The following is a 57671-nucleotide window of genomic DNA, read 5'->3' as shown; positions in this document are numbered from 1 at the left end:
GGTGCAGGGTCGCGCGAATCTCTTCGCCCATCTCGTCAACCTGCCGGCAGCGTACTTTCAGACCCGATATCTGGGGGACGTCATGTCGCGCTTCGGTTCACAGGAAGTCATTCTGGAGGCGATCACCACGGAACTGGTTGAAGCCGTGCTGGATGGTGTCATGGCCAGTCTGACGCTGGCCATCATGTTCGTCTTCTCGCCGCCACTGGCGGCCGTTGTATTGCTGGGGGCTGTTCTCTATGGCCTCCTGCGGTGGGTATCGTTTCTGCCGCTGCGCGAAGCGTCGGCCGAAGCAATCGTCTGGGCCGCACGGCGGGACAGCCACTTTCTTGAGACCTTGCGCGGGATTACCGCGATCAAGTTGTTCAACGCTCAGGAGCTTCGCGAAACGCGTTGGCTCAATCTTTTAGTGGAGACGGTCAACCGCGAACTGACGATGCAGAAGCTTCAGTTTGTATTTCGCACGGCCCATCAACTGTTGCTGGGCGGGCTGACGATTCTGGTGGTCTGGCTCGGGGCGGAACGCATTCTAGAGAACGCGCTCTCCGTGGGCATGTTGCTCGCGTTTATCGCCTACAAGGAGCAGTTTCTGAGCCGAGTCAGCGAACTGATCAACAAGGCCGTCGACCTGCGGATGCTCGGGTTGCATGCCGAGCGCCTCGCCGACATTGCCTTGACGCCCCCAGAGACACGGGGTTTGACGCCGGTCCGGCGTGACGATCAGGCGCCCGCGGCCGTCGAAGTGCGCGGCGTGCGGTTCAGGTACAGCGAGAATGACCGCTGGGTGTTGGACGGGGTGGACTTTCGCGTTGATCCGGGCGAATTCGTGGCGGTTGTCGGGGCGTCCGGATGCGGCAAGACGACCTTGCTGAAGATACTCGCGAGCCTGGTGCGGGCCGAGCGCGGTGAGGTCCTGATCAATGGCGAGACCCTGACCCGCCTTGGGGTCGAGAACTACCGCTCCATGATTGGTGTCGTGATGCAGGAAGATCAGCTGTTCGCCGGTTCCATCGCCGATAACATCAGCTTTTTCGCAGGTAGCGCCGATTCCGATCGCATCGAGGAGTGCGCGAAGCTCGCGGCGATTTTCGAGGACATCCAGGCGATGCCGATGAAGTTCAACACCTTGATCGGCGACATGGGTACGGTCTTGTCGGGTGGGCAGAAGCAGCGGGTGCTGATCGCGCGCGCCTTATACCATCGGCCCGGCATCTTGCTGCTGGATGAAGCCACCAGCCATCTTGACCTGGGTTGCGAGCGGGCGGTCAATGCCGCGATCCGCGCGACGGATGTGACCCGCATCATCGTCGCGCACCGCCCGGAAACTATCCGTTCGGCGGATCGGCTCATCGTTCTCGAACAGGGTAGAGTGGTGAAGAACTTCCAGGTGCTGGTCGACGACAAGGAATTCAACCCCGGCCTTGCCGGTATCCTGCCGGGTTAGGGGAACAGCCGGCGCGCCTTGCCCAAGGGTTAAGCGCGGCGCTACCCCGCCTACCGCAGTGTCGAAGGGGCTTGCTCGTCCCGGCGGGATGCCGCTCGCCTGCCTTCGGTCCCTTTGTAGGACCCTGTCTGGAGCCATCGGGTGTAGACGGCCGTTCCGCTCATCGTAAGGAAGCCTGTGTTCACGGTCCGGCCGAAGGCCGCGGTCCGGTGCCGTCCTGGCCCGCGGCGCTCGATGGAAACCGGCAGTTTAGATACGGGTGTCGAAGAACTGCACGACCAGTGTCGGATTGAACGCGGTAGCGCCGGTTTCCGTGTTCTGCAGGTAGCCCATGAAATAGACGTCCATGGTCTGTCCGGCGGTGCAGGGAGCAATGCGTTGCGTTGCACCCGATTCAGACATTCCGTCGGTCCAGGCAGCCACGTAGTGGGCCGAGTTGCTATGCATCGCGGTCGGCGCTGCGTCGTTGATCGCGATGCTGAACCCTATTCCGACGTAGGTCCAGCCGCCCACGGCGGGCCAGAACCCGAACTGGGAGGTCGCGTTCGCAACGATGTTCCCGGCCTTAGGGCAAACGACGGTCACCCTGCGCAACTGGGTTGCCGCGTGGAAATCGTTGCTGGTGATCACCACCGAGGGAGTCGAGCTGGAGTCGAACCAACTGATCGCCTGCGCCAAGTCGGCAGACAGCAGGCCTGCCATCAAGGCCGCAAGCATAAGGACCGGACGTGTACGTTGCGTCATGAAAGTCACCTTCAGGTTGGGTTGTCGGAAGTCGATGCGCTGTTTCGGCCCGTGCATGATAGCGAGCGATGCCAGCCCGGAAATACGTAAATATTTGCCGGAAAAGCAGTGATTTAGATACAGTCTTATCCGGATTCGTCACGCTTGACGACGTGCTCCTGTCCGGCGCGACCTGCCGCATCTCTCGAAGCTGGGCGCGCGTAGGTGGACGGGGAGGAGGGGATAGGGCTCTACTGCCCTGCAGACCCAAGCATGGTCAAGAGTGGGTCAGGCCGGGGCGGATGCAACGCAGTGCGAGCCGACCTGGGCCGGAGCTCTGAGCAGCCGTGGCCCGTTACGCTGCGAATACACCATGGGCGCGCCATAGCGGGTGATGACCCGCCAGCCCAGACTCCCTATTGGACCGTTTGACAGCCGGCGATGCCGGACCTACGCTCTGATTCACAGCAGTGATCGGCTTCGATGGTGGCAAGGCCGGCCGCGCTGCCGGCGCCTTTCGCGTCGTGCGAATTCGCTACGTCTAGCGACGCCGTCTCTCGGGTGGGCGAAGCGCTACCGTGGGCCTGTCTGCTTGCGATTCAGCACAAAGTTGGCACCTGCGTGCGCACCGCCGCTTCTGTGCCCGGTCCGCTGCATTCGCGCGACCGGTTTAGAGTGCGCGAGACGCAAGTCCGCGCCGCCTGGGTGACGCAAACGACGGCCAACGAGCGACACACCAACCACAACTGATGGGGTTCGAGGTTCGACGCGATGCAGTCTTTGCTGAATTTTTGCGGTGGTCTGCCGGAACGGAGATTTGCTGAAGGGGAGATCTTGTTGGTGGAAGGAGGGGCCGACAAGGTCTTGTACGTGCTGATCGATGGGGAAATCGAGGTCTTGAAGGGTCCTACCCAGGTCAATACCCAGTCCGAGCCCGGTGCGATGTTCGGCGAGCTTGCCGTGTTGCTGGATGTACCGCACACCGCTACGGTGCGGGCCACGGTACCCACCCGGACGTATGTCGTCGAGAACGCCGAGGCTTTCCTGCAGGGTAATCCCGACCTGAGTTTCCAATTGGCCAAGCTGCTGGCACGAAAGCTGAACAGCATCACGACTTATCTGGTCGACCTGAAGAACCAGTTCGAGGACCGCGAGGATCACCTGGGCATGGTCAACGAGGTGCTCGAGAGTCTGCTGCATGAGTCCGTCGAGGACGCCTCGCCCGGCTCCGATCGCTACCCCGACGCGACTATCTGAGCCAGTCGGGGAGTTCGGTCAGTTCCGGTATGGGACGCATCAGTGGCCGGCTGAGTGGCACGATCTCGGCTCCGGCCAGCGAGAACCACAGCGCCGTCTTTGCCTCGGTATCGATGACGATATGGGTAGGGCATGGGCCGATCTGCCTGCCGGGATTGAATACCCAGGTCAATCCCAGACGGTCCACCCACGATCCGCCCTGGCGGAATGGCGACTGGTGGATATGGCCCGTGATGACCATATCCGGCTGGTGACGCGCGATCCATTCGACGAGTTGTCGGTCGCCGAAATGTTTCTGTCCTCCCCAACTGGTTGGTGACTCATCGGGAGGGGCGTGGTAAACCCAGATCCAGCGGTCTTTCGGCTTTTCGGCATCGCGCTCGAGCTGTACCTCAACGCGGGCCCGGCTTTCCGGGCCGTCCCACCAAGGGCAGATGGTAAACAGCGCATCCTGCACGATCACACAGTCGTTGTCCGTCGGCACACCGCTGTGCCGCGCCCTCAGTATCCATTTGGCGAACTTTTCGCCATCGGCGTTGCGTGCATCGAGGTCGTGGTTTCCCGAGCACACGATCACCCGAGTCTTGGACTGCAGCCGCTTGAGGTAGGTCAAAATCACGGTGACTTGGGCGGGAAGCGCCACGGTCGAGGAGATATCCAGATGGTCTCCGGCGATGACCACCAGATCGAATTTCTCGGCCGCCTGCAATACCCAGTCGAACTGCTTCAGCGTGTAGTGCAGATCGGAAACGACGAGACACTTCATCAGAAGGAATGCCGTGCGCGTACCGACGGGGTATCGTCGAAACAGCCGAATCGCAGGGGTCTCATGCGGCAGGTAAGGGTTATGTCTCGGGCCGACATTCTACGCCGGCACAGCCGTCACTCACAGTGCGACGGCCCGATATGCCACAGATCGGTTCTCCGGTCGCTGGCAAACACGGGCCGGGAACGGGTCAAGGCCTTCTGGCCGATGAGGGGCGCCCGGTTCGGGACGGCCACGGGAGTCCTGCAGGACACGGGTTTGCCGGTCATGCCAGGTAACGTACGGCAGAAGCTCGCACCAATCGGCGTTCGCCTGTGTATGATTGGTGCCGGTGAATGTTTGACGCTGATCATCAGGACCCTGTCGGGTTCGCTGCGCGGCCAAAGATGTCTGGTTTCCTCCGGAAAGAATTAAGGGAGTTCCTATGGTTCCACGTTTCCTGTCCGCGGTGGCGATGTTCACTGCCGGTTCGTTGTTGGCTGCCTCGAGCTTCGCGGCGACGGACAAACCCAATATCGTGATCATCTGGGGCGATGACGTTGGGCAGTCGAACATCAGTACCTACACCAAGGGCATGATGGGTTACCGCACGCCCAATATCGACCGGATCGCGAACGAGGGCATCACCTTCACGGATTACTACGCGGAACAGAGCTGCACCGCCGGCCGCTCCGCTTTCATCACCGGTCAGAGCGTATTCCGCACCGGCCTCAGCAAGGTCGGCATGCCCGGCGCCGACACTGGCTTGCGCAAGGAGGACGCCACCATCGCCGAGCTGTTGAAAGCCCAGGGCTATGCGACGGGACAGTTCGGCAAAAACCATCTCGGCGACAAGGACGAGTTTCTGCCGACCAATCACGGTTTCGACGAGTTCTACGGCAACCTCTACCACCTGAATGCCGAGGAGGAGCCGGAACTGGCGGACTACCCGAAGGACTCGGATTTTCCCGATTTCCGCAAGCGATTCGGCCCCCGCGGCGTGATCCACAGTTTTGCCGACGGCAGGATCGAGGATACAGGGCCCCTGACCAGGAAGCGCATGGAAACGATCGACGACGATGTCGCCGCCCGTGCTGCCGAATTCATCGATAAACAGGCCAAGGCCGGCAAGCCGATGTTCGTCTGGGTCAACTTCACCCACATGCACTTTCGCACGCACGTTAAGCCGGAGAGTCGCGGGCAGTCCGGGCGCTGGCAGAGCGAATACCACGACGTCATGATCGATCATGACAAGAACGTCGGTACCGTGCTCGCGAAGATCGACGAACTGGGCTTGGGCGACAACACCATCGTCATGTACAGCACCGATAATGGGCCGCACGCCAACACGTGGCCGGATGGGGCGACCACGCCGTTCCGCAGCGAAAAGAACACCAACTGGGAAGGCGCGTACCGCGTGCCGGCCATGGTCCGCTGGCCGGGCAAGATCAAGCCGGGTAGCGTATCGAACGACATCGTCTCGCATCTGGACTGGGCTCCGACGCTGCTGGCCGCTGCCGGAGTGCCTGACATCAAGGAAAAGCTGCTGAAGGGCTATAAGGCCGGCGCCAAGACCTATAAGGTGCACCTCGACGGCTACAACCTCGTGCCCTACCTGACCGGGCAGGTCCCAAAGAGTCCGCGGCAGGAGTTCTTCTATTTCTCCGACGACGGCGATCTGACGGGTCTTCGCTACGACAACTGGAAGGTTGTATTTGCCCAGCAGCGCGGTGCCGGCACACTCGCGGTTTGGGGCGAACCGTTCGTGAAGACGCGTATTCCGTGGTTGTACAACCTGAGGACGGACCCCTACGAGCGAGCCACGGTTACGTCGAACACCTATTGGGACTGGTATCTGGACCACGCCTACCTGTTGCTGCCGGCGGCCGATTACGTGGGCCGCTTCCTGCAGACATTCAAGGAGTACCCGCCCCGCCAGAAGGCGGCCAGCTTTACCATCGACCAGGTGCTGGAGCAGCTAAAGGCACCGCCCAGCCAGTAACGCGCGGCGGGACCGGGCGGTTGGTAGCCGGGTCCCGCCTTTTGTTCGCATCCGGAGTTCGTCCATGCCTTTCCGTATGTCGCAATTCGTCTTCTGGTCCGGCGTCTACAACGCCGGCCTGGCCGGTGTCCTGCTGTGCCCGCCGGTCTATCGTGCGCTGGGGTTGAACATCTGCTCGCCGGTCTGGGGCTGGTTGATTGCCGGCTTTCTGGCGTTCACCAGCGCGGTTCTGATCCTGAGCGCCCGCGACCTGCCGGCCCGTGCGTCGTTCGTCTACTGGGAGGCGCCGTTGCGTTATGTCGCGGCGCTGGTATTGATCCCGGCGGGCCTGTTCGGCGACATCGGGGTCGTTGCGGCGCTGCTCGGTCTCGGCGACCTGCTGATCGGCCTGGTGTATACGTTCGGTTTGTCCAAGGAACTCGTGCGGTCGCATGCCGACCTGGCTTTCGATCGGGGTCCCAAGTCGTAGGATGGGTGAGCCTGAGTCCGTTGCCCGCCCAGTGCCATAGGCCCCTTGCGTCACGCGCAAGAGGCAATCCGGAGAGCCTGCCGCATGCGCCGTGAGTGCGGTGGCTCGCAATGCGCGACCGGATGCCCCCCATCGACATGTTCGTGCAGCATTCGGGCGCTAGAGTGATCGCGCCCGCATGTAGCTTGCGTCCGGCCGTTCAACCCCGCGGCACCGGGCAATTACCCTCTCCCATTGATCGGATTGAACCCATGATCGCGACAAACACACCGTGTCGGTTCGCGGTGCGCATGCTGACTCTGGCAGCGCTGGTAGCGACGTTCAGTGGTTGCGGTGCACTGCGTCCGCGGCATGCGCCGCCGGCTGCAGTGGAACCCCAGGTGCAGGTGCCGGGCATGCCCGATGTCCGTGTTTGGGGCGATGCCTTCAGCCCCGCGTTTCAGGCCGATATCGTCGAATCGGTTCGACAGGAGCAGCGGAGCGGTTTGTTCAGGGAGGGCGATACCGTCAGCATTCTCGCCATTTCCGGCGGCGGAGGGGACGGGGCTTTCGGCGCCGGGCTGCTCTATGGCTGGACCCAGGCCGGCAACCGGCCGAGCTTCAAGATGGTGACCGGCGTCAGTACCGGCGCGCTGACGGCGCCCTTCGCGTTCCTGGGGCCAGCCTACGACGAGCAGCTCAAGAAGGTCTACACGACGATATCGTCGCATGACATCCTGAAATTGAAATCCTTTTTCAGCTGGCTGCGCGGTGATTCGATCAGCCTGAATGATCCGCTCGCGAAGCTGACCGCAGAGTACGTCAACGACGCGATGCTGAAGGATATTGCCGCAGAACATCAGAAGGGCCGTCGCCTCTACATCGGTACGACCGCGCTGGACGCGCAGCGGCCGGTGGTCTGGAACATGGGCGCGATCGCCGCATCGGGCCATCCGGATGCGGCGGCCTTGTTTCGCAAGATCATGATCGCCTCCGCGGCGGTTCCGGTGGCCTTTCCGCCGGCCTACATCGAGGCCGAAGCCAATGGCCGTCGCTACGACGAGATGCATGTCGACGGCGGCGTCGCCAATCAGGTATTTCTGTACGGTCCGATGCTGGACATGGCATCGGCCAGAAAGGAACTGGGCGTGTCACGACCGCGGCGGAGCTTTCGCGTGTTCGTGCTGCGCAACTCGCGTCTGAAGCCGAGTTGGGACGAGATCACTCCGCTGATACGCGACATCGCGCCGCGCTCGGTGTCGTCACTGATCAAGGCGCAGGGTCTCGGTGACCTTTATCGGATCTATGCGACGACGCTAACCGATGGACTGGATTTCAACCTGGCCTTCATCCCCGACTCGCTGGACACGAATCGCTCGGACGAGTTCGACACACGGGTCATGAATGTGCTGTTCGACACCGGCCACGATCTGGCTCGGAATGGCTACCGTTGGTTCAAGATGCCGCCGGGGCTCAACGGCGCGGGTAACGGGGGTGGTGAGCCGCCCCGGCAGCGGATGGGGGAAGGCGGCGCCCCGTAAGGCTTTCGGCTGGCGCCCGCGCGCCAGTCTCGCTGTCGTCTGCGCCCTTCCGGACCGCGGAACATTCTCAGACTCCCTGTCGATCCGTTGCGCTGCCGCCGGGCTGCTGCTTGCGCAGCCAGAACGAGAACATCATGAAAGTCCAGCCGCGCAGTGCAATGTCGACGCTGACCGCGAAGGCCAGCAACCATCCTGGTGTGACCGGTTTAATCCAGATCGTCAGACCCAGTACAAGGGAGATTCCCGCCCCAATTGCGATCGACCGCCTGTCGGGCAATTGCGCGGCATAGGCAAGCGCGGTGCGGACCGCTGCCTTGACGATCAGGTAGGCGATGACTAGCAGCACCAGCCGCTCGGGCGTGCCGCCGAGGCTGAACAACATGATCAGCCCGACGACCAGATCGAACACGCCCATGTTCAGGTGCAACACGAAATCGCCCAGTTTCGTTGCCAAAACCGTGTCGAAGATTTCCAGGCAGCCGAGGGCGAAGACCAGCAGCGCGGCCAGGGGCAACACCGAGAAGCCGGTCGCGCGTAGGATCGTCGCGTCCGGATTCAACCAGGCGCCCAACGCCAACGACCCTCCCGCCATGAACAAGGCCGCGCCGCGCAGCAGCAGCAGCTTCCAGTCGGTGCCGAAGCGTTCGAAGCGGACGAATCGGTCTCTGATCTGCATCATCTGTCCTCCTATGCCGCGCGGTGCCCATGTTCCAACCAAACCGGCCGGCAGGCAACCGCGCAGGTGTATTTTTCGCTGCCGCATCCACCGCGCGCTCAGGGACGATCCCGGGCCGACCTCCTGCCTGACTGCGGAATTCGTTGCGAGCTTGACCGTTTTCCGGACATGATGCTCGGGTTTGCGGGGGTGCGCCTATGCGCACCGGGGAATTGTGGACTCGGCAGGGCGACGGTCGCAGCGTTCCTCTGCCGGTCAGTGCCGGACATGGCGTCGGGCCGTGTGAGGCCTGCTTGCTCCAGTGCGCATCAAAGCGCCAATGACGAAGAACACTTGACGAGAACGATAAGGAAAGAACGATGCATCGACGCTGTCTGCTGATCACGCTGGGTCTTGCGGCATCGGCCGCCTACTGGGTTCCGGCCGGGGCCGCCGAAAGCTATGAATCGCCCCCGGTCTTCCAGGCCGCACGGGTCCTGCCTCCGAACCTGCTGAAAGGGCCGTATCACAAGGTCGGGTCCAGCGTGCGCAACGACGGCACCATGAATCACTACACGGTTGAATCGAAGTTCGGTCGGGTAACCGCCGATTCGACCGCGGAACTCAGGATCCGCATCGACGAGATGAGGGCGCTTGCCGCCATGCAGAAGGTCGACACGACGGAACAGTTGGCGCGGCAGGCCAAGCAGGGAGGGAAGGATGCGCTGCAGGGAGCGAAAGGGCTGGTCACGAATCCGGTCGGAACCCTGAAGGGTGCCTTCACCGGTCTCGGCAAAGTCGCCGAGCGTGCGGGCGACGCGCTGATGGGCGACCCACCCAGCGATGCCGAGGACAGCCGCTTCGAGAATGCGATCGGGTTTTCGTCGACCAAACGCGCGTATGCGGCAGAGTTCCGGGTGGATCCTTATTCGACGAATCCGCTGCTGCAGAAGCGACTCGAAGAGATCGCCTGGTGGGGCTACAGTGGCAAGCTTGCCGCAAGCGCGGTTTCAGCCGCGATTCCCGGCGGCGTTGGCGCTTTCGTATCCGCCTCGAAGACCAGCAACTGGCTGGAAGGGATTCCAGTGCAGACCCCGCCGTCTGACCTCCGCAAGGCCAATCGCCAGAAGTTGCTGGATATGGGCGTGTCGACCGATGCCACGGACCTGTTCCTGGCCAACACTGTGTACTCCCCGGTCTATCAAACCAAGCTGGTCTCGGCCCTCGCGCGCATGAATGGTACGGCCGACCGCGGCCACTTCGTCAAGTTCGCAGTGCTCGCGCGCAGTGCCCAGGTTGCATTCTTTCGTGCTCGTCAAGCTGAGATGTACGCGAATTTCCACGCCAAGCAGGGACGTATCGAACGCTTCGTGCCGGTGGGTACGAATGCCGCGGCGCGTCTAGCGAACGGGACGATTCTGTTTTGTTTTCCGACGGACTATCTGGTTTGGACGGAAACGAATGCGGCGCTAGCATCCGCGCTCGACAGACACGTCGCCAGTCTGAACGATACGCGGGGCAAGGAAATCAGATTGACTGGCGGAGTCAGCCCGCGAGCGCGTGAGGCGCTGGAAGGGCTGGGGTGGAAAGTGAGCGATCGACAGGAGGTATTGGCGGACTGATCCCCTGCCGGGCCAGGCCCGAAGTCAGGAAGTGTCGCGGGTCATGAACGCGATGCGGCGTTGCCGAACGTTCCTGCCCACTGGTCGGGCGCTGCTACCATTCGGACCGTCCGATCGTACGGTTGAAGGGTTTGGAGAACCGCAGTCCGCCTCGCGGATACGCGAACCACACGATGCCCGCAAGGGAAGCGACGATCAGGGCCGCGGTTACGATCAGCATTACCATCACAATGTTCATCGATTTTGACCTGGGGCAATGGGGTGACGTGAATTTCGTTTACGATTTGAAGCGCCGTGCGTTGCCGGGTGTGTCCTGCTATCTCGCGGCGCAAACCAGGGACAGCGGTAGGTCGCTATAAGTTCCGCTGCGGGTTTGGCTCAACGGCGACCGGTATGCCCGAAGCCACCGTGAGCGCGCTCGGTCGGCTCGAAGTCTTCGACCTGTTCGAATGCAACCTGAGTGATTGGCACGAAGACCATCTGGGCGATGCGCTCGCCGATGCCGATCTCGAAGGCGTCGCTGCCGCGGTTCCAGCACGAAACGAAGATCTGCCCCTGGTAATCCGAGTCTATCAGCCCGACCAGATTACCCAGCACAATGCCGTGACGGTGCCCCAGTCCCGATCGGGGCAGAATGACGGCGGCCAGATGCGGGTCGTTGATATGGATCGCAAAGCCGGTTGGGATCAGATCTGCGGCGCCGGGCTCAAGTTTCAGCGGAGCATCGAGGCAGGCGCGCAGGTCGAGTCCAGCCGAGCCATCCGTGGCGTAGTGCGGCAGCGGAATCTCGCGGCCCAGACGTTGATCGAGCAGCTTGATCTCAATTTTTTTCATCGTAGCGGTCGGCAATCAGGTCAATCAGTTGTTCGGCGATGCGTTGCTTCGGGGCCATGGGCAGATGGTGCTCGCCGTCCGCCCAGAAGACATGGAGCGCGTTCTCGTCACGGTCGAAGCCGCCCGCGGTTCCTCCGACCCAATTCGCTGCAATCATATCCAGCCGCTTCGCGGCAAGCTTGCTGCGCGCGTGCTCTTCAAGCCGATCGGTTTCGGCCGCGAAACCGACCAGGAATGGGCGGGTGGGGCCGCTCCCCAGGGTCGCGAGAACGTCCTGCGTGCGCGTCAGCTGCAAGCTCATCGCCTCCTCACCTTTCTTGATCTTTCCCGACTCGGTCACGACGGGGCGATAGTCGGCGATCGCCGCTGCGCCGACATAAATGTCATGGGTTGGTGCGCGCTCAAGAATGGCCGAGGCCATCTGCGCGGCCGTCTCGACCGGCACGTACTCGGCTACCGCCGGAACCGGCATTACGGTCGGTCCACTGACCAGCGTCACCGTAGCGCCTGCCTTCCCCGCTGCCTCAGCCAGGGCGTAGCCCATCTTGCCGGAACTGCGGTTGCTGATGAAGCGCACCGGATCGATGGGCTCCCGCGTCGGGCCCGCACTGATCAGGACCCGCCGGGCCGTGAGTCGGCCGCGAGCCAGCAGGCAGGATACCGCGGCAGTGATCTCGGCCGGTTCCAGCATGCGTCCCGGGCCGGTTTCGCCGCAGGCCTGGGCTCCGGATCCCGGGCCCAGCAAGGTGACGCCCCGTGCCGAGAGCACCGACACATTATCGCGGGTCGCGGGATGATCCCACATCGCGCGGTTCATTGCGGGTGCCACCGCGATGCGGCCCTCCGCGGCAAGGCACAGCGTCGTTAGCAGATCGTCCGCGAGCCCGATGCGCATCTTCGCGATGAAATCGGCGGTGGCCGGTGCGATCAGGATCAGTTCGGGCCAGCGCGCCAGTTCGATATGGCCCATCGCCGATTCCGTTGCCGGATCGAGCAATTCGACGTGCACGGGGTTGCCCGACAGCGCTTGAAACGTCAACGGCGCCACGAAGTCCGTCGCTGCGCCGGTCATCACGACGCGCACGGTCGCGCCCTGCTGCAGCAACAAACGCGTCAACTCCGCCGCCTTGTAGGCGGCGATACCACCGGTCACGCCGAGGAGGATGCGTCGATTTTTGAGAGTGGTCACAATGGACGGTTTGGTTGGGACGTCGGTGGTTGGTAGTCGTGGCAGGGTGCGTTGGCCCCGCCTATGCTTTTGGTTCCAATTCCCTTGAGTGAGTCGAGGCGGTCATGCGCATCACTGAATGGCCTTCCGAGGAGCGGCCTCGTGAAAAGTTGCTGGCCAAGGGGCCTGGTGCTTTGTCGGATGCCGAGTTGCTCGCAATTTTCCTGCGCACGGGCGTGAAAGGAAAGACTGCCGTCGATCTGGCGCGCGATCTGCTCAACGAGTACGGCTCGCTACGTGCCCTAATGGCGGCCGACTTGCCTCGCTTTGCTTGCAGCCCGGGACTCGGAGCGGCGAAGTACGCGCAATTGCAGGCCGTGCTGGAAATGGGGCGCCGCCACTTGGAAGAGGTTCTCCGCCGCGAGGATGTCATCACCAGCCCGCAGGCGACCCGGCAGTATCTCGCGTCCCGATTGCGGGAATACGGCCATGAGGTTTTCGCGTGCCTGTTCCTGGACAATCAGCACCGCGTTCTGGTCTACGAAGAACTGTTTACCGGGACTATCGACGGGGCGAGCGTCTATCCGCGGGAAGTCGTCAAGCGAGCCCTGAACGTGAATTGTGCGGCGGTCATCTTCGCCCATAATCACCCGTCCGGTGTCGCCGAGCCTAGCGAGGCCGACCGGCACATCACCCAGCGCTTGAAACAGGCTCTTGGCCTGATCGACGTCCGGGTATTGGATCACTTCATCATCGGCGAGGGACAGGCCTATTCGTTTGCCGAAAATGGGCTGATTTGAGCGGCGGAATCGGGCTCTCGTTGCCTGAGGAAAAGCACGTCATTTCACTGTCTGGCCACGTGCCGAAACCCCAGTCCGCTGCGGTGAGTTCAATGCTTGGGACGTGGGTGTGTGCCATCGATTTCCCATCATTGGGCGGCAAACGCTTCTGCTGAAGCCCGCGTTCCCGGGGCTGGGAGAGCCCGAAGGCGAAGCGATCGGCTCAACCAAAGGTCGCGGATCGGGGCCGCATCACCCGCGACCCCGACCGACCGAAACTTGTTGTGCGCTGGCGCCTCGTTTCAGGGCGCGGAGGGGCAGGTCACTGCCGAGCCCAGGGTGTTCAACCCGATAGAGATATTGGCATTCCAGTAGTTTGCCGCCAGCAGATCGGGTGCGTCGTCGCAGTTCAGGTCTGCCGCGATGACCGACCAGGGAGATTGGCCCACGGGATAATCGACCTTCGGCTTCAGCGTACCGTTTCCCACACCGTGGAAGACGCTGACGGTGTTGCCGGCGCCGACGTTGATCAACTCCGGATAGTTGTCGTTACCGTTCCCAACCAGGACATCCACGTTGCCGTCCAAGTCGACATCGGACAGGAAAATGGACACGGGCAAGACGCCTGCCGGGTAAAGTACCGCCGTTGCGAAACCGCCTGCAGACCTTGCGAGCAGCACACTGATGGTATCTGAAGCGTGGTTGGCGGTCACGAGGTCGAGCCGGCCGTCGTGGTTGAGGTCCGCTGCCCGGACGGAATGAACGGCGCCGCGGGCAGCGTATTGGACCTGGGGACGAAAACCGCCCGCGCGATTGTTGAGCAGTACACTGACGCTGGAACTCGCTTTGTTGCCGGTGATGATGTCGTTGTAACCGTCCTTATCCAGATCGGCGATGGTGACCGAGCGCAAGGTGTTGCCGGTCGCATAGGTTCTTTCCGTGGCTGCGAAGGTCCCGTTTCCCTGCCCCAGTCGAACACCGACATAGGAAGAGTTGCCGACGATCACCAGGTCGAGCCTGCCATCCCGGTTCACATCACCGACAGCGCCCTCATGGGGTTTCAGCACGGCTGTCGCGTAGCTAGTGGTCGCTCGGAAGGTGCCATCCCCGTTGCCGAGCCGTATGCTGAAGTTTTGCGAGTTCTGATTGGCGGTAATGAGATCGAGGGTGCCGTCGCCGTTCACGTCTCCCAGTTCCGCGGTCTTGGGACATTGGCCGACGCTGAAATCCCGCTTCGGTCGGACACTGCCATCCCCGTTCCCGAGCAAGACGCTGACGTTGTTGCCGCGGCAGTTCGCGACGACGATGTCGAGGCTCCCGTCGCCATTGACATCACCGGCGCGAACGGAGTGTGGGCGAGTGCCGGTGCCGGCGGTCGACATCGTGCCGAAGACGTCGGCCGCGGCGGCATCATCCGCGATGGCTGTCAGGGTCATGCTGAGAAACATCAGCGCCAGCGGCTTGGAAACCAGAGAGTTGGCAGATTTTGAATTCACACGGTCCTCCTTATCTCTTGCGAGGTAAACACCTACCCGGCGCCGACACATCCGCAGAGCGTCAAGGGTCATGAGCCGGAACGAACACGACCCCGCTGCGGAGCGGCCTTGGCGGGCCCACCCTTGCACACGAGACTCGAACGTCTCCCATTCTAACGGGTTAAGTCGAACTGCCAATCAGCCGTAGCCGATGCACGGCGTCAAGCGCGACCTGTCTGTTATCTTTAGCAAAAAATATACCAGTTTTGACGGCGGAAGGCGGAGCCCATAGCTTACGCCAGTTTTTGTTCTCTCCCGGATGGCCTAGCACAAAGAGTTGACGTTCTTGCGTCACGCGCTTGTTGCTGCGTGCCGAAAGTTTGTGTGGTTCCGCCGTGTCGATTGCAGGACTCGGGAAGGATAGGGCGGCGGTGTGTCGCGCTGCCGCGCGCTTTGCGGTGATCGGGACGGCCGTGTCCGGAGTGCGCCGTCGCTCCAGTGCTTCGTCGCGGTGCCAGAGCATGGAGAGCCGATTGGGATGCACCGGCCGATCCGGCGCTCCGGGCCTTGACCGCCCGAGTTTCGGCGGGATCCGTACCGAGCGATTCGGTCGTCTCGCCGCTGCGATACGGGGGCTACCATGCTTTACGATGGTGCGTCGGATGACCTCCATGGGCAGCGGGAGGCGGTTTGCGGGAATCCTGTCCGGTTGGCACTCGCAGGCTCGATTTTCGCGTGCCGAGACGGGCAGAAACCGGCCCCTTTTTGCATCGGGCTGTGACTCGTCGCGGAAGCAACACCAGCGGAGAACGTCGCTTGTGCTAGCATTCCCGTCCGCACCCGATACAGCGTCGAGAGCCGCGCCTGGTGGCGTTGCTGGCTGCTCGTGTCGGCTCGCCTATCGCACCCCCAGGCCTGGCCGTCGATCTCAAGGGATTCCGACCCGTCTATGAGTCTGCGCGCCTTGGTGCCCCGAGCTCGTTCTTGGGCTCTCGGAGCTGCGCGCTTTCACCGAGCGCCGGGAGACTGGCGCGGCGACGAGACTTTGGTGGACCGGCAGCGGGCCCCGCGATTTAAGGCGCGGGACGGGCAAGAATGGATGCGGGTCGCCGCTCCACCTTAATTGCGCTGAACCCGAACATAGGTTCAACCGGTCTGGAACGCGTGTTGCTTAATGGTATCGCCATTCGTTGCGTGCGAGCAGCGCGACGCTCGGTGGCGGTTTTTGTGCGGCGACGGATTCCAGAGCTGCCATCGCCGCCCCCGGCATTCGTGGGTGGCTGTTAATGGGATGTGTGCGGGCGATAGAAATAGTGTGCGTCGCTTCGTTGGCCGCGCGGTGGAAAGTCCGCATGGGCCTGCTCTGCGTCTGGAAAGCGTTGCACGAGATGTGATACTGTCGATGCGGTTTTCGCTCGCATACTTGAGATGCGTTCCGAACGCACCGTTCGCGAATATTAAAATCTTCCGAATCACCCGCTGATGCCGGCTTTCTTTCAGAGTGATCGGCAAAACAAGACGATACCTGTCCCCACCATGTATCAAAGACAAACCAAGAGGCTTGTATGGCTCGTGACGTAATCAAACTCCCATCTGCTGACCGCATAACTAGCTGGAAAAGCTTCAACAGACATGTCCGACCGCTTGGCTGCTCGTTCCTGAAGAGGCTTCCAGAGTTTCCTGACTCGGTACTCATCTCGGGATGCCAGCGCTCGGGTACGACGGCTTTGGCGAATGTGCTGACGCAGAGCGATGGGATGATTAACTACTATGTCAGCAAGCATGGGGAGTTGGATGCGGCATTGATACTGGCGGGTATTGTGCCTCATGATCCCCATGGTCGTTATTGTTTCCAGACGACCTACGTCAATGAATGCTACCGTGAGTACTTCGACCCGGACCTACGCTTCAAGATGATTTGGGTCATTCGTAATCCTCTTTCCGTCATTTATTCTATGACCCACAATTGGAAAGATTTTGCATTAAATGACCTATTTTTAGCGAGCGGTCGGAAGTGCATGGAGGATGGGGTAAAAAAGACGCTATCGGCTTGGATTCCTGGGGTCGTTTCCCGGATCGACAGGGCATGCTATGCCTATATCGGAAAGACTATGCATGTATTTGAGTTGATCGAAAAGCTGGGGCCGGAGACTCTCGCAGTCGTCGATTACGATCACCTCGTTCTGGACAAGTCCCGTATACTTCCGCGTCTTTATCAGTTCATCAATCTCCCCTACAACGAGAAATATGCTGACTCACTGAACCCCGGCAGTGTCAGCAAGGCCCAACAGTTCTCGACGGACGAGAAGAGCCGGATCGAAGCGCTTTGCCAGCCTATCTACCAGAGGGCGCTGGAGCTTGTGCCGGGCCACCTTCGAGCAACCGGCGCCGGGTGATTAGGGCGTCGCAACACAAAACGCACTACGTCGGCTCTGATAACCGGTGGTGCTGGGCAGTCGCCGATGCGACAGGCCCGGCGCTCGCCCTTCCCCTGGCGGGTTCTCGCGAGGTAGCCCAGCCAAGACCGCCTTGTCACGCTGTTTCGATGGCGACCTGGGGTGAGCCTCGGGGCTCATCCCGCGCAGTGGTCGCAAGATCCCAGAGCGGCAGGACCGCCCCGGCGATCGGCAGCACAACCGTCATGTGGGGCACGGCGACATTCAGCAGGTCGAGCGCCCGTTGCCATTTCCATCAGTCACCGGGCCAGTTCGCGCCCGTTCAGGCATTACCTCGCCATTTCTGGATCGCGATGTCGAAGATCGAGCCATCTGATCGTCGCATAGGTGCCGAACGAGGCGGGACGATCGTGGGAAGCGGGCTATTGCGTCCCGTGGGCGTAGGGCTTGATCTGTGCCGGGGTGGGGATGAAGCCCCAGGCCCCCGCGACGACGATGTTGCCACAAGCTGTCGACGGCTCCCTCGCCGCCTGGTTGTTCGTACAGGGACCGATGTGACTCGTTCCACCAGTCGCTCGATGTGTTCGCTGTCATGTTGGCCGGCGCACAGTTAAAATCGATTCAGCATACAAGTTCCGACGTCGTCATAGATTGATCTGCGCGGGTGGTTTTGCATCAAACAGTTATGAGGGGCGCACAAACGCCGCGCTGCGACTCGTCAATAGTGGTCTGTCCGATCGTTTGACTCACGGGGAGATTTAAGGAGTACGCAGGATGCAGCTTACGCAATTCACGGATTACTCGCTGCGAGTACTGATCTACCTGACCCGCCTGCCGGGGCCCGGAATGGCGACTGTTCCGGAGATTGCCGATCACCACGGCATCTCGCGCCATCATCTGGTCAAGGTTGTGCACAATCTCGCCCAGCAGGGGCTGATCATCACGACCCGCGGCAAGGGAGGCGGCATCCAACTGGCCCGGCCACCCCATACCATTGGCCTCGGTGACGTGGTGCGACTCACCGAGCCGCACATGGATCTGGTGGAATGTTTCGATCTGAAGACCAATCAATGCCGCATAGTCCGGGGCTGTTTCCTGAAGGCGGCTTTGCATGAGGCGCGCCGGTCATTCATGGCTGTGCTGGACAAGTACACGCTGGCTGATGCTACCCAGGCGGGATTTGGCAAGCCGGGCGAACTTTCGGTCACAGAGCCTAATCCCGGCGGTGTCGACCGCGAGCCTTAGCGTGGCTCCGATCGATTCAGGACTCCCCGCCGTGGGGGGGCTGAATCGAGTTCCACCAAAGCCAGCACAGCTTTTTTGAGAGTTTCGTGGGTCGGAGATTGCCGGAGCGCAAGCGGTGCCGGCGGCGAGCGACTCAGGGCGAGGATCCTGCGGCGGAACGGCTGTCTGCTGCGATCCGGGTCGCGACGCCGAAGTTGGCCATCGGAGGAGGTGTATCGAGCGCGACCCTTGCCCCGGGAGCGGAATGGTCCGATTCCGGGCAGGCGAACACGGTGCCCAGTCCATCAAGGGTCACTTGGCACGAGGAGGCCGAGGCCTGCCGCGTGTCGTTCAATCCCGCAGCATGAAAAGCCAAAACGCACATGCCCAATAGGATGGTTGCCCACGAAAGGAAGGAGTAACGGTCGCTGTCTCCGCCCTTGCAACTCGCATTTGCGGGGCGCGGTCCATCACGCAACCAAGTCTGGATGGGAGGAGACTGTTTCACGTTGATTCCTGAGTCCTTGCCGGTATCGATGGTGTATGTACCCATGCCCTCCGGCGGATGTTGTTCGTGGCGACGGTCCAGCCTGGAGTAAGCCGGTGGTCCGGCTCGCCGCGATGAGTCCGCCGTATCGACGGGCCACCGTTTTTTTGGGAAGGTGCCGGATCACCGCAAACTGCCTTCGGCGCCCTCGCCCCAAGTGTAGGATTCAAGCCCCGGACGCTTCCGGCGTCAATTCGTAACTTTTCCTATTGACAATCGCTTGTTCGGTAATGCGGGCATCTTCAGGCGATCGGCGCACCCTCCCGCCTGTTGTGCCGGCTTTCGTGCGCCGGGAGCGGAAATACATCAGGTAAAGCGGAGGCAAGTATGACGCGAGGCCAATCCGGCGGGGTGGTGTCTACCGCGAGCGCGGATGCCGAACACCGCCAAGCGTTTCGTGCCGTTGCTTGGGCCTCAGCGCGATCAGGTCGCGTCGTTTGCGTGCAGCGGCAGGGAGATCAAAAATCGGCATCCAACGCCGCCAGGGCCGTCCTCGACCCAGATGCGCCCATTGTGGGCCTCGACTGCCAGCCGGCAGAATGTCAAGCCGAGTCCGAAGCCGCCCACCCTGGGCGTGCCGGGATTCGACCCGCGGGCGAACCGCTCGAACATCTGCTCTCGTTGCGCCGGCGGGATGCCAATACCGTTATCTTCTATCGTCAGCGTGGCCGAATCGGCGCCGAACGTTCCTGAAACCAGGATGCGTCCCCGGCGGGGACTGAATTTGACGGCGTTGTCGAGCAAATTCGTAATGACCCGGTCAAGGAGGCTGACATCCACGAACAGGGCGGGGCCCGCGGTGGGCAAATGCACTTCACACGTCATTTCGTTGGCCTCGAATGACGGGCGAGCGCGCTCGGTGGCGTTGGTCAAGAGCTGGGCCAGATCTGTGTGTTCCGGCATCAGCTGGAGCTGTCCGCTCTCCATGCGGGAAATATCGATCAGGGAGTCGACCAGGTGTTGCAGGCGGGTGCAATGCGCATTGATGTAAGTGAAGAGCTTGATGCTCCGGGCAACTTCCGCCTCGGGCAATGTGGCGCGCAGCAGGTCGGCGGCTGCCGTGATGCCTTGCAGAGGATTACGGAGATCATGGATGACCAGATCCATCGTCTGTTGCCGCAAGCGCTGGAGCTCGAGCAGTTCCTGGTTCTCGGTTGCCAACTCGGAAACGCGGCCCGATAACTGCGTTTCCGATGAGCTGAGGTGGGTCAGGACCGTGTCCGCGCTGCGCAGACGGTGGCTGAATTTCCGCAGCATGTCGACGTCGGCCGCCGGGCTCTGCAACATCAGTTGTTGAAAGTCGTCGCGGGGCAGCCGCAAAAGAGTGAGCGCGTCCATGGCGACCACGGAGGCGGAACGGGGCAGATCGTCGAGCAAGGCCATCTCGCCGATGATCTCGCCGGCGCCACGCCGCGCCAGAAGCAGTGGAGCTTCGGCCTGTCCCTTGAAGACGGCTGCCGTACCCGACTGAATCAGATAGAGCGCATCCCCAGGCTCGCCCTCCCTGCAGATGATCTGTCCTGGAGTGCAATGCAGGGTGTAGTTGTCGGCCGACGCATGCTTGCTGATCAACTCCGCCAATCGTGCGAGGTCGCTATCGGGGCCCCCGGCAGTTTCGTCGGTCTTCAGCGCGCGGGAAGTCCGCAGTAGACCCAACTGCTCTGCGGTGACATGGGTGGCCGTCATTGTCAGAGGAACGCGTCGATCAGCGGCTGCGCAACAAAAAATGCAAAAAAAACGCTAAATTGTCGCTGTGAAATCTCGCTGACGGTATCGTCCTTTAATGCGAGGAGTCTCGCCGTTCGCGGCTGTTGAGACGGTCGGTGAGGTCCTCGTCCTCGCAGCCGATTCCACGGCCCAAACGGTCGTATACTTGGCAATCGTCGGCGGAAACGGTTTGCCGCTTTTCGCTGACATAGGTTGCCAGACACAGGACGACGGCAAGCCATGCTGCTGCATTGATATATTTCATGGGGTTGGGTCTGCTGTTTGATGCAGGTTCAACGTTGACACAAATGGCGTGGGGTCGCAATCATGTCGGGAATACGTACAGTGGCGGTACTCTGGCTGCTGTTTCTGGGAGGCTGCGGCGACCAGAATCTGCACCTAAAGGTGCATTATCGGGACGCTGCCGGCTTGGTGCCCGGCTCGCCTGTCATTAAGACCGCTGCGGTGATCGGTACGGTTGAGTCGATCGAAGCCGACCCTCGAGGCGGCGATCTGGTTGGAATCGAGATCAAGCGCTCGTTCGCGCCGGCCGCCACGGCGGCTTCACGGTTCTACCTGGTTGAACAGCCCGGAAATCCCGGAAAAAAGCAGATCGAAGTCGAGCAGGGCGAACCTGGCGGGCCGGTTCTGGCCGAGGGGAGTACGGTCGAAGGTTCGGAGCGTTTCTCGGGTCTACCGCCTTTTGGAGAATTGTTTCGGCGTTTCGGTGACGGACTCAAGGGCTTGCGCGGGCAACTGGAGCAGTTCCAGGACGAATTACGCAAGGCGCCCGATTCAGAGGAAGCCAAACGGCTGCAGGAGGAGTGGCGGCGGCTGACCGATGAACTGCAAAAGGCGCAGTCTCAGGCGGAGGAGTCCTTCAAAAAGGATCTGCTGCCAAAGCTGGAGCAGGAAACGAACCGGCTCCGGGAGCGGTTGAAGGAATACGAGAAAAATCCAGCGCCCGAAAAGAAGGAGCCGCGCACGATTTAGGTTGCCTTGGAACGCGCCGCCGCACTGGCAGGCATCGGTGGCGGGGAGTGAGCTTGCCCGCCACCACGGCACCAATGGGCGGAACTCAGTAATCGCGACGTCCGCCACCGCCGAAGTTGCGGCGGCCAGCCGACTCCTCGCGCGGGCGCGCCTCATTGACGGTGATCGAGCGTCCGCCGATCTCGCTCTGGTGCAACTGGTCGATAGCGGCTTGTCCGCCTTTCGCATCCATCATGACGAAGCCGAAACCCTTCGACTGTCCGGAAAAGCGATCGGCAATCACGCTGACCGACTGGATTTCACCGAATTGCGCGAACAATGTGCGCAGGTCTTCGTCGGTGGTGCTGTACGGCAGGTTTCCAACATACAGGTTCTTCATTCAGATAACTCCGCTTCCGAGCGATCCCGGAAAATGCAACTGCAAAATTCGGCTGATAGTCCAAGCCGCATCCTAGCCTAGGGAATTAGTTCACGGGGATGAGACCGGTCTCCCGAGAACACATCGAGGACGCTTGATTCGGAAAGGGATTGCCCAGATTCCGTGGAATTAACATCCGCAGGCGCCGGCACGGTAGCATGCGGTGTGTGGTTTGTCGAATCTGGTGCGGCTAACGGTGATGGCCTTCGTGCCACCCCGGATGATGACGGCACGCGGGCCATGACCGCTTGCCCTCACCCATACTCTCCCGGAGGGAGAGGCGCGTCGGTGTCGCTGCGCGACTCTGTCACGTGAATGCGTATTGGCTAGCAACCACCGGGGTTTGGCTCCGGATCATGCCGTCGGCAGACGGCTGCTCTCATCGCCCGCTTCCGTCGAGGTGTCGATGAGAACCGCGCGCAGGGTCAGACCGGCATCCGCCTGATCAGCCAGCCAGCCCGGTGCATCCCGCAGTCCGTCGAGCGCGGTCGTCGAATCTGGCCCGGTGATCACGGGCAGGGTATCGACATCGCCCGACGACCGAATCGCCGACAGGATATCCTGCAGCCGGATCGCGTCCGTGTCGCGCGCCAGTTGGTAGGTACCGTTCTCGCCGTCGGTGACGACCAGCAGGTTCCTGAGCTGCAGTACCGACAGTACGCCGCCGACCGACTCCCAGGGCAGGTTGACCATGTCGGCCAGGGTATGCAGCGGTATAGCGGACTCGCCACGGTAGTGGCGCAGGCCGATCAGGTACATCAGTTCCAGCGCCAGTTGCTCGATGCAGCGGATGCTGAGCTTCGGGTGCCGACTGCCGTAGTGCAGATAACGCGGGTATTGGATATGGAAGGCGATTGCGCCGCCGAGCAACAGGATCAACCAGCTGATATACAGCCACAGCATGAACAGGATGATGGCTGCGAAGCTGGAGTAGATCGCACTGTAACTCGCCGAGTTCGATACGAACGCTGCGAACAGTGATCCCACGAGCTTCCAGGTCACGCCGGCGACCAGACCGCCCCCGACCGCCGCCGGCCATTGCACGCGGGTGTTGGGAATGAACACATAGACGAAACTGAATGCCACCGAGATGAATACATAGGGCAACAGTATCTTCGTCAACAGATAGTAGAGGGTGCCGAAAGGCTCGATCGCGAGGATGTGTTGCACCCACTCGTGCTGTGCCGTCGAGGCCATCAAGCCGATGGCCGAAAACACCAGCACCGGGCCGACCAGGATCACGCTCAGATAATCACTGAAGCGGCGCGCGAAACTGCGCGCCGTTGCAACCCGCCAGATGTGGTTGAAGGTCGACTCGATTTTCTCGAGTAGCGAAATCACGGTGTAGAACAAGGTGGCGACGCCGAGCATGCCGAGTACGCCGACGCCGATGCTTTCGACGAAACCGATGATGGTTCGGGTGATTTCGGCGGATTTGTCGCCCAGCGGCTCCAGCAGTTCGAGCAACAGGGGCTCGAGCTGGTTGTGAACGCCGAAAGCCTTCAACACCGAAAAACTGACGGCCAACAAGGGCGCCAGCGAGAGCAGGCTGGTGTAGACCAGACTGGTCGCGCGTAGCGCCAGACCACCCTCGTCGTATTCGCGGCGCAGCGCCGCGATCCAGCGCTTCGCCCAGTTCAGCCAGTCATGTGTCGGGTGGTATGGATTCGGGGGCATGGCAAGCAAGACTTCGCGGTGCGGACGGTTGGGACGTGCGGCGACTCCATGAGCCAGTCCCGAAGTCTATCCCATTGGCCCGGCGAGGCGATATGGCGAGAGGAAAGGTTGCGAGCGTCGTCGGCGGGAGTGCGTGCGGGCAACTGGGCCGGTGCGCCGTCTGCAAGGTTTTGGTGATCGGCAGGGCCGACCTTGCGGCCAGGCCTGATTTCGTGGGATGTGCCCGGTTCTGCTCCGCCAGGCAAAGAGGCGCGGCCCCCGGGAGGCCGCGCCGCAGGGATGGCAGGGATGTCAGCCGCCGGTGCCGGTCAGCGGGAAGTCCAGCGTCGGGTTGCTGGGGTCATCCGTGACGAGGATCGCACGGTTTTGATGCGCCTTCCGGGTATTCGGCGCGTACTGCAACATGACCGAGCAGTCGGCCCCGGGATCCAGTGTGGCGCCGCAGGTGTTGCCGACGATACCGAAGGGGCCCGGCCGCATCAGATTGAAGCTGGTGAGGCTCAGGGCCTTGGTACCGGCATTGCGCAAGGTCAGGGTCTGCGGGTCGCTGGTGGTGCCTTTGGGCACGGTGCCGAAAGCAAAGCGCGCTTGCGAGCGAACGAGCCGGGGGGCGTCACCGAGGCCCGTGAGGGAAAGGCGAATGACTGGAACCACGGCGTCGGTAGTGAGCACGAGGCGCCCATTGAATGCCCCGCCGCGGGTCGCGGCGTAGCGGACACTGACGGTGCAGGTTGCACCGGGGTTCAACACGCCGGCGGCGGTGCAGTTTTCCTCGGTGACGCTGAAGCCGGTGCCGGTCGTTTGCACATTGCTGACGGACACGTCGGCAGTGCCGCGGTTTGTGAAAATCACGGTCTCGTCGACTGGCGTGTTGAGCGCCCGCTTGCCGAAATCCACGACTGAGCGATCGGCCTTGAGCCAGCTGCCGGTGATGTTGGCGGTGGCGGTCAGCACGACGGCCTTCGCGAGGGTGCCGTCGGCGGGAATGGCGAGGCGCCCGACCCGTGGTCCGGTGCCGCCGTTGATCTTGCCGGTGAGGTCGAACTGGCAGGAGCCGCTGGCATCGGACATCAGTCCGGAGGTGCAGGTGCCGGGTGTGTAGCCGGAAAATAGGCCGGGCGCGCCCGCATCAACCCCGAGGGCGTCCTTCGCGAAGTTGAGGTTCATGCTGCCGGTGGTAACCTGAAAGGCCACGCTCTGCGGCGTCACGTCGGCCCCTCGCTCGATGGTGCCGAAATCGACGCGGGCTGGCGTCAGCGTCGAGGCCACGTGCTCGGCGGCGGAGATCTGCGTCGGCGTCCAGCGGTCGGTGGTGTTGCCGAGGCCGAGTTGGCCTTCGGCGTTCCAGCCGAAGGACCAAACCGAGCCATCCGCCTTGATCGCGTATGCAGCTGCTTGCCCGGCGCTGATAGCGATCACGTCGCTGAGACTGCCTATCAGCTGCGGCCGGGTCTGGTTGGTCGTGTGTCCCAGCCCTAACTGCCCGAAGAAGTTGTAGCCCCACGCGTAGACATTGCCCTGACGGGTCAGCGCATACGACGAATAGCTCGACGCCGCAACGGCGACAACGTCAGTTAGGCCATCCACTAGGACAGGGACCAGACGATTCGCAAAGCCTCCGTTGCCAAGCTGTCCAAACCCGTTGGCTCCCCAGGCGTACACAGTGCCGTCGCGCTTTGCGGCGAGCGTATGGTAGCTGCCTCCGGCAATCGCAACGACATCTTCAATAGAGTCGACCTTGGTCGGGACCTCTCGCTGTGTGGTATCTCCAAGGCCGAGCTGGCCGTTCCAGTTGTAGCCCCAAGCCCAGACGCTTCCGTCGGACTTTATGGCAAGACTATGCGAAGTGCCCGTTCCAATCGTGGTAACGTCGGAGACCCCGCTCAGCTTGGTGAAAGTGGTTCGGTCTTCGGTGTCGCCGAGGCCGAGTGCCCCTGCCCAGTTTCCGCCGGAGGCCCACACTGACCCGTCCTGACCCAATGCCAGGGTGAACCCGCTAGCGGCGGCAACTTGGGTTACGCCGCTGACGCCGGGAACCTGGACCGGCGTCAAGCGGTCATCCTCGTCGCCGAGACCGAGTTGTCCAGAAAAGTTACCTCCCCAGGCCCAGAGTGTGCCGTCGTGCTTGGTCGCCACGCTGTGCTGGGATCCCATCGCGATGCGGCTTATGTCGCTGAAACCCTCAATCAGCGTGGGAGAGGTTCTGCGGTTGTAGATGTCTCCCTGCCCTAGATCTCCTGAATAGTTGCCGCCTTGCCCCATGACGGTGCCGTCCGCCCGCAATATCAGGGATGACCAGCCGCCGCCCGCCACGGCGGGCATCGTGGTTTCGGCGAACGCTGATGCGCTCAGCAGTGCCGCGCACCACAAGATGATGAATCCTCTTTTCTTCATGACGCATTCTCCTTGAGTTTCGTGCAATGGCCCGAAGCGAGGGACGCCTCGGTTGCTGCCACGAAACATAGGAAAGCTAATGGCCAGCGGCTCAGCTGGAGTTAGCGTCAAAATGACGCACGGCGTCCGACCCTATCCCTGATGTATGTCAGCTCACGCGCCGCTTGCGGGGAGGAATGCGAGACCCTGCTAGAATCAGGCGACGCAGTCGCATCCCGTTTTTCGTGGCTCTGCGTATCGATTAATCACGCTAGCCGGGAGATCGTGGTGACCGTACAACAAGAGACAAAGCCAACGGCTAGTCTTCTATCCCGCATCCGCCGTAATTTGGGATGGCGGTGGCGGAAGCTACGCAAGGCCGTGTTGCGCCGGATCGCGTTCCGGCGCCTGCGTCGGGAGGCGGAACCGGTCGCGGTGACGGATCGCTCGGCCGTGGTGTTCGCACCGCACCAGGACGACGAGACATTGGGTTGCGGTGGGCTGATCGCCGCGAAATGCCGCTTGGGTGCACCGATCATGGTGGTGTTTCTGACCGATGGCGGGGCCTGTTCGCTCGATGAGACCACGCCGGAACAGCGTGCCGAGATCAGCGCGATGCGCCGTCAGGAGGCGCTGCGGGCGCTGCATGCGCTCGGCATGCAAGCGGACGATGTGGTATTTCTCGATCTGCCGGACGGCGAACTCACGGAGCTGGACGACGCAGACCAGTTGCTGGCGGTCGAGCGGATACAGGCGGTGTTGCAGCGTGTCGCGCCCCAGGAAGTCTTTCTGCCGTTCCGCAACGATTTCCACCCCGACCATCAGGCGACGCACCGGCTGGTCAAGGCGGCCACGGCCGGTTCGGCGCGGCCCGTCGAGCTGTGGAACTACTTTGTTTGGTCGCTGTGGGAATCCAGTTGTCTGGAGGTCCTTTCGGCACGGGAAAGGTCACGGCTGGTGCGGATCGAACTGCCATCCGCTGAGCGCGGCAAGAAGCAGGCGGCCCTCGCCGCCTATCGCTCGCAGTACGAACCGGATCCTACGCGGCGCCTGATCCTGCTGCCGGACGGGTTCCTGCGTTTTTTTTCGTCGCCTCTGGAGTACTTCCTTAGGGAGTCGGGGGCGGAAGCGGGCCGTTGATGGCGAGGCGAGTGTCGGCACTCATCCGCCGGCGCGGGCCCCGCGACGGCGCCCGCGCTCGACCAGACCTTCGTGTCAGGCCGGACCCTGATCGTCCGAGCCGACGAGCTTTTCGCTCACCTCGGCCAGCTTCGCCTTGGCCGATTCCTTCAATTCGGAGGCCTTATCGGCCAGTCGCTCGGCGGTATCCTCGGCCGCATCCTCGGCCCTGTCGGCGAGGTCCTCGACTTTTTCGGCTACGTCGGCCGCGCGCTCCTTGGTTGCCGCGATCAACTGTTCAGCCGAATCCTCGATGTCCTCAACCGTTTCGGCGATCTTTTCCTTGGCGCCCTGCAGGAAGTCGCCCGCTGCTTCGGTCACCTGTTCATAGCGCTCACTGACCGCTTCCCCAGCCTCCGCGACCCGCTCCTTCACTTCGTGGACGACGATATCGGCCCTTTCCTTGAGGTCTTCCACCGCGTCACCGATCCGCCCCTTGGCTGCCTGCGCCAGCTCTGCCGCGTTTTCCGTCAGCCGTTCCGCCGTGCCTGTCACGTTGTCGGCCACCTTTCCGGCCACTTCGGTCGTGTCCTTCTTGATTTCCTCGACGACCGGGGCCGCCTTGCCCATTGCCTTGTCGAGCAATCCCTTGACGGTGGCGATCAACGATCCGATCAAGCCTTCACCCTCGTTTGCTGCCATGGTATCTCCCGCCCTCATGAATGTGATTATGGTTGTAAGTATTTGGAGCAGTTGCTTCCACGCCTAACGGGGCCAGCCCGTCGGCGTATCCCTCAGCCGAAGTCAACCGCCGCGGTAGGGTACCACACGGGCACGACAGAGACGGTGGGGGCTAGGGCTGGGTGCTTGCTTCCTATGCCGCGAGCTTCTCGGTTCAGTTCGGACAGAGACGAGTCGGACATCAGGATGGCCATGGGGCGGCGCCGGGAAGGCACCTCCGGCCTCGTGAACACCGGGCGCTTTGCGCGGTTGCGAGTAAAGCCGTGAGGGCCTTGGTTTCGCGGTTTCCTAACTCCCGGAAATCCTGCGCAGCGCGCGTTCCATCAGGCGGCGGGAGAGGTACCACGGCACCGGCCAGGGCTGGGCGAAGCTTGCCAGAGCGGCGCCGAGCCTGCGTTGTTTGAGTGCGTCGATCAGCAGACGCCATTGCAGGCGGCAGTCCACATTGATCGCGTGTTGTCGCAGTGCCGCGCGATTGCTATCGGTCAGCCCCGCCAGTTGCTCGAGGTCCCGGTCGCAATCGCGGAGATGCAGCAGGTCTTCGACGCGATGACGTTCGCTCAGCGAGTCGCTGCGGACCACGGCAACATAGCCCAGCCGGGGTACCAGCAGGAAACGTGCGCCACAGCCGATGGCTCGCGTGTACAACTCGTAGTCCTCGCCCAGGCGCATGTGCTCCTGATAGCGGAGCGCGTGACGTTCCATAAAGCTGCGCCGCATGATGGGCTGGACATAGCCCAGTTCCTTGCGGCCGCGGCTCGGCACGTTCGAGAGGACGAATTCATCGAATCCGACCAGTCGTGGTGCGCTCAATGCCTCGCCGATCAGGCTGCGGGGGGGCTGTTCCAGCGAAGCCTCATCGGCCTGCCAGACATCGTCCGCGATGAAGTCTGCGCGATCTGCGTAGGCCAGCAGCGCTGCGGTTCGTCCCGACAGAAAGAAGTCGTCCGAATCGAGCACGGCGATCCATTCAGCCCGGCTTTCGTCCATGCCCCGGTTGCGTGCGGCCGATTGGCCGCGATTCTCGGCTTGGACGATCACCTTGAGACGGCCTGTGCCGTCGTCGGCAGCGCGTGCGTTCTCGACCGTCGCGTCGCGGGAGCGGTCATCCACGACGACGACCTCGACGACCTCCGGCTCGGCCAGGGCCGAACGGATGGCGCGAGCGATCGTACCGGCGGCATTGTAGGCGGCGATGATGACCGCAACGTGTTGTGCATCCAAGAGCGATCTCCTGATCCGGTATTCGCGCAGAGCTCGAGGTTGGCCTTCCCGCCCCCTTTTCGAGAGCCGCTCAGCGGGACTGCGCAGGCGAGGCGGAGGATGCGGAGGCCGCGAGAGCTTGTCAACTCTTGAATCCCGCGATCGCCGCTGACCCCTCGGGTGTCCGATTGCGAACGTCGGGAGGAATTGCGACACTCGCCGTGGGCGCTCGGTCCCGGCGCGAGCCGCTGCAGGCCCCGTCGTCCCGGCATGCGCTCACTCTGTCAGAGAGACGCTGACTCGATTACTACGCATAGCTTAGTCAACGAGCCTGACTGGTAGCTCCCATCCTCCCGCCATGGCTGCCCTGTGGATGTTCCTCCCGTCCGGATAACGCGTGTCCATCGTCCTCACTTATGTTCAGTGCCGCGACCAAAGCCTGGTTCGACAGTAACTTTCCGGCGCCGACCGAAGTGCAGCGACGCGGCTGGCCGATTCTTGAGGCCGGTCGTCACGCCTTGTTGCTCGCCCCGACCGGCAGCGGCAAGACGTTGGCAGCTTTCCTGGCGGCAATCGATTGCCTGATCTCGGCGCCTGCTCTCGAGCCCGGCATCAAGGTGCTGTACATCTCACCATTGAAAGCGCTCGTCCACGATATCGAGCGCAATCTGCGCGCGCCGCTGGTCGGTATCTGCCGCACGGCCGAGCGGCTCGGTTTGCCGGCGCGATCCATCACGGTCGACGTCCGGACCGGCGATACGCCGCAGCGCGAGCGGTTGCGACAGGCCAGGGAGCCCGCCGATATCCTCGTCACGACGCCCGAATCGTTGTACCTGCTGCTCGGCGCAAAGGCCCGCGACAATCTTCGGGGCGTGCGTACGGTGATCGTCGACGAAGTGCATGCCCTGGCGCCGGTCAAGCGCGGCGTGCATCTGGCGTTGTCGCTGGAGCGTCTCTCGGCGCTGTGCGAAGACGATCCGCAGCGCGTCGGCCTGTCGGCGACGGTCCATCCGGCGGCCGAGGTTGCGGCCTTCCTCGGTGGCGACCGGCCGGTCGAGATCGTCGATGCCTCGGCGCCGCCGCAGCTCGACCTGCGCATCGTCATGGCGACGCCCGAAAGTGATCAGGTCGCGTCGGCGATGCCGGAGGAGCCGCTGCGCGGTGGCTCCATTCTGGGTGAGCTCTACAGCCGCGAACTGGGCCGGCCCAAAACGGAACGCGGGATCTGGCCCGCCATTTATCCGCGCCTGCTGGACGACATCCGCGCGAACCGCTCCACACTGATCTTCGTCAACAGCCGCGGTCTGTGCGAGCGACTGGCCCAGCGCCTCAATGACGAAGCCGGCGAGGATCTGGTACGGGCGCACCACGGCAGCGTGTCGCCGGCCCAGCGCGCCGAGATCGAGGACCAGCTCAAGCGGGGCGCGATTCGGGGCATCGTCGCGACCTCGTCACTGGAACTGGGCATCGACATGGGGGCCATCGACCTGGTCGTGCTGGTCGAGTCGCCCGGCTCGGTCGCGCGCGGGCTGCAGCGGGTCGGGCGCGCCGGGCATCAGGTCGGTCAAACCAGCGTCGGGCGCATCTACCCCAAGTTTCGCGGCGATCTGCTCGAATGCGCGGTGATCGGCCAGCGCATGCTGCGCGGCGAAATCGAGCCCATTCAGGTACCGCAAAACGTGCTCGACGTGCTGGCGCAGCAGGTCGTCGCCCAATGCGTGGTGCATCCCTCAACCGTCGATGAGTTGCTGCAGTGCTGTCGCCGCGCCTATCCGTACCGGACCTTGTCCCGGCCGTTGCTGGAGGCCGTGCTCGATATGCTGGCGGGGCGATACACGGAGAACGAATTCGCGGATCTGCGCCCGCTGCTGGCCTGGGATCGCGCGGCCGACCGCTTGTCGCCCCGGCGCGGCGCGGCAATGCGATCACGCCTGAACGCCGGAACGATACCCGATCGCGGCAACTACGGCGTCTACCTCGTGCCAAACGGACCGCGGGTCGGGGAACTCGACGAAGAGATGGTGTTCGAGACACGAACCGGGGACTGCGTGCTGCTCGGTGCGACGACCTGGCGGGTCGAGGAAATCACTCGCGACCGTGTCCTCGTCTCGCCGGCACCGGGCGAGCCGGGGCGGTTGCCGTTCTGGCGGGGGGACGGCCCCGGTCGCCCTGTGGTCGTGGGTCGGGCGCTGGGGGAGCTGCTCCGCGAAGTGTCCGGAAAGAATCCGGCTCAGCGCCGGAGATGGCTGCTGGAAGAGACGCCACTGGACGAACTCGCCGCGCAGAATCTCGCGGCCTACATCGACGAACAACAACAGGCCACCGGCACGCTCCCCAGCGACCGTTGCATCGTCGTCGAGCGATTCCGGGACGAACTGGGCGATTGGCGGGTTTGCATCCTGTCGCCGTTTGGGGCCCGCATCCACGGACCCTGGGCCATGGCGATACAGCACCAGCTGACCCTGCGCAGCGGCTTCGAGGTGCAGGTCATGTATACCGACGACGGCATCGTGCTTCGCCTGGCGGACGTCGACGAGTTGCCTGCGCTGGACGGGTTGCTGCCCGATCCCGACGAGGCTAGGGACGCGGTCACGGCCGAGCTGGCCAACACGGCGCTGTTCGCCGGCCTGTTCCGGGAGAATGCGGTCCGCTCGATGGTGCTGCCCCGGCGGCGGCCCGGTTCCCGCAATCCCTTGTGGGTCCAACGGCTGAAGGCCCAGGGCTTGCTGGCCGCGGTCAAGCGCTACCCGGCTTTTCCGCTGGTCCTCGAGACTTATCGCCAGGCGCTGTGCGATCAGTTCGACCTGAGCGGGTTCGAAGATCTGATGTCGGCGATCCGCAGCCGGACGGTGCAGGTGATCGAGACCGAAACGCGCACGGCATCGCCTTTCGCGCGTTCGCTGGTCTTTGCCTACGTCGCGGCCTATCTCTATGAACAGGATGCGCCGCTGGCAGAGCGCAAGGCTCAGGCGCTGACGGTCGACAGCCAACTCCTGGGTGAATTGCTGGGGCAGGCGCAGCTGCGCGAACTGCTCGACGAGCACGTGATCGATGAGATCGAACAGGATCTCCAGCATCTGGCTGACGGACGGCGGGCCCGGGATGCCGACGAACTCCACGATGTGCTCAGGCGCCTCGGTGATCTCGGTCTCGACGAGATTCGCGCCCGGTGCGTTGAGGATCCCGGGGAATGGCTGCTGTTGCTCGCTGCCGAGCGTCGGGCCTGCCAGCTCAATGTGGCTGGCGAACAGCGCTGGATCGCCGCCGAGGACGCAGGCCTGTTTCGGGATGCGCTGGGAACCGTGCCCCCCTCGGGCTTGCCGGAATCCTTCCTCGCGTCCGTAGAGCGTCCCTTGCTGCGGCTGTGCACGCGCTTTGCCCGCATGCACGGGCCCTTCGTGACCGCCCGCCTGGCCGCACGCTTCGGCCTTCGCCCCGCACAGGTCGACCCTGTCCTGAGCCTGCTCGTGGCCGAGGGCACGCTGGTGCGTGGCGAGATCCGTCCGACCGGGTCCGAAGCGGAATGGTGTGATGCGGAGGTGCTGCGACGGATCAAGCGCGGCACGGTCGCCCGGCTCAGGAACGAGGCCGCGGCGCTGGATGCGTCGGTGCTGGGCATCTTCCTGCCGCAATGGCATGGTATCGGTGCCGAGCGCGGGGGACCGCAGCGCCTGCTGGAGGTCATCGGGCAACTGGAGGGCCTGGCTTTGCCATGGAGTCTGCTCGATCGCGTTGTATTGCCGCGGCGTGCGCCGGGCTATTCGCCGGACCAGCTCGATCAACTCGCGGCGACGGGGGCGATCGTATGGGTTGGACGCAGCGCACTCGGCCCCTCGGACGGACGCATTGCGCTGTACCGCCGCGATCACGCGCGGGCTCTGATTGACCCGAAATGCGGCGAACCGCCCGATACGGCATTACACCGCGCGATCATCGACTATCTGCGCCAACGGGGCGCCTCGTTCCTGTTTGAGCTGGAATCGGCGGCGCGGGATCTCGAGGGCAGACCCACCCTGGGCGAGTTCACCGCGGCGCTGTGGGATCTGGTCTGGGCGGGCTGGCTGACCAACGACACCTTCACGCCATTGCGCGCTCTCGGCCGACGGGCGGGTTCGGCGGGCAAGTCGGGTCGACGGGGCGGTCAGGCATTGGCCGGGGGGCGCTGGTCGCTGGTGTCGCAGTTGTCCGACCCGAACACGACCGTGACGGCGCAGGCGTTCGCCCGGGCGCAGGTCTTGTTGGAACGCTACGGGCTCGTCAGTCGCGAGATCGTTCAGACCGAGGATTTCCCCGGCGGGTATGCGCCCATCCATACGGTTCTCAGGTCAATGGAAGAGGGCGGGAAGCTGCGGCGCGGTTACTTCGTCGAGGGATTGGCGGGCAGCCAGTTCGCCTACCGGGGAGCCATCGACCGCCTGCGCGCCTGTAATCCGGCCGACGAACCGGATGAAGAGTCCGTGATGCCGCACCAACTGACCGTGCTTGCGGCCCTCGATCCTGCCAATCCCTATGGTGGCTTCCTCCCCTGGCCGGAACGCGAGGAGTGCAGCGATGCGGTGCTGCGCCGTGTCCCCGGTGCCTGGGTGGTGCTGTATCGCGGCCGGCTGGCGGCGTATGCGGCACAGAATGGGCGTCAGATCACGCTGTTCGATCACGCTTCCTTCCCCGACCTGATCTGGGAAGCGGTGTTCGCGGCGCTGAACACCATCGCGATGCCGGCGCGCCGGGGCTTTCTGGTCATCGAGAAGCTGAATGGCCGGCCCGTTCACGAATCGCCGCTGTATGCAAGGTTGCGCCGCGCCGGATTCGAAAGCGACCATCGTGGGCTGGTCGCGATCCCATCACTGGGCGTGCCGACGGGCGGATCGACGAGCCCGCCTTTCGGCCGCTGACTGTGCACGGGCGTGATGGTAACCATTCCCCCCTCCTTTGCTGGGTAGTGGGAGCGGGTCGGGAGGGCGAGACCGTCCGCGGGAGGGAACCCGCAGGCTAGCCTCCAGGGACGGATTCACGGCGTGTCTCGGCTTCCCCGCCCGCTCCCGCGAGGGGGAGGCGTGAACCGTTACGGCGTGATGGGGGGCCACCATGGCCCCGCCCATGACGTTTTGGCGGCGTCAAATGGCTTGAGTCGGGTACGACTCGGGGCGATCATGCGCCATGCCGTACCGAATGATCGCTACCAAAGAAATCCGCGTCCCTTGTGTCTTCGAAGCGCCGGGAGCCATCCCGCTGAACGGAAACACCCGGGATCTGTCGGGCCAGCGGGCGACGATGCAGAGCGCGCAGTTGGCCATCGCCGCAACGCGCAAGCCGCGGCTGGGTGATACGGGAGTCCTGACGCTGAGCTTTCGTGCGCCCGGCGCGCCGCGCGAAACCCTGAAGGTTCAGGCCCGCGTGGCGCACCTGTCGGGCATTTTTCTCGGCTTGCAACTCAATTTGAATCTGCTCACCGAGCCCCAGAAAGAGGCCTTTCTGAGGTTGTTGAACAGCCGTTGAGACCCTGAAGCGCTGTCGCGGAGCGGTGGCAACGCCATCCCTGCGCGGCCTCGCGACCGGCAGCGAGGCTTGCCAATCGGTCAGTCGTCCTCGGTCTCGGACACGGTCGAAAGGATCGTACCGTCGCCGGCGACTTCGACCGTCGTTTCGACCTTTCCCTCCTTCAGTTCGATTTCGTAGCCGAACACGCTGCCGTCGGGCTTCATCAGCATCTCGGCTTCCTTGAGCTTCGCCTTCGGGTGTGCCGTTGCCAGCGCTTTCTGGACCGGCTCCGGCAGCGTGTCGACCGCCACTTCCATTTCGCTGCGGATCAGCGTGCCGTCGGCCGCGTAAAGCGCCTCCATGTCCTTTCCCTGATGTTTGAACTCGACTTCGTAGACGGTTTTACCGTCCTTCGTTTCGGTCTCGTAATCCACATCGACGGCTTGCGGGTAGGCTTTCGCGAAGGCGTCCTTGACGGCGGCGGGTGTCGTACCCTCTTCGGCCTGGGCGGCCAGCGCAGAAACCAGAATGGCCAAGGCGAGGGTGGCGGGAGCAGATTTCATGATGGCACTCCTGAGGTCATTGTGAGACGGCGATACGATACTACGGCGCCGCGGCGAGCTCATCCCAGTTCCAGCGGCACGAAAAGCCGCGCGTCGCCGCGCTGGACGAGCAGGGCAAGGTACTTGCCGGCCTGCTCGGCCAGTTCGCGGAGCTGCTCGGCATTCCTGATCGGCTGCCCGTTCGCGGCCAGGACGACGTCGCCGGGTCTAACGCCGGCCTTGGCGGCAGGTCCCGCCGCCCGTTCGACGACCAGTCCGCCGGACACCTCGGCCTGCTGGCTTTCCTCGGGCGTCAGCGGCCGCACCGCGAGGCCCAGCCGACCCTTGGGCTCGGTCATGGGAGCCTCTTCGGCAACGGCGACGTCTTCGAGTGCGCCGACCTGCACCTTCAGCTCGCGGCTGGCGCCATTGCGCCAGACCGTCAGACGACCCTCCGTTCCCGGTTTGAGGTCGGCCACCCGCGGTGGCAGTTCGCCGGACGAGCCGATCGAACGTCCGTCCAGCTCCGTGATGACATCGCCCGGCTCGATGCCGGCCCTGGCGCCGGGGCCGTCCGCCTGCACCGAGACCACCAGTGCGCCGGCGGGCTTTGCCATGCCGAACGAATCGGCGAGCGCCTGATTGACGTCCTGGATGGCAATGCCAAGCTTGCCGCGGCTGACCTTGCCGTGTTCGACGAGTTGCTGCTCGACCTTCAGCGCGACGTCGATCGGGATTGCGAACGACAGCCCCTGATAGCCGCCGGTGCGGCTGTAGATCTGCGAGTTGATGCCGATCACTTCGCCTTTGAGGTTGAACAAGGGCCCACCGGAGTTGCCCGGATTCACTGCCACGTCCGTCTGCAGGAACGGCACGTAGCCTTCCTCGGGCAGCGAGCGTGACTTCGCCGAGATGATTCCGGCGGTGACGGTGTTCTCGAAACCAAAGGGTGCGCCGATCGCGACCACCCAGTCGCCAACGCCGCTATCGTCCGGATTCCCGAGCTTGACGGCCGGCAGTCCCTGGGCTTCGATCTTCAACAAGGCGAGGTCGGTCGGTTTGTCGATGCCGACGACCTTGGCCGGAAACTCGCGCTTGTCGGTCAGCTTGACGGTCACCTCGGATGCTCCGTCGACGACATGCGCATTCGTCATGATCAGGCCATCAGCTCGGATCACGAAGCCGGACCCCATGCCCTTGGCCTGGGGCGCTTCGTCCTGTGGCATGGGGGGCTGGAAGTGCCGGAAGAACTCGGACAGCGGCGGTTCGCCGCCGAACGGGGTCTGACCGCGCGCGCTGACTTTCGTGGTTCCGCTGACACTGATGTTGACGACGGCCGGACCGCTCTCGACCGCGATGGCCGCGAAATTGGGTAGGGTGGCCATGGCCGGGCGGGACGGCGCGGATTGTTGGGTCGGTGCGGCAATCTGCCTGATGGCGGTCTGCGGCGCATCATCGCGGCTGAAGTAGACCAGGCCACCCGAAACGGTTGCGGCGACGGCAGCAGCAATCAGGGTTTGTTGTAGAACGGGGTTTGCCATGGGTGTCTCCCGAAGCAGGTTGTTGCGACGGGGTACACGATAGCGATGCCTGGCTTAAAGCCAGCTTAAGGCGGTCTCGCGTGGCGTAAATGCGTGGCGCGCGTGCCGACCTCGGGGTTCAGCCTCCGGGGCGTTGGCCTTGCGTATGCGGGAACAGTGGGAAGCGCACGCGTACGCTCAGGCCACCGGCGGGCGAACTACCCAGTTCCACGCGCGCACCGTGCCGGTCGGCGATCGACTTGACGATGCTGAGGCCGAGACCGGTGCCCGTTTCGCCGGTACCGGTGCCCCGGTAGAAGCGGTCGAACACGCGCTGGCGTTCCTCGGGCGGGATGCCCGGTCCATTGTCCGCGACATCGAGCACCGCATCGGGCCCGGAGACCGTCACCGCGACGTCGACGGCGCCGCCGGCCGGGGTGTAGCGCAAGGCATTGTCGACCAGATTCCGCAGCAGGATATGCAGGCTGTCTGCGTTCCCCTCGATGACGGCCGCGTCGTCCACGTGGGTCACGCCGAGATCGATCTGCCGTTCCTCCGCGGCGACCGCATGCTCGGCGACCGTCGAGCGGGCCAGCGCACCAAGGTTCACCGGAACCTTGGTGCGGTTGGTGAGATCCGGATCCTGCCGTGCCAGCGTCAGCAACTGATTTACCAGATGAGTTCCCCGGCGGACACCCGCCTGCAGGTCGTCGAGTGCGCTCCGGCGTTCGTCGTTGTTGGTTGCACGTTCCAGCATCTGGACCTGCAATTGCAGCGCGGCGATCGGCGTGCGGAGCTCGTGGGCGGCGTCGGCCACGAAAGCCTTTTGCGCGGCCAAGGCTTCGTCCAGACGGTGCAGCAGGTCGTTCAGCGACTGGACCAGGGGCATGACTTCCTCGGGCGTGTCCGTGACCGGAAGCGGTTCCAGCCCGCTGGGGCTGCGCAATGCGACGGCCCGGGCGAGGCGCCGAAGCGGGGCGAGTCCTCGACCGACGATGACCCAGATCAGCAGGCTGAGCACCGGCAGCAACAACAGCATGGGCGTCAGCACGCGGGTCACGGCGGCCAGTGCCATGGTGTTCCGCACCGTCATCGGCTGGGCGACCTGTATCAATTGCAGCGGCGTCCGCGTCACGTAGACGCGCCAGGCGCCCTCACGCGTCTCGATCGTCGAGAACCCGAGTTCGGAGCCGACCGGCAGGATCTGGTGCGGGCGCGAGAAATAGAGGCTGACGCCGTTGGGGCCCCATACCTGGATCACGAAGTCTGTTTCCCCTCCATCGTGGCCGTGAGGCACGAACCCCGGGCCCCACACCTGGTCACCGACCGAGAGCGCGAGCTGGCGGAGCTGATAATCGAGGAGTTCATCCACTTCCTCGCGCGCTTCATGGTGGATCGCGGTGCCACCCAGCAAAACGGCCAGCGCGATCGTCCCAAGCAGGGCGACGGTCAGCCTGCGACGGATCGACGTCACGGCTGCTTCGGGATCAGGTAGCCGACACCGCGCACGTTCCTGATCCAGCCTGCGCCGAGTTTGCGGCGCAGCGAATGCACGTAGACCTCGACCGTATTGCTCTCGACCTCTTCACCCCAGCCGTAGATGCGGTCCTCGAGTTGCGCTCGGGACATCGGAACGCCGGGGTTCTCAAGCAGTGCCGTCAACAAAGAAAACTCCCGTGCAGATAGGGTGACCGGAACCCCATCGAGTTGTACGGCGTGGGATGCCGGGTCGACGTGGAGGCTCCCATGCTCGATGAACGGGGTGGGGCGTCCGCTGCGCCGGCGGGCCAGAGCCCGGATCCGGGCGTTCAGTTCGTTCAGGTCGAAGGGCTTGACCAGATAGTCGTCGGCGCCGGCGTCCAGCCCGGCGACGCGGTCGGGAATTGCGTCACGCGCGGTGAGGATCAACACCGGCGTCTGATCGTGCCGGGCGCGCAGGGCTTGGAGTATCGCGAGTCCGCTCTTGCGCGGCAGGCCCAGATCGAGCAGCAGCAGGTCGTAGACGCCGTTCCGCAATGCCAGTTCCGCCGCGAGACCGTCCTGCACCCAATCGACGGCATAGCCTTCCTGGCGGAGCGCGCCCTGAACGCTCTTCCCGATCATCGGGTCATCCTCGGCAATCAGTATGCGCACGGAGGCAATGCCCTATTTCGTGTTGTGCATGCGTGTCTCCCGTCCGGGCCACGCGCCAGGCCCGGCCGCTGCGCGGGTTGTCTGAGATTATTCTCGCGTTCCCTGAGCGGATTTCCGTGTGGGACAGCGGAAAGGCATATCAGATATACTGCTTGGACCTTCATGACAGATTTTGCCATCGTTTACCGCTTGGGGGCGGGTACTGATCAGCGTCCATCGGCACCAGCCGCAGGCCGCACGCCACTCAATACCGTTGCCGACATCCGTTGTGCGACGCTTCCGGCGCTCCTGTCCCAGTCACGGTGCCCGTCATGTGGTTGGGTTTACCTTAATCCTGACCTTGGCATTTTCAGTCAATGCCTGCAGGCCCGCCCAGCCCTTTGGGGTTTCTCTTCGCAGACGCCGTCCATTGGCTTCGCACGGGGTGGCGAACTGGGTTTTCGATCGACGCGGTCGGTATCCATCGACTGAGCTGCCGCGGCCAGCCTCATTATACAAGATGCTTTTCCGAATAGAGGAACGACATAGTGCTTAACGTCAAGAGAGTGGCTCTGAACACCGGTGTAATGTATGTGTATTTGATCATAAATACACTGGTGGTTCTCTATACCTCACGAGTCACACTGCAGGCGCTAGGATTCGTCGATTTCGGTATCTTCAGCGTCGTCGGTGGCGTGGTCCTGCTCCTCAAGTTTCTGCAGACGACCATGACGGGTTCGGTACAAAGGTACCTCAACGTCGAAATGGCTCAGAACAGGCCAGAAGGCGTAAGAAATGTATTCAATGTTGCCTTCTCGATCCATCTGGCTATTTCTTTTTTGGTCTTCGTAATAGGTGAAACGGCTGGATTCTGGTTTCTTAGGACTTACCTCGTCATTCCTCCCGAACGACTGGTGGCCGCAGAGTGGGTCTTGCATTTCACTATCTTGACGTTTATCTGCACCGTGATGACCGTTCCATGTTCCGGTATTTTCAGCGCCCGGGAAAACATGATCGGAACAGCGCTCATAAATCTCGTAGCGACCTTCGGCAAGCTTGCCGCAGCGATTGCACTGCTGTCAACGCAGCACGACAAACTGCAACTCTATGCCGTCCTGGTCTTCGCAATCTCGGCAGCGACACTCCTGGTCAACTATATCGTCTGCTGGATTTTCTACAAAGAGAGTCGCTTTCGCATCGTCAGGCAGAAAAAGCTCTATCGCGAACTGGCCGGGTTTGCCAGCTGGAACGTGATAGAAAATCTGGCCACCATCGCAAAGACTCAGGGCACGAGCATTCTGTTCAACACCTTTTTTGGACCCGCCGTAAATGCGGCAAACGGAATTGCGACCCAGATCAATGGCCAGGTTCGGACGTTTTCGAGCATGATCAATACGGCTTCGAACCCGCAGATCGTCAAGACCTATGCAAGCAACGACAGGGTCTCGATGTACAAGCTGGTATTTCAGGCTACGAAGATCAGCTTCTTCCTGATGTTCACGATGTGTCTCCCCCTGTTGTTCGAGATGGATCTGATCCTGCGCCTATGGCTTACGCGGGTTCCTGAGTACACATCGGAGTTCTCCCGTCTGATACTTATCGATGCGCTGTTCGTCGTGCTGTCGTCGACCTTGTTGACCGTCGCGAGAGCGACCGGAAAGATCGCGAAGATACAGGTGATTGTCGGGGGTATGCTGCTCCTTAATATTCCCATCGCGTATCTGCTGTTGAAGCAGGGAATGCCGCCTTACTCCGTCTTTTTTGTCAGTATTGGATTGTCCTTGATGGGCTTGATTGCTCGCATGGTGCTGCTCAGAAAACGCGCCGGATTCAGTGTCCGGGCATTCTCCGGACGCGTTCTGGTCAGGCTCGCGTTTCTCGTCATGATGACGGTGGTCCCGGTGATCGCTTTCAACCTTTACGTCCCGGATCGGCAGGCCCAGCTTATCGCCAACCTGGCCGGGGCGCCGCTGTGGTCGGTGCTGGTGATGTGGTTCCTCGTTTTTCAGCCGGGCGAGCGCCGCTATGTGATCGCCGGGATCGGGAAGGTGCTGGCCAAAGTGACCGGGAAAGGGCGCCGGCGCGCGAAGAAGACGCCGAACGACGAATCGGAACCGGAAGGCTGAGGGTGTTCGTAGGGCTGGTCCGATCGCGCTGATCCCCTGATCCGGGTCGGCTGGGCTGTCCGGTCGGTACTACTTGACGACCACGGGTGTCCATTTACGGGGAGGATCCTGGAAATAGGCCTGGTAGGCGTCCTTGAACCGACTGAAATAGCGGGTGGTCGGCTTGCCTTGTTCGGTTTCTGCATCGACCCGGTAGAGGGTCCGCCCTTCGATGGGGTTGACGACGATGGCCAGAGCTTTGCCGTCCCTGACGTCCAGCAGGTGGAAGAATTCCTGGTCGAAGTCTTCGAGTCGGACCAGTGCCTTGCTCTTGATGTAGTCGTCGAGTTTCATAGGTACCTGCCCCATCAGTGGCTTATGGTCGGTTATATCACAGCGGACGGTCGTCCGGACTTCAGGGTCTCCTACGGATAATGTGACTTGGGCGGGCGTCGAGTCGTCGCGATGTGCCGAAAGCCGCTCCCGGCAGGCGGTGAGGGGCTCCCCTATGGCCGCGATTTACGCTGTGCCGACGCCCGGGCGCCGGGCGAGCATCGCGCAGGCCTCGCAGCAAAGCGATTTCCAGCCCGGTGTTGGCAAAGCAGGTCATGGCGATCGAACGTGCTCCCGACAGGCTGGTCCAGCGTTACGGACGACGATCCTCGGCGAAGGCGCCAGTGCCTCGTGCCTCTAAGGTATCATCCCCGGCCGTGCGGGACCTAGCCCACAGGCGGGTGCGCACGGTTAACGGATCAAACAATCGCGACGGACAAGGTATTCGGTGACGAACCGGGAACAATGGGTACATCAGGCGCAGCAAGCCGCCCGCTGGGCGCGTGACCTCCTCGCGCGTGTGCCATTCTCCCGCTTGCGGCCGTTCTGGCTGGCGCTGCATCGGGGGCTGGCATTGAGCGTGGGCGTCCTGTTCGTCGTCATGGGCTTGACCGGCAGTCTGAACGTCTTCCACAACGAACTCGACCGCTGGCTGAACCCGCGACTGACGGTCAACGAATCTGGCGCGCGGTATCGTTCGGCGGACGAACTGCTGGCGGCGGTCCAGGCGGCTCACCCGCGACGCTTCGGCAGTTGGACCCTGGTCATGCCGGAGCGGCCGGACGGCGTGGTCACCGCCTGGTTCGAAAAGCCGGCCGAGACCTATGACGAGTTCTATGCGCCTCTGATGGTTTCGGTCAACCCGTACACGGCCGAGGTTGTCGCCAGCCGGTTCTGGGGAGACACGGTGATGACGTGGATCCTGAAACTGCATGAGGAACTGTTCATGGGGCGCTTCGGCCGCACCGTCGTCGGCTGTGTGGCCGCGCTGTTGCTGGTCTCCCTCGCCACCGGCCTGACACTGTGGTGGCCGGGCCGTGGACGCGTGCGACAATCCCTCAGGATCACGTTGCCGCCCGCCCATTCCAGCCGCCTGCTGTTCGAGATCCATCGCGCGGCCGGTGTCTACGGCGCGTTGATTCTCTTCATGGTGGCCCTGTCGGGGCTGCACCTGGTCTTCCCGGAATGGCTGGAGTCGGCTTTCAAATCGTCCAGTGCGATGGGGGACATCCACGATCGACTCGACGTCAAGAGCGAGGCGATACCCAACAGCAACCCGGTTTCCCTCGGTGCGGCGTTGCTCATCGCTCGCGGGCTCTTCCCCAAAAGCCCGGTGCAGCGGTTGATCACGCCAGACACCTCCACCGGCTCGCACCAGATCTGGTTCGGAACGCCCGGCCAGGCTTCGGCAGCAGGCACGGCGGCCATCGTCTGCGTCGACCAGTTCAGCGGCCATATCCTGCACGTGGAGCGCGTCACCCCACGACCGGCAGGTGACGCTTTTCTGAACTTCATTCGCGCGCTACACACCGGGCAGGCGCTGGGCACGCCGGGACGCCTGCTGTGGAGTCTTGCCGGCTGGGTGCCCCTGGTGTTGTATGTCACCGGGATCCGGCGCCGGCGCCTGAGGCGAGCCTCGCAGCGACTCTAGCGTCGCGAAGGAGACTGGTCGGGGCACGAGGGCGGCCCGCGATCAATCGTTGAGGCTATGCGCAATCTGCATGCCCACGAGCCGCGCGACGAGGATGGCCACGTACATCTGACCCACGATCGCCTCGACGTAAGACAGCGTGCCGGCTACATGACTGTTCGGCAGAATCTCGCCGTAACCGACGGTCGACAGTGTGATGAAGCTGAAATATACGTAGGCGGCGATCCGCGGGACGCCGTCGCATTGCGGGGAGCCGCAATGATAGGAGTCGGGTGCGACCTGTTCGATCAGGAAGTGGACCGCGGCAAACGCAGTGCCAATCAACATGTAAACGCTGACGGCACCGTACAACAGGTTTGCCGTAACGCGATTCCGCTTCGAAAAAACGTCGCGTGCCAGCAGCCAGGTCACCAGCGACAGGAACCCGGTGATCGATGACAGAAACGTGATCAGCAGCCATCCGGCTGCATCGTGGCGCATCTCCGTCGCAATGCCGGATGAAACCATGATGACCAGCATCGCGGCGGTCAACAGGATTTGCGACCGCCGTTTGTAGGTCGCCAGCGTGCCGGTGATCAACACGGCGGCCATAATCGCCTTTTCGATCATGCGACCGGCCGGCCATACGGTGATGATCGGATAGGCCAGCGTCAACAAGATCAGCGCCAGCAACAGATAGGGGTAATAGGCCTCCCCGCTGGGAATCGGCGGCAGGCGGCGTCGCGGCCTCACCGGATCCGGTGCGGTGTTTTCCGTTCGTTCGGGCGGCACGGTGCTCATCGCCCCGTTCCGGAGGGTGGTGCCGCGGGGCGTTCGCGGCTGTCCTGCTCGCGGATCGCCGTCGCCACGTCGCGGCTGAATTTCAGCAGGGTGCGGTTCATGGCGGCGACGGTCGTCGGATAGGCGTCGTCGACCGGCCACTCCGCATAGCTGACATCGCGGCTGAGCAGTTCTGTCTGCCCGTCCGCCGTCAGCAGGCTCCAGCGCACGACGAATTCGGTCTCGCCGCCGAGCGTCCGGTCGAAGCGCTTGATGTCGGCAACGATCTGATAGGCGATCGCCGTGGCCCGCTTCCAGGGAAAAATCACGACCTTACGACCCCCCAGGTTTTGGGAGACGGTATCCGCGATCACCTGTAACGCGTTGTCCTTCAGCGGCTCGGCCCAGCGCTCGAACTCTGCCAGATCGAGTTCGTTCTGCCCGGAGCGCGTGACGATCTGCGGCCGGTCGAGATAGCCAGGGAACTGCACCGGCCCGAGCCCGATGGCAGCAGCCCCCGCGGGCGCAGCCTGCGCTGGCTTGCCCGATCGCACCGGCCCCGCCAGGACGTAGAAGCGCGGTTCGGGACTGGTGCACCCGCCCGTGACGAGCGCCACGCCGACGAGCGCGAGTGCCAAACGATGCCGTGTCTTCATTTCTTTGCTCCCTGTCCGCCCTTGCCGTACACCAGTGACTCCGGATGCCGTTCCAGATAATCCGTCAAGGTCCGGATCGAGCGGGCCGCCACCGCCAGTTCTTCCAGCGCGTTGCCGATATCGACGGCCATGGGGGCATTCGGTTCGATCTGCTCAAGCACTTTCACCGCGCTGCCCAGGCTCTTCTCGACACTGCCGGTCAGACTTACGATTTTCGCGTCGGCCGTTTTCATCAACTGCCGCGAATCCTTGAGCGCCGCGTCCAGGGAACGGATGGTTTCGCGCCATTCCGGGGCATTCGTCAGGCGATTCGTGCCTTGCACGGTTCCGAGCAATTCCTGCCCGATCTTGTCCAGCGGCAGCTTCTTGAGATTCGCGACGATCTCGGTGAGGCTTTTCTCCAGCTCCGCGGCAACCGAGGGCAAGGTCGGAATCTCGGGATACTTCCCGCCGTACTTCAACTGGGCGGGCGCCTGATCGGGATAGAAGTCCACGTCGACGTAGAGCTGCCCGGTCAGCAGATTGCCGGTCTTCAGCCGGGCCCGGAGGCCGTGGTCTATCAGCGCCTCCATCGCGGGACGCCGGCCGTGGGCGATATCGGCGGCATGGTCGGCGATGAACTTCTTGACCTCGGCTTCCGCACCGTAGGGCACGAGCCGCTCCGGATCGAACTCGACGATGACCGGGATGCGGACCCGGTGTGCGTCGAGGTCGAGATCGAACTTGATGTCCGTGACAGTGCCGATCCGAATGCCGCGTATTTCCACGGGTGCTCCCACGCTCAGGCCGCGCACCGAGTCGTCGAAATACAGCAGGTAAGGGTGGCGCATCGTATAGGAACCTTCGGCGATGCTCGAAAAGTCCTTGTGCAGCCAGAAGTGAGCGCCGGCCGCGCTGGGTTCACTGGCCGGATCGTTCAGACTCCCGGTTTCGAAGGTGATGCCGCCGCCGAGCAGGGTCGTCAGCGACCCCACCTTCAGGCTGACGCCCTGCGCGCCCAGCGACAGGTCGATCGCATTGAGTCGCCAGAAATGCGTATGTTCGCGGACCAGTTGATCGTAGGGCGCATCGATGAAGATTTCGGCTTGCACGCGTTGGTGGTCTTCCGACAGGCGGACATCGACGACCTGTCCGACCTGGATGTCGCGGAAGTAGATCGGCGTGCCGTACTTGAGCGCGCCGGCCGTGTCGCTGTCCAAGGTGAAGCTCTTGCCGGGCGTTTCGGCGCTGATGCGCGGCGGCTGTTCGAGGCCGGTGAAGCGGTCTCGCGGCTTGCCCTCGGCGAACTCGACGGCAATGTAGTTGCCGGCCATCAAGGTGTCGAGTCCCGACACCCCGCTCAGCCCGAACTGCGGCTTTACGACCCAAAAGGCGGTACCCTCGCCCAGATGCGTGGCGATATGTTTTTCCATCTTGGCGGTGACAATCACCTGGCTCAGATCGTCGCTGAGCACGATTGTCTCGATCAGCCCGACCTCTATGTCCTTGTACTTGATCTTGCTCTTTCCCGCTTCCAGCCCCGGCGCCTCCTTGAAGGCAATGCGGATCGTCGGTCCCTGTTCGCTCAGCGTCCGGTAGGCCAGCCATCCGCCGAGCACCAGGGCCACGAGTGGAATCAGCCAGACCAGCGGAAGACCCTTGCTGGTTTCTACCGGGGCTTCCGGTAAGCTCTCGTCCGACAAATCGTTCTCCTCGCGCTTCCGGCTTTGTTGCGGTTCATCAGTCATTCGAGTCTTCCTGGCAGTCCCAGATCAGGCGGGGGTCGAAGCTCATGGCCGCGAGCATCGTCGTCACGACCACGCCGCCGAAGGCGACCGCCCCCGGCCCGGCTTCGATTGTGGCCAGCGCGCCGAGCTGGACCAGCGTGACCAGGATGGCGATCACGAAAATGTCGATCATGGACCAGCGGCCCACGGCCTCGGTCAGGCGATACAGAACGGTGCGCTCGCGGGGGCGCCACTTCGAGCGCCGCTGCACGGAGATCAACAGATACATCAGTACCAACAGCTTGAGTACCGGAACCGTGATGCTGGCAAAGAACACCAGCAGGGCGAGCGGCCACATGCCGCCGATCAGGAGTTCCTTCACGCCGCTGAGGATCGTGTCGGGCTCGCCGCGGCCGGACATCACGACCGTCATGATCGGGAGCAGGTTGGCGGGAATGTAGAGAATGGCGGCCGTCAGCGTCAGCGCCCAGGTGCGCGCCAGACTGTCGGGTTTGCGAGCGTGCAGTGGCGCGCCGCAACGCGGGCAGCGCTCCGCGTGGCTGAGGGCACCCGGAGCCGGCCGGGAGACCTTGCGGCAGCTGTGGCACACGAGCATGCCCTGGCTGCGGGCGGTGGGAAGACCCGGTGTCACGAGTGGTGTTCCAGCTTTTCCCATACGGCCTGGTCATCGAGGGAGGCATCGGTAGCGGCCATCGTCACGATCATCGCGGCGAACGCAAACAGTGCCGGACCGGCTTGTATGGTGGCCAGATCGGCGAGTTTCACGATGGCCACCAGAATGCCCAGCATGAACACCTCGGCCATGGCCCAGGGGTGCGTGATCTCGACCAGGCGAAAGACGAAGACGGCACCCGGCACTCTGCGGCTCATCCGGAGAGGACCGAGCACGTACAGGACCGAGAGGATTCTGAACAAGGGTGCCGCGATGGTCACGACGAATACCAGCGCGGCCACTTCCCAGTAGCCCTGTTCGTACAATTGATGCACGCTCGACAGGATTTCGCCGGACTGTGCGCGCCCCGCTATGTTGAGGCGGAGCAGCGGGTAGACGTTGGCCAGCACGAACAACACCGTGCTGGTCAGGGCGAGGGCCAGCGGGTACTCGAGTCCGTGCCGCTTCCGCTCGGCCAGCAGTGCCCCGCAGCGTGCGCAGCTGGCCCGTTCGCCCGGGGCGAGGCGCGGCGCCCGGTAGATCGCGTCGCAGTCCAGACACGCCACGACGGACAGCTCGGCCAGCGTCGTGGCGGGGGTTCGGTGCCGCGCGTGGGAAGGGGCTGGAACAGGGTTTGGCACGGCGCCTCAGTTCAACCGGTTCTTGACGAGGCGTCCGCCCTGGATGATCGCGGAGAGATGCCGGCCCTGATGCCGCAGCAGATCGATGTCGAGCAGGGGATTGCCGTCGACGACCAGCAGGTCGGCAAGTGCTCCGGCGCGGATCACGCCCAGTTCGCCGTCCATCTGCAGGACTGCAGCCCCGTTCGCCGTTGCCTGGCAGATGACCTCGAAGTTCGAGAGGACCCGCGAGCGCAGCGCGAACTCGTCGCTCTGCCGCACATGCAGCGGTCCCAGCAGGTCGGAGCCATAGGCCATCGTGACGCCGGCCGCCTTGAACCGTTCCAGAGAGGCGAGTCCGGCGCTGCGGACGGTTTCGATCTTCGCGACGCTGTCGGGCGGGAAGCCGAGTGCCGCGCCCTCTTCGGCGAGTGCGTCGTAGGTGACCAGCGTCGGGACCACAAAGCTTCCGTGCTCGGCCATCAGTGCGGCCGTCTCGGCGTCGACCAGATTGCCGTGCTCGATGGTGCGGATGCCGGCTTCGACGGCGCGGCGGATGGAGGCTGCGGTGTAGGCATGTGCGCAGACGTAGGTGCCGGCGGCCGCAGCCTCCTCGACGATGGCGCGCAATTCCGGCATCGAGAAGCCAAGAAAATGGATCGGGTCGGTCGGCGAGGCGATGCCGCCGGAAGCCATGATCTTGATCTGGCGCGCACCGGCCTTGATCTCCTGACGAACGGCGCGGCGGCAGTCGTCGACCCCGTCGACGACCCGTCCCAGCACGCCGAGGCGGCGGCAGCAGGCGCAGCCTTCCGCCTCCCGTTCATCCCAGCGTCCGCGGAAATCGGCATGTCCGCCGGTTTGCGACAAGGCCCGCCCGGCGATGAACAGCCGCGGTCCGGGGATCAGTCCGGTTTCGATCGCAATGGCCAGTCCATGGTCGGCGCCGCCGACGTCGCGGACGGTCGTGAAGCCGCGTTCCAGCATGCCTGACAGAATCGGCATGGCCTGATAGGCGAGCAGCGTGTGCGACAGGCGCGCATTGGCCCCGAGATCGAGCAGGGTTGCCGTGACGTGGACATGGCAATCGATCAGGCCCGGCATCAGCGTCCTGCCGCCGAGGTCGAGGACGGTTGCGCCAGCGGCCTTGATCGGGCCCGGCGCGACCTCGCGGATGCGGTCGCCTTCCACCACCACGTCGCAGCCTTCACGCCGCTCGGGAAAGGTGGCATCCAGTACCGCGGCGTTGCGCAGGATCAGGTACATCGGCGCACATCCCGATGGCGCCGGGTCGCGAATCCGGGCCGCCTGTAGGGCTGCTGCGTCCCCCCGACTCGCATGCGTCAATCCGGATGCAGCAGGCTGATTACGGCGAAGGCCGCGCCCTGGCGGTCCTGCAGCACACAGAAGCGTCCGACACCGGGAATGTCGCGCGGCTCGACGCAGACGGACCCGCCGAGTTCCGCGGCCAGGCCGGCGGTCTCGTCGCAATCGGCCACAGCGAAATAGGCCAGCCAGTGCGGCGGGATCAGTCCCCATTCGGGCTGCAACTGCAACATCCCGCCGGCGGCGTGGTCGCCGTTCACGAACTCGGTGTAGGGAACGTCACCTGCGTCGCTGTGGCTTGCCTGCCAGCCGAACAGGCGCGTGTAGAAGGCTTCGGCGCCTGCGGCGTCGTGGGTCTGCAATTCGTGCCAGCACGGCGCGCCGGGCTCGTTGACGAGCGTGGCCCCGACGTGTTTGCCGGGTTGCCACAGGCCGACGATGCCGCCCGTCGGATCACGGATCACCGCCAGACGTCCGGCATCCCCCACGTCGTGAGGGGGACTCAGCAAGGTCGCGCCGAGCTCGACCGCTAGCGTGGCCGTCCCATCCGCATCGGACACCGAGATGTGCGAGGCCCAATGCGGCGGTATGTGCTTGCCCAGTGCGTCCGGTCCCAACTCGTGCAGTGCGCAGAGATCGAAATCTCCGTGCCGGCATACCGTATAAGTCATGCCGGGCATCACCGGGCGCTCGTCGAATTCCCAGCCGAACAACTCGGCATAGAACGCCCGGGCGTCGATGAGATCCGAAGTGGCCAGGTCGACCCAGCAGAAGGTGCCTGGCGGGTAGGATGTCATGACAGTCATCGGGATCTCCGGAACGCGGTTCGTTGGCTTGGCGCAGCGCTTGGGTGTTTGCCGCTTCACCTGATTCTATCAGGCCCGCCGCGACATCCGCCCACGCCGCATCGAAAAGCGTCGTTCGCGAACAGGAGACCCTCGCAGTCCGGGGGTGCCGTCATCGCTGATCGGGCGGCCCGGGAGCCGACTCCTGGGAAGGAAAATCCGTGCCGCACCGAATTGCGATCGCCGTCAGGGTACCCGCGCGATCAAGCGCAAAGGCGCGCCGCTGCCGCCGGCGATCTTCATCGGCAGCCCGACGACCCAGGCTCCGGTGGCCGGCATACCGTCCAGTCCGGCGACGTTTTCGAAGATGGGGATGCCGGCCCGGGCGAGAACCTGATGGCTTTCGAACAAGGTCGACTGTCCGTAGTCGATACTCGCGGTGTCGAGGCCCACGGCCTTTATATGGCGCTGCTCGCTGAGCCAGCGCGCGCCGTCGGGAGCGAGGCCGGGGAAGTGAAGCTTGGCGACCGCCGCCGGGCCCTTTTCGGCAGTGCCGAGGTATTGCGTGGCGTTGGGCCAGTACCGTCCGAAACCGGTGCGCAACAGCACGATCGTATCCGGCGGGATCGCACCGTGTTGCCTTTCGAAAGCGGTGAAGTCGTCGATTCCCACCTGGTAGTCGCGACTGCCGGCGGCTTTGGCCGTCACGTCGACAACGACGGCTGGGCCGATGAAATGGTCGAGTGAAACGCGGTCGATGGTCGGGGCCCCGTCCGCGAAATGAATCGGCGCGTCGACGTGCGTCCCGCCGTGCTCGGCGGCACAGAACTGGTTGGCGCTGTAGTGGTAGCCCTTCTCGGTCGTGCCGTCGAACACCGTTTCGAGCTGGAAGCCCTCGGCCGTGGGCCAGTAAATCGTGTCCTTGCCGAAGGCGTGTGTCAGGTCGATCCAGTGCCCGCCTGACCCGGCCGGCCAGGGCGGTTGTGGTTGCGAGGCACACCCTCCCAGTACCAATGCCAGCCATAAGGGTCGGGCGAGATGGGTAATGCGCATGGCGGCTCCTCCTGATTTTCGCGCATGGTAATGCATTGCCCGGGCCTGCGACATGGTGCGGCCGTCCGGTTCACAAGCGCCGCGGACTTCGGCAAGATGGCGGGGTAAGTTCCCATATCACCCGCTTCGGCCCGACGGGTGACACCAGCGCCCGACTGATAAGAAGAACAGATCGATGCCGGAACAGACCCTTGCAATTATCCTGGCCGGCGGCATGGGGCGGCGCTTGCACCCCCTGACCGCGGAACGCGCGAAGCCGGCGGTGCCTTTCGGCGGCAAATACCGCATCATCGACTTCACCCTGTCTAACTGCCTGCACTCCGGGCTGCGCAAGTTGCTGGTCCTGACCCAGTACAAGTCGCATTCGCTGCAGAAGCACCTGCGTGACGGCTGGAGCATCTTCAATGCCGAGATCGGCGAGTTCATCACGCTGGTGCCGCCGCAGATGCGCACCGGGCAGTCCTGGTATTCCGGTACGGCGGATGCGATACGCCAAAACCTCTATCTGCTGGAGCGTTCCAACGCGGCCTGCGTCCTGATACTGGCCGGCGATCACATTTACCGGATGGATTATGCCGCGATGGTGCGTTTTCATCGGGAGCTGGGCGCCGACCTGACGATCGCGTGCATGCAGGTTCCGCTCGCAGAAGCCAGCGCGTTCGGGATCATGTCCGTCGACGACCGGCACCGGGTGTGTTCGTTCGACGAAAAGCCCCAACACCCCGCGCCGTTGCCGGATGATCCGTCGCAGGCGCTTGCGTCCATGGGGATCTATGTGTTCTCGACCGAGGTGCTGTGCCGCGAATTGCGCGCCGACGATGGCCCGTCTGATGCGCGCCATGACTTCGGCAGCGATCTGATTCCGGACCTGATCCGGACGCATCGGGTCTGCGCCTACCGATTCGGTGGCGCATTGGGCCGCGTGATCCCCGACCGTTACTGGCGCGACGTCGGAACCATCGAGTCGTACTATGCCGCCAACATGGACCTGCTCGCGCCGCTCCCGCCCATGAACCTGTACCAGCCGGACTGGCCGATCCGGACTTACCACGGCCAGCATCCGCCGGCCCGCATCAGTCAGGGCGCGTCGGGTCGCGAGGGGCGATTGGTGAACTCGATGCTGAGCAGCGGCACCGTGATCTGTGGCGGTTCCGTGGTGCGGTCGATCCTGTTTTCGCGCATTCAGGTCGACGAGGATGCCGTGATCGAGGATTCGATCCTGTTCGACGGCGTGCAGGTTGGCGCCGGCGCGCGACTGCGCCGCTGCATCGTGGACAAATACGTGCGGATTCCGCCGGGTGAGCGCATCGGTCACGATCCGGCGGCCGATGCGGCACGCTTCACCGTCTCGGAATCGGGCATCGTCGTGGTGCCCAGGGACTACCGGTTCGATTGAGCAAGCGGTGCGGATGGTCGACCGACCCGCTAGTCTTTGGGGCGAAGCGGATCACTGAGTGGATGAGGACGCCATGACGAAGAAGCGCGAACCCCTGTGGCAACTGATGGGCCTGCTGTTCCGTGCCCATCCCTGGCACGGCGTGCCGATCGGCGAGGACGCACCCCGCGTGGTGACGGCTTATATCGAGATCGTGCCCAGCGACACCGTGAAGTACGAACTCGACAAGGCCAGCGGTCTGCTGAAGATCGACCGCCCGCAGCAGTTCTCCAACGTTTGCCCCTCGCATTACGGGCTGGTGCCCCAGACCTACTGCGGTGAGCACGTCGCCGAGCGCCTGCGCCTGCGCACCGGCAGGACCGGGTTCGTCGGCGATGGCGACCCCCTCGACATTTGCGTGCTGACCGAGAAGGTGATCCCGCACGGCGATATCCTGCTGCGCGCGATTCCGATCGGCGGGCTCAGCATGATCGACGGCGACGAAGCAGACGACAAGATTCTCGCGGTGATGGAAGGTGACGCCTCGTACGGCGCCTGGCGGGATGTCGAGGACTGTCCGGCGGCCTTGATCGAGCGGCTGCGGCATTACTTCCTGACCTACAAGAATGTGCCGCATGAGCAGCCGGCCAAGGTCGAGATCACCGAGGTCTATGGTCGCAAAGAGGCCCTCGCCGTCATCGAGGCGAGCCATCAGGATTACCTGGCCCGGTTCTCCGACATCGAAGGCCTGCTGACCGCCGCGCTGCGCGGCTGAGACCTGCCGTTTTCCTCAGGGGGAGGGGAGCGGGCGTCCGGCGCGATCATGACCGAATTCCGAATCCCGATCTTCCTGCCAACGACACACCTTCCCGAGCCGACACCGATGCCGAATCGTTCTTTTGAAATTTTGTTGCTGACGCTCGCCTTGGCGATCGGCTCGACGAGCCACGCCGAGACCGCCTTCTATCGGGGCACGATAGGCGAAGGCATCGGCCTCACGGTCACCGCGGGCACTGCCGCTGAAGATTCGGGCGCCGTTCGCTACGACGCCAGCGGCTCGCACGACTTGTCGTTGCAGATCACCTCCAAGCCGCAAGGCGGCTTCGAATGGAAGGAAACGCTGTACGCGCGCGACGGCGACGCCAAACACACCGGGACGTTTAGCGGGAGCCTGTCCGCAGACGGCAAGCAGGCCCGGGGCAACTGGCGGACGCCGGATGGGAAGAAGAACCTGCCGTTCGTGCTGGAACGCGTCGCCACGCTGCCGGAAATCCGTAGTCCCGACGTCGATGTCTCGGTGCGCTACCCGCAGTTCGACGATCCTCATTTCGGCAAGTTGAACGCGCGCCTGGCCGGGGAGGCTCGCCAGCATCTGCGCGCCGATACCGAGTGGGTGCTTGGTATCCGCAAGGAAGTGCAGGCGGTGCGGACACCGCCGGCCACCGCCGAGGATCTGGCGCGGATCAGCCGCGGCCGGTCTTGCGACATCGAGTTCGCGCGTCCGGAACTCGTCAGCCTGCTGTGCAATGAATACGAATACGCCGGCGGCGCGCATCCCAATACCGAGTTTTCGACGCAGAACTACGCTATTGCTCCGGATGGCGCTGCCCGGCCGATCGCGCTTTGGGATATCCTGCAACAAACGCCCGGCGCGGTCGATCAGGTGTCGAAGGGTCTGATCGACGATCTGAGGCGTCAGCGGGCCTCGTTCGTCCGGGACGGCAGCATCAAGGATTTCCGCAAGGAACTGACGCAAGGGCAATTCCCGTTCGTCGTCGTGCCGGCCGGGCTGGCTTTCGAGTTTGCACCCTATGCGGTGGGGCCGTACTCCGACGGCGGCTTCCGGGTCGTGCTTCCGAACCGGCAGCTCGCCCCGTTGTTTCGCCGCGACGGTCCACTGGCCGAGCGCGCCGCGAGTCGCTGAGTCCACAGGGTCCGGTCGTCGCGGCGCCGGCTGATAGCCCCGAATTGATCCGAACCGATACCCACTGATGTTCTTCCGACAACTCGAATACCTGGTCACGCTGGCGCGGGAAAAGCACTTCGCGCGCGCGGCGGCGGCCTGCCATGTTTCCCAGCCGGCCCTGTCCACGGCGATCCGTCATCTGGAGGAAGAACTCGGCGTCACCATCGTCAAGCGTGGCCGCCGCTTCCTGGGCTTCACGCCGGAAGGCGAGCGCCTGCTGGCCTGGGCGCGACACAGCCTGGCCGCCCTGTCCGGGCTGCGTCAGGAGGCCTCGGCGGCCTTGCACCACCTGACCGGCTTGCTGCGGGCAGGCACCGTGCCGACCGCCGCGGCCGTGATGTCCCTGCTGACCCGTGCCTGCCGCGAGGCCCATCCGGACCTCACGCACAGCATCCAGTCGCTGTCGAGTCTGGAGATCCTGCGCCGGCTGGAGGAATACGAGCTCGACGTCGGCCTGATGTACCTGGACGACATCGATACCGAAGGCTTTCGCGTCCTGCCGCTGTATCACGAGCGCTACATGCTGCTGGCGCCCGAGGATGCCCGCAAGGCCTACTGTGCCGAGGTCAACTGGAAGGACATCGCGGGCTTGCCGCTGTGCCTGCTGACCCCGAACATGCAGAACCGGCAGATCGTCAACAGCGCCTTCCGGCGGGCGGCGGTGCAGCCCTACGTCGTCGTCGAAACCGACTCGATGACGGCGCTGCTGGCTCAGGTGCGCCATGCGGGCTTGCACAGCATCGTGCCGCACAGCCTGCTGGGCCTGGCCGAGCCGCCGAAGGGGCTGGCCATGGTGCCGCTGGTGCCGGAGTTCACACGGCGCATCGGCCTGATCACGACCCAGCAGGAGCCGCCGGCGCCGCTGCCGGCCGCGATCTGGGCCATTGCCGAGGGCCTGGACCTGCAAAGCCGCTTCGAACCGGCGCCTCCCGAGGAGGTTTGGGCGACGCCATAAGTGCGGTTCGTGCGCCATGCGCACGAAATTATTCGGCGCCGCCGCGCCCGTCGGTAAGCTTCGGTTGACGAGGAAAGCCTAGGAATTCCGGTAGTGGGGGCTGACGCTCAATCCGACGGGTCGTTTGTGGTAGGTTAGAGACGTTAACTGCATGACGGGAGGCAGCGCCTTCTGCGCTTCGCAACAAGCCGCTCCCCGCCAACAGCCGGATGACAATCTATCTGAAGGTTATGCCAACCATCTGCATTTTCTACGGCATCGCAATTCAGATGTTCTGGAATGAGCATGCTCCGCCCCATTTCCATGCCCTCTACGGTGAATACGAGGCACTCATCGATATCCAGAAGCTGGAAGTCATGCGGGGCACTCTGCCGCGACGGGCGCTCAACCTGGTGTTGGATTGGGCGGAACTGCATCAACGCGAATTACTCGAGGACTGGGAACTGTGCATGCATCTCAAGCAGCCGAAGCCGATTCCACCCTTGACATAAGGCCCGTGGCGCCGTGGCGCGTCGCAAAGGCAGATGCCGGGGCAGACTTTCGCTTGTCGGTGTCGTTCATGGACGGCCTGAGCGGAATCATCGATTTGCGCGACTGGCTGCATTCCAGGCGCATCGACGGTACGATTTTTGAACCGTTACGGAATGAAGCGTTCTTTCGGCAGGTACGGGTCGATCTTGGCGCTGTCACTTGGCCCAATGGGGCCGACTTATCGCCTGACGCCATGTATGACGCCATCCGGCGGGACGGGTGCTGGGCACCGAACTGAAGGGTGCCAGGGCTTTGAGTCTGCAACGTCGGTGACAGCAGTTCGTGCGCATAGCGCACGCTTATCTCTCGATTCTTCGCTTCGCAAGGGGCAGAATCCCCGGCTGATCACCGGGAGGGTTGCGGGGAAGCCGTGCGCACGGAATCATTCCGTGCCGCGGCGCCGGTCGGTGAGCTTCAGTTGACGAGAAAAGCCTAAAAATTCCGGTAGCTTACGGGCTTTCTGCAGGGGGGCAGGATGCAGGGGACATGCGTCTTTCGCGGTAGGCCGCGAGGGCGCTCCAACACGCAGAAGGAATGCGGTCGGTGGAACACATCGAAGCGATAGAGAAGCGGCTCTGGCGAGCGGCCGACACCCTGCGGGCCAACTCCAACCACGCGAGCAACGACTACTTCCTGCCGGTCATGGGGCTCGTCTTCCTCCGGCATACCTACAGCCGCTACCTCACCATCAAGAGCCGTAGGCTGGGTTAGCGTAGCGTAACCCAGCAAAAGCAGTAGGTTAATTGAATCTGCCGAGGCTTGGAATGCCCTCTTTTCGCCCCCCTTCTCTTGAAGTAAAGGGACCTGCATGTGGCATGACGACAGGCTTGGCCGCTGTCATGCGGGGCGATGTGGCGCAACTGTACATGCCCAAGCTGCTGAACTAACATCGGGCCAACGACTTCTTTCGAGTTCGCGGCATGGAAACTCTGAGACAACGACCGGCATGCGGATTCACTTACGGCGACTACCGGCTCTGGCCGGAAGATAGGCGGTGGGAATTGATCGACGGTGAGGCTTACGACATGAGCCCCGCCCCGACGCGAACGCATCAAACACTGGTGGGTGAGGTTTTCCGGCAGATCGCCAACTATCTGGACGCCAAGCCCTGCGAAGTCTATGTGGCGCCGTTCGACGTGCGCCTGCCGGTAGGCGATGAAACGGACGATCGGATCAATACCGTGGTGCAGCCGGACATCGCCGTGATCTGCGATCCATCGAAGCTGGACGAGGCGGGTTGTCGGGGAGCGCCGGACTGGATCATCGAAGTGCTGTCTCCGGCGACCGCCGCCAAAGACCAGGTTCTGAAGCGCGATCTCTACCAACGGCACGGCGTGCGCGAGTATTGGCTGGTTCATCCCACCGATCACATACTGACCCGGTATCGCCTCGAAAATGGAGGCTTCGGTCCCGCCCTGATCGAGGAGATGCGCGGCGCAACGGTCGTGGACAGCATGCCCGGACTGGAAATTTGCTGGGATTTCTTGACCGCGAAAGGGGCAATCGGGGGCTGACTCCGCTGTTACGGCTTCGCGCGGCACTGCGGTTCCGAAGGAACGCTACGCGATCTGGTCCAGCGAACTCTGCACGCCTTTGCCGCCCTTGTTCAGCACGTGGGTGTAGACCTGTCCTGAGCGACGCCGAAGGGCCTGTCCTGAGCGAAGTCGAAGGGTCATCGAAGTGCTGCCGTCCTTGTGGCCCAACAGCTCCCGCACCGTCCGTATGTCATAGCCGGACTGCAGCAAATGCGTTGCGAACGAGTGCCGCAGCGTGTGGGTGCCGACCCTCTTGGAAATGCCGGCCCGTTCGGCGGCCGCCTTTACCGCTTTCTGCAGGCCGTTCTCGTGCAGATGATGACGCCGCACCGCGCCCGAGCGCGGGTCGGCTGAAAGTCGCCCGCTGGGAAAGACGTATTGCCACCGCCAGTCCTTGGCGGCCTGCGGATACTTCCGCGCCAACGCGTCCGGCAGATAGACCTCGCCGAAGCCCTCCGCCAGATCGGCCTCATGCAGCGCCTTCACCCGGTCCAGGTGGCTGGTGAGCGGCGAAGCCGCCTTCTGCGGTAACGGAACGACGCGATCCTTGCCGCCCTTGGCGTTGCGTACGGTGATTTGCCCATACCCGAAATCGAGGTCCTGCACCCGCAACCGGGAGCATTCCATCAGCCGCATCCCGGTGCCGTACATCAAGGACGCCATCAGATGGTGCGTGCCCGAGAGTTGTCGCAGCAACAACGCCACCTCGGCCTGCGTCAATACCGTCGGTACGTGTTGGGGCCGCTTCGCGCGTGTGAACTCGCCGATGTCGAGATCCGAACGTCCCAGCGCTTCCCGGTAAAGGAATACCAGCCCGTTCAGGAGCTAAAGTCGGAACTGGTGTACGAGCGTGGGGTGATGGCTTGAGCGGGTGGCGTACCCTGCTGACAATTCGGTTG

50 protein-coding genes and 1 pseudogene (1 of these 51 running past the window's edge) are annotated in these 57671 nt (G+C 63.3%); 23 read left to right on the top strand and 28 right to left on the bottom strand.

Annotated elements, in window-relative coordinates:
- Positions 1–1444: the 3' portion of a peptidase domain-containing ABC transporter gene (locus tag ACW73L_RS16625; protein ID WP_498923628.1), read on the top strand. The gene continues 722 nt to the left of window position 1, outside the view; the window shows 1444 of its 2166 coding nt (coding positions 723–2166); the start codon falls outside the window, past its left edge; its stop codon occupies positions 1442–1444.
- Positions 1445–1693: 249 nt separating this feature from the next.
- Here the strand turns inward: ACW73L_RS16625 and ACW73L_RS16620 are convergent, their stop codons facing one another.
- A complete protein-coding gene (locus ACW73L_RS16620; RefSeq protein WP_498923626.1) occupies positions 1694–2245 on the bottom strand; it encodes a hypothetical protein in 552 nt (183 codons plus the stop codon).
- 693 nt (positions 2246–2938) lie between these two features.
- Between ACW73L_RS16620 and ACW73L_RS16615 the strand changes: the two genes are divergently transcribed.
- Entirely contained in the window at positions 2939–3424 is a 486-nt protein-coding gene (locus ACW73L_RS16615) for a cyclic nucleotide-binding domain-containing protein (protein WP_498923625.1), read from the top strand.
- Here the strand turns inward: ACW73L_RS16615 and ACW73L_RS16610 are convergent.
- Positions 3417–4190 (bottom strand): metallophosphoesterase family protein, encoded by a 774-nt coding sequence (locus ACW73L_RS16610; RefSeq protein ID WP_498923624.1) that lies wholly within the window; start codon positions 4188–4190, stop codon positions 3417–3419. The two genes, ACW73L_RS16615 and ACW73L_RS16610, sit on opposite strands and share 8 nt — an antisense overlap.
- Positions 4191–4614: 424 nt before the next feature.
- Here ACW73L_RS16610 and ACW73L_RS16605 point away from each other — a divergent pair, with 424 nt between their 5' ends.
- The 3 genes from ACW73L_RS16605 to ACW73L_RS16595 all read left to right on the top strand — a co-directional run bounded on the left by ACW73L_RS16605 (position 4615) and on the right by ACW73L_RS16595 (position 8160).
- On the top strand, positions 4615–6171 hold the full coding sequence (locus ACW73L_RS16605; RefSeq protein WP_498923623.1) for an arylsulfatase: 1557 nt from the start codon (positions 4615–4617) through the stop codon (positions 6169–6171).
- Positions 6172–6235: 64 nt separating this feature from the next.
- Positions 6236–6640 (top strand): hypothetical protein, encoded by a 405-nt coding sequence (locus ACW73L_RS16600; RefSeq protein WP_498923621.1) that lies wholly within the window; start codon positions 6236–6238, stop codon positions 6638–6640.
- Positions 6641–6891: 251 nt separating this feature from the next.
- Positions 6892–8160 carry a patatin-like phospholipase family protein gene (locus tag ACW73L_RS16595; protein WP_498923620.1) on the top strand — a complete coding sequence of 423 codons (1269 nt, stop codon included), beginning with the start codon at positions 6892–6894 and terminating at the stop codon, positions 8158–8160.
- Positions 8161–8227: 67 nt separating this feature from the next.
- On the opposite strand, the gene ACW73L_RS16590 is transcribed toward ACW73L_RS16595, so the two are convergent.
- A complete protein-coding gene (locus tag ACW73L_RS16590; RefSeq protein ID WP_498923618.1) occupies positions 8228–8836 on the bottom strand; it encodes an HdeD family acid-resistance protein in 609 nt (202 codons plus the stop codon).
- A gap of 359 nt (positions 8837–9195) precedes the next feature.
- On the opposite strand from ACW73L_RS16590, the gene ACW73L_RS16585 reads away from it, so the two are divergent.
- Positions 9196–10437 carry a hypothetical protein gene (locus tag ACW73L_RS16585; protein ID WP_498923616.1) on the top strand — a complete coding sequence of 414 codons (1242 nt, stop codon included), beginning with the start codon at positions 9196–9198 and terminating at the stop codon, positions 10435–10437.
- Between the two features lie 94 nt (positions 10438–10531).
- On the opposite strand, the gene ACW73L_RS16580 is transcribed toward ACW73L_RS16585, so the two are convergent.
- The 3 genes from ACW73L_RS16580 to coaBC all read right to left on the bottom strand — a co-directional run bounded on the left by ACW73L_RS16580 (position 10532) and on the right by coaBC (position 12460).
- Positions 10532–10675, bottom strand: a complete 144-nt coding sequence (locus ACW73L_RS16580) for a hypothetical protein (RefSeq protein ID WP_498923614.1) — start codon at positions 10673–10675, stop codon at positions 10532–10534.
- 140 nt (positions 10676–10815) lie between these two features.
- Positions 10816–11271 (bottom strand): dUTP diphosphatase, encoded by a 456-nt coding sequence (gene dut / locus ACW73L_RS16575; protein WP_498923612.1) that lies wholly within the window; start codon positions 11269–11271, stop codon positions 10816–10818.
- On the bottom strand, positions 11258–12460 hold the full coding sequence (gene coaBC, locus ACW73L_RS16570; RefSeq protein ID WP_498923611.1) for a bifunctional phosphopantothenoylcysteine decarboxylase/phosphopantothenate--cysteine ligase CoaBC: 1203 nt from the start codon (positions 12458–12460) through the stop codon (positions 11258–11260). The genes dut and coaBC overlap by 14 nt, the downstream gene beginning before the upstream one ends.
- A gap of 104 nt (positions 12461–12564) precedes the next feature.
- Between coaBC and radC the strand changes: the two genes are divergently transcribed.
- Positions 12565–13239 (top strand): RadC family protein, encoded by a 675-nt coding sequence (radC, locus tag ACW73L_RS16565; protein WP_498923609.1) that lies wholly within the window; start codon positions 12565–12567, stop codon positions 13237–13239.
- Between the two features lie 281 nt (positions 13240–13520).
- Here the strand turns inward: radC and ACW73L_RS16560 are convergent, their stop codons facing one another.
- Positions 13521–14714 carry an FG-GAP repeat domain-containing protein gene (locus ACW73L_RS16560; protein WP_498923607.1) on the bottom strand — a complete coding sequence of 398 codons (1194 nt, stop codon included), beginning with the start codon at positions 14712–14714 and terminating at the stop codon, positions 13521–13523.
- 1736 nt (positions 14715–16450) lie between these two features.
- Here ACW73L_RS16560 and ACW73L_RS16555 point away from each other — a divergent pair.
- Positions 16451–17089, top strand: coding sequence for a sulfotransferase domain-containing protein (locus ACW73L_RS16555; protein WP_498923606.1), 639 nt, complete (start codon positions 16451–16453; stop codon positions 17087–17089).
- 774 nt (positions 17090–17863) lie between these two features.
- Positions 17864–18334, top strand: coding sequence for an RrF2 family transcriptional regulator (locus tag ACW73L_RS16550; RefSeq protein WP_498923604.1), 471 nt, complete (start codon positions 17864–17866; stop codon positions 18332–18334).
- A 949-nt stretch (positions 18335–19283) separates the two neighbouring features.
- Here the strand turns inward: ACW73L_RS16550 and ACW73L_RS16545 are convergent.
- A complete protein-coding gene (locus ACW73L_RS16545) occupies positions 19284–20546 on the bottom strand; it encodes an ATP-binding protein (RefSeq protein WP_498923602.1) in 1263 nt (420 codons plus the stop codon).
- Positions 20547–20640: 94 nt separating this feature from the next.
- Positions 20641–20832: a hypothetical protein gene (locus tag ACW73L_RS16540; protein ID WP_498923601.1), complete on the bottom strand. Its 192-nt coding sequence runs from the start codon at positions 20830–20832 to the stop codon at positions 20641–20643.
- A 62-nt stretch (positions 20833–20894) separates the two neighbouring features.
- Between ACW73L_RS16540 and ACW73L_RS16535 the strand changes: the two genes are divergently transcribed.
- Positions 20895–21560, top strand: a complete 666-nt coding sequence (locus tag ACW73L_RS16535; RefSeq protein WP_498923600.1) for an MlaD family protein — start codon at positions 20895–20897, stop codon at positions 21558–21560.
- Positions 21561–21645: 85 nt separating this feature from the next.
- Here ACW73L_RS16535 and rbp read toward each other — a convergent pair whose 3' ends face one another.
- The 3 genes from rbp to ACW73L_RS16520 form a co-directional block, all read right to left on the bottom strand.
- A complete protein-coding gene (gene rbp, locus ACW73L_RS16530; RefSeq protein WP_498923598.1) occupies positions 21646–21939 on the bottom strand; it encodes an RNA-binding regulator in 294 nt (97 codons plus the stop codon).
- A 393-nt stretch (positions 21940–22332) separates the two neighbouring features.
- On the bottom strand, positions 22333–23655 hold the full coding sequence (locus ACW73L_RS16525; protein ID WP_498923596.1) for a YhjD/YihY/BrkB family envelope integrity protein: 1323 nt from the start codon (positions 23653–23655) through the stop codon (positions 22333–22335).
- A 291-nt stretch (positions 23656–23946) separates the two neighbouring features.
- Positions 23947–26049, bottom strand: coding sequence for an RCC1 domain-containing protein (locus ACW73L_RS16520; protein WP_498923594.1), 2103 nt, complete (start codon positions 26047–26049; stop codon positions 23947–23949).
- Positions 26050–26409: 360 nt separating this feature from the next.
- Here ACW73L_RS16520 and ACW73L_RS16515 point away from each other — a divergent pair, with 360 nt between their 5' ends.
- The gene (locus ACW73L_RS16515) at positions 26410–27168 is read left to right on the top strand and encodes a PIG-L deacetylase family protein (RefSeq protein WP_498923592.1); all 759 of its coding nucleotides are present in this window, start codon (positions 26410–26412) and stop codon (positions 27166–27168) included.
- 75 nt (positions 27169–27243) lie between these two features.
- On the opposite strand, the gene ACW73L_RS16510 is transcribed toward ACW73L_RS16515, so the two are convergent.
- Together ACW73L_RS16510 and ACW73L_RS16505 are read right to left on the bottom strand one after the other, a co-directional pair.
- Positions 27244–27849 (bottom strand): hypothetical protein, encoded by a 606-nt coding sequence (locus tag ACW73L_RS16510; RefSeq protein WP_498923591.1) that lies wholly within the window; start codon positions 27847–27849, stop codon positions 27244–27246.
- A gap of 327 nt (positions 27850–28176) precedes the next feature.
- Positions 28177–29112 (bottom strand): glycosyltransferase family 2 protein, encoded by a 936-nt coding sequence (locus ACW73L_RS16505; RefSeq protein WP_498923589.1) that lies wholly within the window; start codon positions 29110–29112, stop codon positions 28177–28179.
- A gap of 395 nt (positions 29113–29507) precedes the next feature.
- Between ACW73L_RS16505 and ACW73L_RS16500 the strand changes: the two genes are divergently transcribed.
- Together ACW73L_RS16500 and ACW73L_RS16495 are read left to right on the top strand one after the other, a co-directional pair.
- Positions 29508–33983: a DEAD/DEAH box helicase gene (locus ACW73L_RS16500; RefSeq protein WP_498923587.1), complete on the top strand. Its 4476-nt coding sequence runs from the start codon at positions 29508–29510 to the stop codon at positions 33981–33983.
- Positions 33984–34248: 265 nt separating this feature from the next.
- The gene (locus tag ACW73L_RS16495; protein WP_498923585.1) at positions 34249–34587 is read left to right on the top strand and encodes a hypothetical protein; all 339 of its coding nucleotides are present in this window, start codon (positions 34249–34251) and stop codon (positions 34585–34587) included.
- 80 nt (positions 34588–34667) lie between these two features.
- Here the strand turns inward: ACW73L_RS16495 and ACW73L_RS16490 are convergent, their stop codons facing one another.
- From ACW73L_RS16490 to ACW73L_RS16475, 4 genes are all read right to left on the bottom strand, one after another.
- Entirely contained in the window at positions 34668–35132 is a 465-nt protein-coding gene (locus ACW73L_RS16490) for a PepSY domain-containing protein (protein WP_498923584.1), read from the bottom strand.
- A gap of 59 nt (positions 35133–35191) precedes the next feature.
- Positions 35192–36652 carry a DegQ family serine endoprotease gene (locus tag ACW73L_RS16485; RefSeq protein ID WP_498923582.1) on the bottom strand — a complete coding sequence of 487 codons (1461 nt, stop codon included), beginning with the start codon at positions 36650–36652 and terminating at the stop codon, positions 35192–35194.
- Positions 36653–36770: 118 nt separating this feature from the next.
- Complete coding sequence (locus ACW73L_RS16480) at positions 36771–38105, bottom strand: ATP-binding protein (protein ID WP_498923581.1); 1335 nt, start codon at positions 38103–38105, stop codon at positions 36771–36773.
- Positions 38102–38764 (bottom strand): response regulator, encoded by a 663-nt coding sequence (locus tag ACW73L_RS16475; RefSeq protein WP_498923579.1) that lies wholly within the window; start codon positions 38762–38764, stop codon positions 38102–38104. The genes ACW73L_RS16480 and ACW73L_RS16475 overlap by 4 nt, the downstream gene beginning before the upstream one ends.
- Before the next feature lie 572 nt (positions 38765–39336).
- Here ACW73L_RS16475 and ACW73L_RS16470 point away from each other — a divergent pair.
- Positions 39337–40869, top strand: coding sequence for an MATE family efflux transporter (locus ACW73L_RS16470; RefSeq protein ID WP_498923577.1), 1533 nt, complete (start codon positions 39337–39339; stop codon positions 40867–40869).
- A 69-nt stretch (positions 40870–40938) separates the two neighbouring features.
- Here ACW73L_RS16470 and ACW73L_RS16465 read toward each other — a convergent pair whose 3' ends face one another.
- On the bottom strand, positions 40939–41202 hold the full coding sequence (locus tag ACW73L_RS16465) for a hypothetical protein (RefSeq protein ID WP_498923575.1): 264 nt from the start codon (positions 41200–41202) through the stop codon (positions 40939–40941).
- Between the two features lie 427 nt (positions 41203–41629).
- Between ACW73L_RS16465 and ACW73L_RS16460 the strand changes: the two genes are divergently transcribed.
- The gene (locus ACW73L_RS16460; protein WP_498923573.1) at positions 41630–42832 is read left to right on the top strand and encodes a PepSY-associated TM helix domain-containing protein; all 1203 of its coding nucleotides are present in this window, start codon (positions 41630–41632) and stop codon (positions 42830–42832) included.
- A 42-nt stretch (positions 42833–42874) separates the two neighbouring features.
- Here ACW73L_RS16460 and ACW73L_RS16455 read toward each other — a convergent pair whose 3' ends face one another.
- From ACW73L_RS16455 to ACW73L_RS16420, 8 genes are all read right to left on the bottom strand, one after another.
- Positions 42875–43612 carry an ion channel gene (locus tag ACW73L_RS16455; RefSeq protein WP_498923572.1) on the bottom strand — a complete coding sequence of 246 codons (738 nt, stop codon included), beginning with the start codon at positions 43610–43612 and terminating at the stop codon, positions 42875–42877.
- Positions 43609–44229 carry a PqiC family protein gene (locus ACW73L_RS16450; protein WP_498923571.1) on the bottom strand — a complete coding sequence of 207 codons (621 nt, stop codon included), beginning with the start codon at positions 44227–44229 and terminating at the stop codon, positions 43609–43611. Before ACW73L_RS16450 ends, ACW73L_RS16455 begins: the two co-directional genes overlap by 4 nt.
- A 14-nt stretch (positions 44230–44243) precedes the next feature.
- A complete protein-coding gene (locus tag ACW73L_RS16445; RefSeq protein WP_498923570.1) occupies positions 44244–45974 on the bottom strand; it encodes a PqiB family protein in 1731 nt (576 codons plus the stop codon).
- The gene (locus ACW73L_RS16440; RefSeq protein WP_498923569.1) at positions 45967–46605 is read right to left on the bottom strand and encodes a paraquat-inducible protein A; all 639 of its coding nucleotides are present in this window, start codon (positions 46603–46605) and stop codon (positions 45967–45969) included. The genes ACW73L_RS16445 and ACW73L_RS16440 overlap by 8 nt, the downstream gene beginning before the upstream one ends.
- Positions 46602–47192 carry a paraquat-inducible protein A gene (locus ACW73L_RS16435; RefSeq protein WP_498923567.1) on the bottom strand — a complete coding sequence of 197 codons (591 nt, stop codon included), beginning with the start codon at positions 47190–47192 and terminating at the stop codon, positions 46602–46604. The genes ACW73L_RS16440 and ACW73L_RS16435 overlap by 4 nt, the downstream gene beginning before the upstream one ends.
- Positions 47193–47273: 81 nt before the next feature.
- On the bottom strand, positions 47274–48512 hold the full coding sequence (locus ACW73L_RS16430) for a metal-dependent hydrolase family protein (RefSeq protein WP_498923566.1): 1239 nt from the start codon (positions 48510–48512) through the stop codon (positions 47274–47276).
- Positions 48513–48589: 77 nt separating this feature from the next.
- Entirely contained in the window at positions 48590–49378 is a 789-nt protein-coding gene (locus tag ACW73L_RS16425; RefSeq protein ID WP_498923565.1) for a VOC family protein, read from the bottom strand.
- A gap of 225 nt (positions 49379–49603) precedes the next feature.
- Positions 49604–50410: a cyclase family protein gene (locus ACW73L_RS16420; RefSeq protein WP_498923564.1), complete on the bottom strand. Its 807-nt coding sequence runs from the start codon at positions 50408–50410 to the stop codon at positions 49604–49606.
- Between the two features lie 169 nt (positions 50411–50579).
- Here ACW73L_RS16420 and glgC point away from each other — a divergent pair.
- The 8 genes and pseudogenes from glgC to ACW73L_RS16380 form a co-directional block, all read left to right on the top strand.
- Positions 50580–51806, top strand: a pseudogene (gene glgC / locus ACW73L_RS16415) (glucose-1-phosphate adenylyltransferase); the annotation flags it as partial.
- A 73-nt stretch (positions 51807–51879) separates the two neighbouring features.
- Positions 51880–52560, top strand: a complete 681-nt coding sequence (locus ACW73L_RS16410) for an inorganic pyrophosphatase (RefSeq protein ID WP_129882782.1) — start codon at positions 51880–51882, stop codon at positions 52558–52560.
- Between the two features lie 108 nt (positions 52561–52668).
- A complete protein-coding gene (locus ACW73L_RS16405; protein ID WP_498923562.1) occupies positions 52669–53709 on the top strand; it encodes a DUF3298 and DUF4163 domain-containing protein in 1041 nt (346 codons plus the stop codon).
- A gap of 67 nt (positions 53710–53776) precedes the next feature.
- On the top strand, positions 53777–54706 hold the full coding sequence (locus tag ACW73L_RS16400) for a LysR family transcriptional regulator (RefSeq protein WP_498923560.1): 930 nt from the start codon (positions 53777–53779) through the stop codon (positions 54704–54706).
- A 230-nt stretch (positions 54707–54936) separates the two neighbouring features.
- A complete protein-coding gene (locus tag ACW73L_RS16395) occupies positions 54937–55197 on the top strand; it encodes a DUF4160 domain-containing protein (protein ID WP_498923558.1) in 261 nt (86 codons plus the stop codon).
- Entirely contained in the window at positions 55152–55475 is a 324-nt protein-coding gene (locus ACW73L_RS16390) for a DUF2442 domain-containing protein (RefSeq protein ID WP_498923557.1), read from the top strand. The genes ACW73L_RS16395 and ACW73L_RS16390 overlap by 46 nt, the downstream gene beginning before the upstream one ends.
- A 305-nt stretch (positions 55476–55780) precedes the next feature.
- Complete coding sequence (locus ACW73L_RS16385; protein WP_498923555.1) at positions 55781–55948, top strand: hypothetical protein; 168 nt, start codon at positions 55781–55783, stop codon at positions 55946–55948.
- A 209-nt stretch (positions 55949–56157) separates the two neighbouring features.
- Positions 56158–56751, top strand: coding sequence for a Uma2 family endonuclease (locus tag ACW73L_RS16380; RefSeq protein ID WP_498923553.1), 594 nt, complete (start codon positions 56158–56160; stop codon positions 56749–56751).
- Positions 56752–56796: 45 nt separating this feature from the next.
- Here the strand turns inward: ACW73L_RS16380 and ACW73L_RS16375 are convergent, their stop codons facing one another.
- Positions 56797–57585: an integron integrase gene (locus ACW73L_RS16375; protein WP_498923736.1), complete on the bottom strand. Its 789-nt coding sequence runs from the start codon at positions 57583–57585 to the stop codon at positions 56797–56799.
- Between the last annotated feature and the right edge of the window lie 86 nt (positions 57586–57671).

Source organism: Methylolobus aquaticus (genome assembly GCF_054172105.1).
Note: the sequence above shows the minus strand (reverse complement) of the source record. Positions and strands in the feature narration are given on the sequence as shown.

Bases quoted from the DNA above. Each gene is read 5' to 3' on its own strand.
- ACW73L_RS16525 (WP_498923596.1), bottom strand. From the start codon at position 23,655: ATGCCCCCGAATCCATACCACCCGACACATGACTGGCTGAACTGGGCG.
- ACW73L_RS16535 (WP_498923600.1), top strand. From the start codon at position 20,895: ATGTCGGGAATACGTACAGTGGCGGTACTCTGGCTGCTGTTTCTGGGA.
- ACW73L_RS16380 (WP_498923553.1), top strand. From the start codon at position 56,158: ATGGAAACTCTGAGACAACGACCGGCATGCGGATTCACTTACGGCGAC.
- ACW73L_RS16585 (WP_498923616.1), top strand. From the start codon at position 9,196: ATGCATCGACGCTGTCTGCTGATCACGCTGGGTCTTGCGGCATCGGCC.
- ACW73L_RS16555 (WP_498923606.1), top strand. From the start codon at position 16,451: ATGATTAACTACTATGTCAGCAAGCATGGGGAGTTGGATGCGGCATTG.
- ACW73L_RS16540 (WP_498923601.1), bottom strand. From the start codon at position 20,832: ATGAAATATATCAATGCAGCAGCATGGCTTGCCGTCGTCCTGTGTCTG.
- ACW73L_RS16400 (WP_498923560.1), top strand. From the start codon at position 53,777: ATGTTCTTCCGACAACTCGAATACCTGGTCACGCTGGCGCGGGAAAAG.
- ACW73L_RS16510 (WP_498923591.1), bottom strand. From the start codon at position 27,849: ATGGCAGCAAACGAGGGTGAAGGCTTGATCGGATCGTTGATCGCCACC.
- ACW73L_RS16425 (WP_498923565.1), bottom strand. From the start codon at position 49,378: ATGACTGTCATGACATCCTACCCGCCAGGCACCTTCTGCTGGGTCGAC.
- ACW73L_RS16410 (WP_129882782.1), top strand. From the start codon at position 51,880: ATGACGAAGAAGCGCGAACCCCTGTGGCAACTGATGGGCCTGCTGTTC.
- ACW73L_RS16485 (WP_498923582.1), bottom strand. From the start codon at position 36,652: ATGGCAAACCCCGTTCTACAACAAACCCTGATTGCTGCTGCCGTCGCC.
- ACW73L_RS16590 (WP_498923618.1), bottom strand. From the start codon at position 8,836: ATGCAGATCAGAGACCGATTCGTCCGCTTCGAACGCTTCGGCACCGAC.
- ACW73L_RS16490 (WP_498923584.1), bottom strand. From the start codon at position 35,132: ATGAAATCTGCTCCCGCCACCCTCGCCTTGGCCATTCTGGTTTCTGCG.
- ACW73L_RS16445 (WP_498923570.1), bottom strand. From the start codon at position 45,974: ATGACTGATGAACCGCAACAAAGCCGGAAGCGCGAGGAGAACGATTTG.
- ACW73L_RS16550 (WP_498923604.1), top strand. From the start codon at position 17,864: ATGCAGCTTACGCAATTCACGGATTACTCGCTGCGAGTACTGATCTAC.
- ACW73L_RS16620 (WP_498923626.1), bottom strand. From the start codon at position 2,245: ATGCACGGGCCGAAACAGCGCATCGACTTCCGACAACCCAACCTGAAG.
- ACW73L_RS16465 (WP_498923575.1), bottom strand. From the start codon at position 41,202: ATGAAACTCGACGACTACATCAAGAGCAAGGCACTGGTCCGACTCGAA.
- ACW73L_RS16395 (WP_498923558.1), top strand. From the start codon at position 54,937: ATGCCAACCATCTGCATTTTCTACGGCATCGCAATTCAGATGTTCTGG.
- ACW73L_RS16615 (WP_498923625.1), top strand. From the start codon at position 2,939: ATGCAGTCTTTGCTGAATTTTTGCGGTGGTCTGCCGGAACGGAGATTT.
- ACW73L_RS16545 (WP_498923602.1), bottom strand. From the start codon at position 20,546: ATGACGGCCACCCATGTCACCGCAGAGCAGTTGGGTCTACTGCGGACT.
- rbp (WP_498923598.1), bottom strand. From the start codon at position 21,939: ATGAAGAACCTGTATGTTGGAAACCTGCCGTACAGCACCACCGACGAA.
- ACW73L_RS16455 (WP_498923572.1), bottom strand. From the start codon at position 43,612: ATGAGCACCGTGCCGCCCGAACGAACGGAAAACACCGCACCGGATCCG.
- ACW73L_RS16595 (WP_498923620.1), top strand. From the start codon at position 6,892: ATGATCGCGACAAACACACCGTGTCGGTTCGCGGTGCGCATGCTGACT.
- ACW73L_RS16610 (WP_498923624.1), bottom strand. From the start codon at position 4,190: ATGAAGTGTCTCGTCGTTTCCGATCTGCACTACACGCTGAAGCAGTTC.
- ACW73L_RS16520 (WP_498923594.1), bottom strand. From the start codon at position 26,049: ATGAAGAAAAGAGGATTCATCATCTTGTGGTGCGCGGCACTGCTGAGC.
- radC (WP_498923609.1), top strand. From the start codon at position 12,565: ATGCGCATCACTGAATGGCCTTCCGAGGAGCGGCCTCGTGAAAAGTTG.
- ACW73L_RS16420 (WP_498923564.1), bottom strand. From the start codon at position 50,410: ATGCGCATTACCCATCTCGCCCGACCCTTATGGCTGGCATTGGTACTG.
- ACW73L_RS16600 (WP_498923621.1), top strand. From the start codon at position 6,236: ATGCCTTTCCGTATGTCGCAATTCGTCTTCTGGTCCGGCGTCTACAAC.
- ACW73L_RS16500 (WP_498923587.1), top strand. From the start codon at position 29,508: ATGTTCAGTGCCGCGACCAAAGCCTGGTTCGACAGTAACTTTCCGGCG.
- ACW73L_RS16430 (WP_498923566.1), bottom strand. From the start codon at position 48,512: ATGTACCTGATCCTGCGCAACGCCGCGGTACTGGATGCCACCTTTCCC.
- ACW73L_RS16405 (WP_498923562.1), top strand. From the start codon at position 52,669: ATGCCGAATCGTTCTTTTGAAATTTTGTTGCTGACGCTCGCCTTGGCG.
- dut (WP_498923612.1), bottom strand. From the start codon at position 11,271: ATGAAAAAAATTGAGATCAAGCTGCTCGATCAACGTCTGGGCCGCGAG.
- ACW73L_RS16605 (WP_498923623.1), top strand. From the start codon at position 4,615: ATGGTTCCACGTTTCCTGTCCGCGGTGGCGATGTTCACTGCCGGTTCG.
- ACW73L_RS16580 (WP_498923614.1), bottom strand. From the start codon at position 10,675: ATGAACATTGTGATGGTAATGCTGATCGTAACCGCGGCCCTGATCGTC.
- ACW73L_RS16495 (WP_498923585.1), top strand. From the start codon at position 34,249: ATGCCGTACCGAATGATCGCTACCAAAGAAATCCGCGTCCCTTGTGTC.